Annotated in this window: 53 protein-coding genes (2 of these 53 cut by a window edge); 19 read left to right on the top strand and 34 right to left on the bottom strand. The window is 42.9% G+C overall.

All coding sequences use genetic code 11. From position 1 onward, the window contains the following. A protein-coding gene (locus AACU32_RS30985; RefSeq protein ID WP_096605480.1) for a GH116 family glycosyl hydrolase crosses the window boundary here: on the bottom strand, nucleotides 1-2,096 show its 5' portion. It extends 319 nt beyond the left edge of the window; the window shows 2,096 of its 2,415 coding nt (coding positions 1-2,096); its start codon is at nucleotides 2,094-2,096; the stop codon falls past the left edge of the window. Between the two features lie 174 nt (nucleotides 2,097-2,270). Between AACU32_RS30985 and AACU32_RS30980 the strand changes: the two genes are divergently transcribed. Both AACU32_RS30980 and AACU32_RS30975 read left to right on the top strand, forming a co-directional pair. Continuing rightward, the gene (locus AACU32_RS30980; RefSeq protein WP_096605478.1) at nucleotides 2,271-2,561 is read left to right on the top strand and encodes a type II toxin-antitoxin system Phd/YefM family antitoxin; all 291 of its coding nucleotides are present in this window, start codon (nucleotides 2,271-2,273) and stop codon (nucleotides 2,559-2,561) included. A 334-nt stretch (nucleotides 2,562-2,895) separates the two neighbouring features. Next, a complete protein-coding gene (locus tag AACU32_RS30975) occupies nucleotides 2,896-3,369 on the top strand; it encodes a hypothetical protein (protein WP_096605476.1) in 474 nt (157 codons plus the stop codon). Nucleotides 3,370-3,377: 8 nt separating this feature from the next. On the opposite strand, the gene AACU32_RS30970 is transcribed toward AACU32_RS30975, so the two are convergent. Next, nucleotides 3,378-3,560, bottom strand: coding sequence for a hypothetical protein (locus tag AACU32_RS30970; protein ID WP_339378403.1), 183 nt, complete (start codon nucleotides 3,558-3,560; stop codon nucleotides 3,378-3,380). 567 nt (nucleotides 3,561-4,127) lie between these two features. Further along, the gene (locus AACU32_RS30965; RefSeq protein WP_096605474.1) at nucleotides 4,128-4,505 is read right to left on the bottom strand and encodes a CU044_2847 family protein; all 378 of its coding nucleotides are present in this window, start codon (nucleotides 4,503-4,505) and stop codon (nucleotides 4,128-4,130) included. A gap of 67 nt (nucleotides 4,506-4,572) precedes the next feature. On the opposite strand from AACU32_RS30965, the gene AACU32_RS30960 reads away from it, so the two are divergent. Beyond that, entirely contained in the window at nucleotides 4,573-8,406 is a 3,834-nt protein-coding gene (locus AACU32_RS30960) for an nSTAND1 domain-containing NTPase (protein ID WP_096605472.1), read from the top strand. A gap of 40 nt (nucleotides 8,407-8,446) precedes the next feature. On the opposite strand, the gene AACU32_RS30955 is transcribed toward AACU32_RS30960, so the two are convergent. The 5 genes from AACU32_RS30955 to AACU32_RS30935 all read right to left on the bottom strand — a co-directional run bounded on the left by AACU32_RS30955 (nucleotide 8,447) and on the right by AACU32_RS30935 (nucleotide 11,054). Then, a complete protein-coding gene (locus AACU32_RS30955) occupies nucleotides 8,447-8,659 on the bottom strand; it encodes a hypothetical protein (RefSeq protein WP_339378402.1) in 213 nt (70 codons plus the stop codon). Nucleotides 8,660-8,774: 115 nt separating this feature from the next. Then, nucleotides 8,775-9,176 (bottom strand): type II toxin-antitoxin system PemK/MazF family toxin, encoded by a 402-nt coding sequence (locus AACU32_RS30950; RefSeq protein ID WP_096605470.1) that lies wholly within the window; start codon nucleotides 9,174-9,176, stop codon nucleotides 8,775-8,777. Next, on the bottom strand, nucleotides 9,161-9,439 hold the full coding sequence (locus tag AACU32_RS30945) for a hypothetical protein (protein ID WP_096605468.1): 279 nt from the start codon (nucleotides 9,437-9,439) through the stop codon (nucleotides 9,161-9,163). Before AACU32_RS30945 ends, AACU32_RS30950 begins: the two co-directional genes overlap by 16 nt. Before the next feature lie 48 nt (nucleotides 9,440-9,487). Then, a complete protein-coding gene (locus tag AACU32_RS30940; RefSeq protein WP_339378401.1) occupies nucleotides 9,488-9,733 on the bottom strand; it encodes a type II toxin-antitoxin system Phd/YefM family antitoxin in 246 nt (81 codons plus the stop codon). Nucleotides 9,734-9,836: 103 nt separating this feature from the next. Continuing rightward, a complete protein-coding gene (locus tag AACU32_RS30935; protein WP_096605464.1) occupies nucleotides 9,837-11,054 on the bottom strand; it encodes an HhoA/HhoB/HtrA family serine endopeptidase in 1,218 nt (405 codons plus the stop codon). A gap of 420 nt (nucleotides 11,055-11,474) precedes the next feature. Between AACU32_RS30935 and AACU32_RS30930 the strand changes: the two genes are divergently transcribed. Both AACU32_RS30930 and menH read left to right on the top strand, forming a co-directional pair. Beyond that, nucleotides 11,475-11,876: a metal-sensing transcriptional repressor gene (locus tag AACU32_RS30930; RefSeq protein ID WP_096605462.1), complete on the top strand. Its 402-nt coding sequence runs from the start codon at nucleotides 11,475-11,477 to the stop codon at nucleotides 11,874-11,876. Between the two features lie 86 nt (nucleotides 11,877-11,962). Further along, complete coding sequence (menH, locus tag AACU32_RS30925; RefSeq protein WP_096605460.1) at nucleotides 11,963-12,772, top strand: 2-succinyl-6-hydroxy-2,4-cyclohexadiene-1-carboxylate synthase; 810 nt, start codon at nucleotides 11,963-11,965, stop codon at nucleotides 12,770-12,772. Between the two features lie 119 nt (nucleotides 12,773-12,891). On the opposite strand, the gene AACU32_RS30920 is transcribed toward menH, so the two are convergent. The 5 genes from AACU32_RS30920 to AACU32_RS30900 all read right to left on the bottom strand — a co-directional run bounded on the left by AACU32_RS30920 (nucleotide 12,892) and on the right by AACU32_RS30900 (nucleotide 16,839). Beyond that, entirely contained in the window at nucleotides 12,892-13,338 is a 447-nt protein-coding gene (locus AACU32_RS30920) for an SRPBCC family protein (RefSeq protein ID WP_096605458.1), read from the bottom strand. A 108-nt stretch (nucleotides 13,339-13,446) separates the two neighbouring features. Beyond that, a complete protein-coding gene (locus tag AACU32_RS30915) occupies nucleotides 13,447-13,635 on the bottom strand; it encodes a CPXCG motif-containing cysteine-rich protein (protein WP_096605456.1) in 189 nt (62 codons plus the stop codon). 11 nt (nucleotides 13,636-13,646) lie between these two features. Beyond that, nucleotides 13,647-15,287 carry a B12-binding domain-containing radical SAM protein gene (locus AACU32_RS30910; RefSeq protein ID WP_096605454.1) on the bottom strand — a complete coding sequence of 547 codons (1,641 nt, stop codon included), beginning with the start codon at nucleotides 15,285-15,287 and terminating at the stop codon, nucleotides 13,647-13,649. Nucleotides 15,288-15,514: 227 nt separating this feature from the next. Next, nucleotides 15,515-15,769, bottom strand: a complete 255-nt coding sequence (locus tag AACU32_RS30905) for a SemiSWEET transporter (protein WP_096605452.1) — start codon at nucleotides 15,767-15,769, stop codon at nucleotides 15,515-15,517. Nucleotides 15,770-15,933: 164 nt separating this feature from the next. Next, entirely contained in the window at nucleotides 15,934-16,839 is a 906-nt protein-coding gene (locus AACU32_RS30900) for a hypothetical protein (RefSeq protein WP_096605450.1), read from the bottom strand. Between the two features lie 453 nt (nucleotides 16,840-17,292). On the opposite strand from AACU32_RS30900, the gene AACU32_RS30895 reads away from it, so the two are divergent. From AACU32_RS30895 to AACU32_RS30880, 4 genes are all read left to right on the top strand, one after another. After that, entirely contained in the window at nucleotides 17,293-17,721 is a 429-nt protein-coding gene (locus AACU32_RS30895; protein WP_339378400.1) for a hypothetical protein, read from the top strand. A gap of 149 nt (nucleotides 17,722-17,870) precedes the next feature. Continuing rightward, the gene (locus AACU32_RS30890) at nucleotides 17,871-20,786 is read left to right on the top strand and encodes a CHAT domain-containing protein (protein WP_096605448.1); all 2,916 of its coding nucleotides are present in this window, start codon (nucleotides 17,871-17,873) and stop codon (nucleotides 20,784-20,786) included. Nucleotides 20,787-20,927: 141 nt separating this feature from the next. Further along, nucleotides 20,928-21,149: a hypothetical protein gene (locus tag AACU32_RS30885; RefSeq protein ID WP_096605446.1), complete on the top strand. Its 222-nt coding sequence runs from the start codon at nucleotides 20,928-20,930 to the stop codon at nucleotides 21,147-21,149. Beyond that, the gene (locus AACU32_RS30880; RefSeq protein WP_096605444.1) at nucleotides 21,146-21,565 is read left to right on the top strand and encodes a type II toxin-antitoxin system VapC family toxin; all 420 of its coding nucleotides are present in this window, start codon (nucleotides 21,146-21,148) and stop codon (nucleotides 21,563-21,565) included. Before AACU32_RS30885 ends, AACU32_RS30880 begins: the two co-directional genes overlap by 4 nt. Before the next feature lie 22 nt (nucleotides 21,566-21,587). Here the strand turns inward: AACU32_RS30880 and AACU32_RS30875 are convergent, their stop codons facing one another. From AACU32_RS30875 to hetZ, 3 genes are all read right to left on the bottom strand, one after another. Then, a complete protein-coding gene (locus AACU32_RS30875) occupies nucleotides 21,588-23,918 on the bottom strand; it encodes a transglutaminase TgpA family protein (RefSeq protein WP_339378398.1) in 2,331 nt (776 codons plus the stop codon). Nucleotides 23,919-24,225: 307 nt separating this feature from the next. Next, a complete protein-coding gene (locus AACU32_RS30870; RefSeq protein ID WP_096605442.1) occupies nucleotides 24,226-25,203 on the bottom strand; it encodes a PatU in 978 nt (325 codons plus the stop codon). Next, nucleotides 25,196-26,386 (bottom strand): heterocyst differentiation protein HetZ, encoded by a 1,191-nt coding sequence (gene hetZ / locus AACU32_RS30865; RefSeq protein ID WP_096605440.1) that lies wholly within the window; start codon nucleotides 26,384-26,386, stop codon nucleotides 25,196-25,198. Before hetZ ends, AACU32_RS30870 begins: the two co-directional genes overlap by 8 nt. A gap of 207 nt (nucleotides 26,387-26,593) precedes the next feature. Here hetZ and AACU32_RS30860 point away from each other — a divergent pair, with 207 nt between their 5' ends. After that, nucleotides 26,594-27,067: a hypothetical protein gene (locus AACU32_RS30860; protein WP_096605438.1), complete on the top strand. Its 474-nt coding sequence runs from the start codon at nucleotides 26,594-26,596 to the stop codon at nucleotides 27,065-27,067. A gap of 227 nt (nucleotides 27,068-27,294) precedes the next feature. On the opposite strand, the gene sds is transcribed toward AACU32_RS30860, so the two are convergent. Next, nucleotides 27,295-28,266 (bottom strand): solanesyl diphosphate synthase, encoded by a 972-nt coding sequence (gene sds / locus AACU32_RS30855; RefSeq protein WP_096605436.1) that lies wholly within the window; start codon nucleotides 28,264-28,266, stop codon nucleotides 27,295-27,297. A 1,147-nt stretch (nucleotides 28,267-29,413) separates the two neighbouring features. On the opposite strand from sds, the gene AACU32_RS30850 reads away from it, so the two are divergent. Next, the gene (locus AACU32_RS30850) at nucleotides 29,414-29,611 is read left to right on the top strand and encodes a hypothetical protein (RefSeq protein WP_339378397.1); all 198 of its coding nucleotides are present in this window, start codon (nucleotides 29,414-29,416) and stop codon (nucleotides 29,609-29,611) included. 75 nt (nucleotides 29,612-29,686) lie between these two features. Here the strand turns inward: AACU32_RS30850 and murI are convergent, their stop codons facing one another. The 4 genes from murI to AACU32_RS30830 form a co-directional block, all read right to left on the bottom strand. Then, nucleotides 29,687-30,568 carry a glutamate racemase gene (gene murI, locus AACU32_RS30845; RefSeq protein WP_096605432.1) on the bottom strand — a complete coding sequence of 294 codons (882 nt, stop codon included), beginning with the start codon at nucleotides 30,566-30,568 and terminating at the stop codon, nucleotides 29,687-29,689. Nucleotides 30,569-30,722: 154 nt separating this feature from the next. Beyond that, the gene (locus tag AACU32_RS30840) at nucleotides 30,723-32,648 is read right to left on the bottom strand and encodes an N-acetylmuramoyl-L-alanine amidase (protein WP_096605430.1); all 1,926 of its coding nucleotides are present in this window, start codon (nucleotides 32,646-32,648) and stop codon (nucleotides 30,723-30,725) included. A gap of 732 nt (nucleotides 32,649-33,380) precedes the next feature. After that, nucleotides 33,381-35,210 (bottom strand): N-acetylmuramoyl-L-alanine amidase, encoded by a 1,830-nt coding sequence (locus AACU32_RS30835; protein ID WP_096605428.1) that lies wholly within the window; start codon nucleotides 35,208-35,210, stop codon nucleotides 33,381-33,383. Nucleotides 35,211-36,049: 839 nt separating this feature from the next. Further along, complete coding sequence (locus AACU32_RS30830) at nucleotides 36,050-37,525, bottom strand: cation:proton antiporter (protein ID WP_096605426.1); 1,476 nt, start codon at nucleotides 37,523-37,525, stop codon at nucleotides 36,050-36,052. 445 nt (nucleotides 37,526-37,970) lie between these two features. Between AACU32_RS30830 and AACU32_RS30825 the strand changes: the two genes are divergently transcribed. Beyond that, nucleotides 37,971-38,720 carry an SIMPL domain-containing protein gene (locus AACU32_RS30825; protein WP_096605424.1) on the top strand — a complete coding sequence of 250 codons (750 nt, stop codon included), beginning with the start codon at nucleotides 37,971-37,973 and terminating at the stop codon, nucleotides 38,718-38,720. A 65-nt stretch (nucleotides 38,721-38,785) separates the two neighbouring features. On the opposite strand, the gene AACU32_RS30820 is transcribed toward AACU32_RS30825, so the two are convergent. Further along, complete coding sequence (locus tag AACU32_RS30820; protein WP_096605422.1) at nucleotides 38,786-39,151, bottom strand: single-stranded DNA-binding protein; 366 nt, start codon at nucleotides 39,149-39,151, stop codon at nucleotides 38,786-38,788. Between the two features lie 367 nt (nucleotides 39,152-39,518). Here AACU32_RS30820 and AACU32_RS30815 point away from each other — a divergent pair, with 367 nt between their 5' ends. From AACU32_RS30815 to mreD, 3 genes are all read left to right on the top strand, one after another. Beyond that, nucleotides 39,519-40,526 (top strand): rod shape-determining protein, encoded by a 1,008-nt coding sequence (locus AACU32_RS30815; RefSeq protein ID WP_096605420.1) that lies wholly within the window; start codon nucleotides 39,519-39,521, stop codon nucleotides 40,524-40,526. Between the two features lie 120 nt (nucleotides 40,527-40,646). Continuing rightward, nucleotides 40,647-41,462, top strand: coding sequence for a rod shape-determining protein MreC (mreC, locus tag AACU32_RS30810; RefSeq protein WP_096605418.1), 816 nt, complete (start codon nucleotides 40,647-40,649; stop codon nucleotides 41,460-41,462). A 24-nt stretch (nucleotides 41,463-41,486) separates the two neighbouring features. Next, a complete protein-coding gene (mreD, locus tag AACU32_RS30805; protein ID WP_096605416.1) occupies nucleotides 41,487-42,104 on the top strand; it encodes a rod shape-determining protein MreD in 618 nt (205 codons plus the stop codon). Between the two features lie 605 nt (nucleotides 42,105-42,709). Here the strand turns inward: mreD and AACU32_RS30800 are convergent. Beyond that, entirely contained in the window at nucleotides 42,710-43,153 is a 444-nt protein-coding gene (locus tag AACU32_RS30800; protein ID WP_339378396.1) for a hypothetical protein, read from the bottom strand. A gap of 82 nt (nucleotides 43,154-43,235) precedes the next feature. Between AACU32_RS30800 and ribD the strand changes: the two genes are divergently transcribed. Then, nucleotides 43,236-44,420 carry a bifunctional diaminohydroxyphosphoribosylaminopyrimidine deaminase/5-amino-6-(5-phosphoribosylamino)uracil reductase RibD gene (gene ribD, locus AACU32_RS30795; RefSeq protein ID WP_096605411.1) on the top strand — a complete coding sequence of 395 codons (1,185 nt, stop codon included), beginning with the start codon at nucleotides 43,236-43,238 and terminating at the stop codon, nucleotides 44,418-44,420. A 26-nt stretch (nucleotides 44,421-44,446) separates the two neighbouring features. On the opposite strand, the gene AACU32_RS30790 is transcribed toward ribD, so the two are convergent. The 7 genes from AACU32_RS30790 to AACU32_RS30760 all read right to left on the bottom strand — a co-directional run bounded on the left by AACU32_RS30790 (nucleotide 44,447) and on the right by AACU32_RS30760 (nucleotide 50,743). Further along, nucleotides 44,447-44,662, bottom strand: coding sequence for a hypothetical protein (locus AACU32_RS30790; RefSeq protein WP_096605409.1), 216 nt, complete (start codon nucleotides 44,660-44,662; stop codon nucleotides 44,447-44,449). Between the two features lie 805 nt (nucleotides 44,663-45,467). Continuing rightward, on the bottom strand, nucleotides 45,468-45,749 hold the full coding sequence (locus AACU32_RS30785) for a hypothetical protein (protein ID WP_096605407.1): 282 nt from the start codon (nucleotides 45,747-45,749) through the stop codon (nucleotides 45,468-45,470). Between the two features lie 197 nt (nucleotides 45,750-45,946). Then, nucleotides 45,947-46,480 carry a hypothetical protein gene (locus tag AACU32_RS30780; protein ID WP_096605405.1) on the bottom strand — a complete coding sequence of 178 codons (534 nt, stop codon included), beginning with the start codon at nucleotides 46,478-46,480 and terminating at the stop codon, nucleotides 45,947-45,949. A 188-nt stretch (nucleotides 46,481-46,668) separates the two neighbouring features. Next, nucleotides 46,669-47,055 carry a 6-pyruvoyl trahydropterin synthase family protein gene (locus tag AACU32_RS30775; RefSeq protein ID WP_096605403.1) on the bottom strand — a complete coding sequence of 129 codons (387 nt, stop codon included), beginning with the start codon at nucleotides 47,053-47,055 and terminating at the stop codon, nucleotides 46,669-46,671. A gap of 212 nt (nucleotides 47,056-47,267) precedes the next feature. Further along, nucleotides 47,268-47,975: a PEP-CTERM sorting domain-containing protein gene (locus tag AACU32_RS30770; RefSeq protein ID WP_096605401.1), complete on the bottom strand. Its 708-nt coding sequence runs from the start codon at nucleotides 47,973-47,975 to the stop codon at nucleotides 47,268-47,270. A 701-nt stretch (nucleotides 47,976-48,676) separates the two neighbouring features. Beyond that, the gene (locus tag AACU32_RS30765; RefSeq protein WP_096605399.1) at nucleotides 48,677-50,044 is read right to left on the bottom strand and encodes an NB-ARC domain-containing protein; all 1,368 of its coding nucleotides are present in this window, start codon (nucleotides 50,042-50,044) and stop codon (nucleotides 48,677-48,679) included. Nucleotides 50,045-50,488: 444 nt separating this feature from the next. Next, entirely contained in the window at nucleotides 50,489-50,743 is a 255-nt protein-coding gene (locus AACU32_RS30760) for a DUF6761 family protein (protein ID WP_096605397.1), read from the bottom strand. Between the two features lie 554 nt (nucleotides 50,744-51,297). On the opposite strand from AACU32_RS30760, the gene AACU32_RS30755 reads away from it, so the two are divergent. Next, a complete protein-coding gene (locus AACU32_RS30755) occupies nucleotides 51,298-52,068 on the top strand; it encodes a response regulator transcription factor (protein ID WP_096605395.1) in 771 nt (256 codons plus the stop codon). Between the two features lie 95 nt (nucleotides 52,069-52,163). Here the strand turns inward: AACU32_RS30755 and AACU32_RS30750 are convergent, their stop codons facing one another. From AACU32_RS30750 to AACU32_RS30735, 4 genes are all read right to left on the bottom strand, one after another. Beyond that, nucleotides 52,164-52,946 (bottom strand): ABC transporter ATP-binding protein, encoded by a 783-nt coding sequence (locus AACU32_RS30750; protein ID WP_096608248.1) that lies wholly within the window; start codon nucleotides 52,944-52,946, stop codon nucleotides 52,164-52,166. 48 nt (nucleotides 52,947-52,994) lie between these two features. Further along, nucleotides 52,995-53,552, bottom strand: a complete 558-nt coding sequence (locus AACU32_RS30745; protein WP_096605393.1) for a hypothetical protein — start codon at nucleotides 53,550-53,552, stop codon at nucleotides 52,995-52,997. A gap of 194 nt (nucleotides 53,553-53,746) precedes the next feature. Further along, the gene (locus tag AACU32_RS30740) at nucleotides 53,747-54,208 is read right to left on the bottom strand and encodes a DUF4079 family protein (protein WP_096605391.1); all 462 of its coding nucleotides are present in this window, start codon (nucleotides 54,206-54,208) and stop codon (nucleotides 53,747-53,749) included. 171 nt (nucleotides 54,209-54,379) lie between these two features. Further along, nucleotides 54,380-54,775: a DUF1830 domain-containing protein gene (locus AACU32_RS30735; RefSeq protein WP_096605389.1), complete on the bottom strand. Its 396-nt coding sequence runs from the start codon at nucleotides 54,773-54,775 to the stop codon at nucleotides 54,380-54,382. A gap of 627 nt (nucleotides 54,776-55,402) precedes the next feature. On the opposite strand from AACU32_RS30735, the gene AACU32_RS30730 reads away from it, so the two are divergent. Both AACU32_RS30730 and AACU32_RS30725 read left to right on the top strand, forming a co-directional pair. Continuing rightward, nucleotides 55,403-56,992: a photosystem II high light acclimation radical SAM protein gene (locus AACU32_RS30730; RefSeq protein WP_096605387.1), complete on the top strand. Its 1,590-nt coding sequence runs from the start codon at nucleotides 55,403-55,405 to the stop codon at nucleotides 56,990-56,992. 295 nt (nucleotides 56,993-57,287) lie between these two features. Further along, nucleotides 57,288-57,671, top strand: the 5' end (the start) of a protein-coding gene (locus AACU32_RS30725; RefSeq protein ID WP_096605385.1) for a DICT sensory domain-containing protein. Its footprint extends 1,011 nt past the window's final position; 384 of the gene's 1,395 nt are visible here — the first part of the coding sequence; the start codon lies at nucleotides 57,288-57,290; its stop codon lies beyond the right edge, outside the window.

Raw genomic sequence — 57,671 nt, 5'->3', positions numbered from 1 at the left:
ACAGTTTTCAGGGCAGATAAGGCGCGATCGCTCGCTACAATATCTGGTAATCCCAACAACCGCGCATAAAATTGTCCGCACAACTGATCCGCCATCACCACATCAGAACCACTCTCACTATCTAAGCGATAATATTGACCATTCCAGAGTTTTTCTTCGTAGATGGGGAGAGATTGATTTAACCAAGCTTCATAGGTGGATTTTTGCAGCGCCAAGTTGCTGAGTTCGCCAAGGTTGTTATTGAGTAAAACATCGCTAATAGCGATCGCAGCTTCCAAAGCCGCTAACCACAACCCACCACAATATGCACTAACACCTTGTAACCGCCAATCATCAAAAGTTTGATCCGGCGCACCAGAATTCTCCGGAATTCCATCACCATCTCGATCAAAAGTTTTCAGATAGTCGAGAGTTTGGACGATCGCATTCCAACAATCTGCTAGGAACTGGACATCATCAGCACCCGTAAGCAGAAAATCTCGGTATACTTGCAACACAAAATCACTACCTAAATCCTTCCACAAATTACAGTCTTGGTAGCAGGTGTAGTTAGTTTTCTCCCACACATGTTCATTAGGTGCGCCCAAATCGTGAGGTGTTGCGCCTGCGACTTTGCGGACTGCGGTTGTGGTGTCTGCGCCAATTGTATAGTAATAGCCGATAATTCGTTGGCGATCGTCACTTTGGGGAATCGCCCTTGCAAAAGCCCTGATCACTGATTTTTCCAGTTCGGGAAACAACATCAGCAGGGCGAAAGAACCATATAAGCGTACATCTAAACTTTCATACCAGCGGTAATCTAAGCATTCCAGCACCGCAAATTGACCGATGGGATCGAGTTTGGAGGCTGCACTCCAAAGTGTACCACCACTGGTGAGGTCATAAAGCTCATTAAATAGAGCCATTTTCAACCAACCGGGTAAATCCTCCCGCTCAAGAATGGGTTGTTGCCAACTTTGAATTTGCGATCGCCAATTTTGATATTCTGCTAAAGCCGTAGATGCGATCGCCCAAGCATTATTACCATCTCGCCCAAAAAAATCTGTATATCTGCGGTAATAGTTGATCCCGGCAGCAAATTCTGTTACCGGCAAATCCCAAGCTAATACGAAGGGAATTTCTAGAGATTCCCCTGGTTGCAAAGTAAAACGCAGTGCGATCGCAGTTCCGATTCGTGTATTATCTGCTGCTGGATTAGCATCAACATAATTGGACAAAGAACCATCACCTGCAAAGCTTTGCCACAACTCATCACCAGTACCAACCGGATTCCAGCGCGTGTGATAAAACACTTCCACCTGGGGATGCTTCAACGTCGCAATACACCAGCTACCATCTCCTTCTTGCACAGGTCTATCACGTTCCACTTGGGATAAAATACAACCAACGTATTGCTCATTTTCCACTAATTGATTGTAATTACCTTGACTCTCGCCTAACCGTGGCTGATACTCATAAACTGGACTACCATCATCGCGAATCTTCACCTCAGGCGATTTCGTAGCATTAGTAAACCAACCCACCATATTTTCCCAAGTGAGCATAATGCTCAGAGTAATAGGTGCATTTGTCGGATTATGGGCATTCCAGAGAAATACCGCCACAGGATAACTAGTTTCTTTGTAATTATTTGCCCAAACTGGCGAGAACTGCTCACAAGTCAACTGTGCTTGCAAGACATTTTCGTAGACAAACCAACTCCGGGGATACAGCGCATGATAAGTACCCGTCTGGGAAATCCCCTCAGTTTCTTGACTAGCTGGATACCATCGCCAAGCACTGAGACTACCATCCTCTGGTGCTTGGGTAGATAAAGCGTAAGCCCCAGAAGATGAGCCAAAAGACTCAAACACACTGAATTGACAGGCGGGGATATTCTTAAAAGTATGCTCTCCCCCGTCAACGTGCCATAAATTAAAGTCTCCCCGTGAAGAACGCCCGATACAACCAGCACCAAAGCCACCTAAAGGCATACCATGCCAAGGGCCATCATCAAGATTGCTAGGATAACGGACAGTGTAAGGCTTGTCCCAACCAAGGCCAATGGGACGATTCCAAGTGTAAGAAGGGATTACCGAGGAGAGCAGATTTGTCATCGCCTGATTATACAGCGTGGGGTTACGCTAATGAAGCCTAGCGCGATGAGTAATTTTTCTCAAGTAAAACGCGGTACTCGCTTCAATGTTGTTACTGAGCAATAAAACTCGGTTGACAAGGGAGCTTTCAAGATAGCATTAAATTAAGTGCAAGTTTAATGCATAATCAACTCTATGCTCAACATTAGCCGAGACATTCACTCACTCTCTAGCTTTAAACGCAATACGTTGGAATTCCTACAGCAGATGAAGCAGACAGGAAAACCCGTAGTGCTGACAGTTAATGGTAAAGCGGAACTTGTCGTTCAGGATGCAGAGTCTTATCAAAAACTTTTGGATACGTTAGAAAGATTAGAAGCGATCGCTGGAATTAAGCACGGGCTGGAAGATGTAGAAGCTGGTAAAACTACTACCCTGAGTGAATTTGAGCAAGAAATGCAGCAAAAGTATGGTATTTCCAGTTAGGGTAAGGAACTCCAAAAAATAAATTATCCAACTTGTAGGGGCACGGCATCTACAAACTTTCGGTATTACCAATATTTTATCGGTGCCGTGCCCCTACCCCCGTGGGTATTTTTTAATTGGAAGTCCCTAACTCAAAGTTTTTGTGCTTCATATTCGTCATAGTTCACAAGCGCCACTGATAGGCGAAGAAGTTGACGAAGAAGAAGAATTTTGATGGTTAAAAGCGTAGACATCGTTCTCTGTTAGCAATTGGCATTTTTCATTAGTGTCATTGCAATTAAAATAGTATATGTGGGCACTCTAGATTTAAGCAAAATACTGGAGCTTAATTTGTATGTCCACAGCCCCAATTAGTGCAACACTAGCGCAAAAACAGAGAGATGAAGTGTTGCAAGCGATCGCCACCATTAAAGAAAACCTACCATTTTTGATTGATTTAACTAACGAAGAGCGCAAAGCCTTACCCAAAATGGGAGATAAAAGCCGCGCCTTTGTTAGTAAAGCATTAGAAGTAGCCACACAGAACCCAGAGTTCTTACCGCGATCGTTTGACTTGGAAGAAATGCGCAAAGACGTACAATTATTTGAAGCGTTGTATCCAGTATTGCTGTCCCTATCGCAATTACATGAATTAGTCGATGATACATCTCTAGCAGTGGGTAGCGAAGCCTATGCAGCCGCCTTGCAGGTGTATACTTATGCCAAAGTTAGTGGACAAGGCGGGGGTTTAGAGACAGTAGTTGAGGAAATGGGGCAAAGATTCGCCCGGAAACCTCGGAAAGCCAAGCCCGAAGCAGCAGTATTGTAGAAAATAACTCAGTAGTTGCACTTCAAAGCTGCAACGTTGCAGATAATAACTCGGAACTTCGAGTAAATTACTCGGCGTTCCGAGTTCAGAACACGGAATTTCATGCTTTGAACAGCAACAGCCGAGATCCAAAGGTGAATGATGGTGAGTAAAAAGCGATCGCTCATGCTTTGAACAGCAACATCCGACATCCAAGGGTGAATGATAGTGATTTAAAGGCGAATATTTTCTTTACCATCCCATCTTCACAAACCTGCAACCTCACGCTATCACAAATATCTTGCGTAGGGGCACAACAATGTTGTGCCCTCCGAGAAATATTCAGCACAGCCAACAATTTATTGGCAATTTTCCGTAGATAAATTAGCATTATTCAAATCTAATACGCACCGGGCAAAATAATATTGTTGATCGTTTAGATGCCACACTGGTTGCAGGGCACGGCATTGCCCATTGGTGTCAACTTAAGTTAAAAGGCTTATCCCACAGGCATTTTACCCCACCCCTCAATCCCCTCCCCGTTTACGGGGAGGGGAGGTTTTGCGTCAGCAAAGCCGGGGTGGGGTGACGCGGATCATGATGTTAAGTGAGAGAATTCGCTCATCACGTCTTGGTAAGGGTTTCACGTTAAGTTGACACGTATGGGCATTGCCGTGCCCCTACGAAATGCTATATTTTATGCAATTTTAAAAGGCGTAGGCGTAGCCCGTCGGAGACATCGCTTGCCTAATTAATGGCGTAGCTGAAGATATAAAGCATTAGGTACTGGGATTTTGCTTGATATTGGGAAATTTACACTTCACCTCAATCTCAAAATTACTCTCCGCTGAACCTTCAGTGAGCAAAGGAATACCAGTTTTTCCGCCAATCTTTAAACCAAACTTGAGGGTAACTTCTTCAACTTCAGCCGCACCTAAATTTTTAAACGCACCAATAGCGTATTTAGTATAAGCCCGAATTTGATTGTGAACTTCTTGGATTTTCACCACCGCATCTTCCCGAAAACCCATAGCTTCGCGATCGTCTTCAACTTCTGGTGTAATAATTTCTGGGATGTCTGGTGTATCTTTGGACTCAAACAGGATTGTATAAAATTCTCCGTCTTCTTCAAATACCAAACGTTCAATATTCGACATAAAAACCCCAAATTTTCAGTGTATTTACGTTATATTAGTCTCTAATCGACCGACCAAACATATCTAGATGGCTCGTTACGCCCTTGTTGTTGGCATTACAGATTACAAAACTCCCCTGACTAACCTCAGTAAACCAGCTACAGATGCGGAAGCGGTAGCGCAGGTACTAAAAACGCATGGTGATTTTGAGGATATCAAGCTGCTCAAAGGCAAAGTTACTAAACAGCGGCTGGGTGAAGCTTTGAACATACTGCTGCGACAACAAGCAGTCAACAACGAAGCCCTAATTTACTTTACAGGACATGGAATTACAGTCTCGGATTTAGAGTTAGAGACACAACAGGCGTATCTAGCAACTTCTGATTTAACAATTGTCACGCAAAGCAATCAAATTGTGGAACAAACAGGTGGTATCAGCCTGCTGAATTTGAATGATTTGATTAGAGATTCGCAACTGAGTAGTTTAGTAGTCTTGCTAGATTGCTGTCATAGCGGTAATTTTCTGGAACGCAATCTGATTGAGAGAACACTTACCGCCTTTAGTTCCCAGCGCGACTATTATTTTATTGCTGCTTGCAGAGGCTTTCAGCTAGCCTATGCCAAAAAAAGCGAACAACACAGTATTTTTACCACAGCAATGCTTTCAGGATTATCAGCAGACAACACTAATGATAATGGACAGGTAACAGGCGATCGCCTTTTCGATACAATTGCCACAGAACTCAAAGGTAGCGGACAAGAACCAATTCGCATGGGTTGGGGACGTTCTATTACTCTAGTCACCCACCAGCAGAAAATTGCGGCTCATGCTTTTGAAGTAAAAGATGAATGTCCTTACCAAGGGTTAAAAGCCTTTGAAGCCGAACAAAAAGAATTTTTCTTTGGGCGCAAGCAAGTTGTCAGGGATATTCTCGCCAAGTTAAGCCAAAAGCTTTTTGTCCCCATCATTGGCGCTTCGGGGAGTGGTAAATCTTCTGTAGTGCGGGCGGGTTTAATTCCCGAATTATTAAATAATCGAGACTGGCGAGTTATAGAACCAATCAAACCGGGATTTGAACCTTTAGCAGAATTGAGAACAGCCTTTAAACAATGTTTTAAACAAGCTAATAAACTCAAGCAGTTTCAAACATTGAGTAATAATTACCCAAATAACTTACCGGAAATTATCGAAAATTTCCCAGGTGCAGAGAAATTATTGCTGGTAGTCGATCAATTTGAAGAAGTATTTACAGTTTGTGCAGATAAAGAAGAACGGCAAACATTTATTGAACTGCTGACTCAGGTAGTAGACATTACCGATTCCCGGTTAGCAGTTGTCATTACCATGCGAGCAGATTTTCTCGAACCCTGTTTGCATTATTCCTCTCTGCATCACCTAATTCAAACCCAGGCTGTTTATATACCACCTTTAACCGGAGTTAATTTAAAGGAGATCATCACCGAACCAGCCAAACTTCAGGGTCATAGTGTTGAAGAAGCACTACTATTAAAAATTCTCCAAGATGTCAAACAAGAGCCTGGGTTTTTGCCTCTGTTGGAATTTGCCTTAACTAAACTCTGGGATAAACGCGACCAAGAAAAACATCAACTTACCCTAGAGCAATATGAAAAGTTGGGAGAATTAACTGGGGCGTTAAATCTCCATGTAGAAAAGGTTTATGAATACCAAGATTTTGAGGAAGAATCACCAACTCAAGAACGCACTCAGCAGGAGAAAGAATGGATCAGGCTGATTTTTTTGCGCTTATTGCGGACAGGAGAAGGAGAAAAAGACACCCGACAGCGCCAAGCAAAAGCCACACTATTAAATATTGCAGGTAATGACCCCAATCAACAGCAACAACTCAGTGAATTACTAGATGGGGAAGCGGGATTAGTTAAAGGGCGCTTGTTGGTTACAGGGAAAGATGAAAAGGAAGAAGCTTGGATTGATTTAGCCCATGAAGCCTTAATTGAAGGTTGGCAACAGTTTGCCCAGTGGCGACAACAAGACAGAGATTTGCGGCGGTTAAGCGATAGGTTAGCAGATACTCGGCGGGAGTGGAGGAATAAAGGAGAGAATGACAAATATTTAATGCAAGGCGGATTGCTGGCAGAAGTGAGGAATAGCTGGCAACAGTTGCAGCTTTATTTACAATCGCCCCAAGAAGATGAAGTTTTTTACAAACGCAGTGATGCTTACGAAAAAGACCGCATTACCGAACTAGAAAGGGCGCTTACTGAATCTCAACTACGAGAAAAAGCAGCCAGGGTAGAGAATTTATTACCCTTCCAACCTTTAGAAAGTCTAGTTTTAGCAATTCAAGCTATGGGTGAGAATCATGAGAAACTACCGCAGCAGATTCTTGCCCCAGTTCAGAACAGTTTGAATCGAGTGATGAATAAAGCAAGAGTCTCCATTCCCGTCGGTGGTCATGAGAGTGAAGTCTATGCTGTCGCCATCAGCGCTGATGGGCAGACGATTGTCTCTGGCAGTACTGACGAAACGGTGCGGTTGTGGCATCGCCAAGGTCAGGTTTTGGCTGAACCCTTCCGTGGTCATGAGGGTGGGGTCTATGCTGTTGCCATCAGCGCTGATGGACAGACGATTGTCTCTGGTGGTGCTGACGGCACGGTGCGGTTGTGGAATCGCCAAGGTCAGGTTTTGGCTGAACCTTTCCGTGGTCATGACGATTGGGTCAAAGCTGTCGCCATCAGCGCTGATGGACAGACGATTGTCTCTGGCGGTGCTGACGGCACGGTGCGGTTGTGGAATCGCCAAGGTCAGGTTTTGGCTGAACCCTTCGGTGGTCATGAGGGTGAGGTCTATTCTATCGCCATCAGCAGTGATGGGCAGACGATTGTCTCTGGCAGTACTGACGAAACGGTGCGGTTGTGGAATCGCCAAGGTCAGGTTTTGGCTGAACCCTTCGGTGGTCATCAGGGTGAGGTCTATTCTATCGCCATCAGCAGTGATGGGCAGACAATTGTCTCTGGCGGTGCTGACGAAACGGTGCGGTTGTGGAATCGCCAAGGTCAGCCCTTAGCTGAACCCTTCCGTGGTCATCAGGGTGAGGTCTATTCTATTGCCATCAGCAGTGATGGGCAGACAATTGTCTCTGGCGGTGCTGACGAAACGGTGCGGTTGTGGAATCGCCAAGGTCAGCCCTTAGCTGATCCCTTCGGTGGTCATGAGGGTGAGGTCTATTCTATCGCCATCAGCAGTGATGGGCAGACGATTGTCTCTGGCGGTGCTGAGGGCACAGTGCGGTTGTGGAATCGCCAAGGTCAGCCCTTAGCTGATCCCTTCGGTGGTCATGAGGGTGAGGTCTATTCTATCGCCATCAGCAGTGATGGGCAGACGATTGTCTCTGGCGGTGCTGAGGGCACAGTGCGGTTGTGGAATCGCCAAGGTCAGCCCTTAGCTGATCCCTTCGGTGGTCATGAGGATGCGGTCTATTCTGTCGCCATCAATAGTGATGGGCAGACGATTGTCTCTGGCGGTGCTGAGGGCACAGTGCGGTTGTGGAATCGCCAAGGTCAGCCCTTAGCTGATCCCTTCGGTGGTCATGTGCATGGGGTCTATTCTGTCGCCATCAGCGATGATGGGCAGACGATTGCCAGTGGCGGTGATGACGGCACGGTGCGGTTGTGGAATCGCCAAGGTCAGCCCTTAGCTCAACCCTTCCGTGGTCATGAGCGTTGGGTCTCTGCTGTCGCCATCAGCAGTGATGGTCAAACCATTGTTAGTGGCGGTGAAGACGGCACAGTGCGGTTGTGGCGTGGTGGCTGGCGTGCATGGTTACAAGTCTGTTGCGACAGGTTACGTTACCATCCCATCTTCTCCAACCCGCCAAATGAGGAAGCAAAAGCCGCTTGCGAAGTCTGCCGTAAATATGTTTGGAGCAAAGAACCTGTGTAGTAGCACTACAATGTTGTGCCCTGATGATAGCCTGTACTGATTATCTCCACCATTGACGCTCAGAACCCCAGCTTTTACCTTCAAAACTCGAAACTTCCTGTTCCGAACTCGGAACTTCATGTTCTGAACTCGAAACTTGCTGTTCCGAACTCGAAACTTCGTCTTCCGAACTCGAAACTTCATGCTCAGAACTCAGAACTTCGTGTTCCGAACTCGAAACTTCATGCTCAGAACTGCAACATCCGACATCCAAGGGTGAATTATGGTGATTAAAGTGCGTAGGCGTAGCCCGTCGGAGACATCGCTTATCTTTTGTACACAGAACTTTGTGTTTAGAACTACAACAACCGAGATCGTCACAAACTTGATTATTTTGGGTTGTTACCTCGTTCTAAAGCTTTGGATGCTGGTGGTGGTGGTTCCGACGGCTTTTGAAGTATTTCAATAATTGTAGTAATTACTTCATTGATTTTTTCATCCTTCAGCTTTCCGATATGGCGAATAACATTACTTTTATCCACCGTAGCGATAATGTTAGGGCGAATATAGCAAGGACTTAAGTTGAGTTTACCAACTTTGAAGTCTGGGTCTTCTAACTTAATTCCATAATCTCTGCCTGGTTTACTGGTAATAGGGCAGACTATGATATTGTTACTATCCGATTCTGCTATGACTAAAGCAGGTCGTCTTTTAGTGGCAGATGCATCAGAAAAAGGGAAAGGCACAGAGATAACATCGCCTTTGACAAGGTTTTCTACAGATCTTTCCAAGCTTCGTCTTCCTCTGGATCAAGCCAAACTTTACTTAGTGATGACTCACTCAGTTCGAGAAAATCTTTTATAAGTATTTGTGAATCATCTACATCGCTAACTTGCAAATTCTGAACTGTTTCAAGTGATAGTCCAGTGAGTTTTACTACTAAAGCTAAATCAATTCCCTCTCGCAGCATATTCTGTGCAACTTGGGTCAAACCCTGCTGCCAACCTTGCTCCCATGCTTCGCGTAAACTTTGATTTCTAATTGCTTTTGTCATGCATCACTTCCTCAGCATTCGGAATTAGCTCTCCATTACCGCCTTCACTCACCAATCCAACTCCTCATCGCATTCTTGGATTGGAGTTGCTAATCCTTCTTTGATAGATTCTCCTATTCCAGGTATAGATAGCAAGTAAAGAGTCTCCTGAATTGCAGACCAATCTTTTTCTGCCACCAGAATTGCATTACCACGTTCACCTTGAATGATGACAGGTTTACCTTGTTCTGCAACTTGGTCTATCAACTCTTGTAAATTATGTTGAGCATCGTTGACGGGAAGCGAAGACATCATGCTTTTTTAGCTCACGATAACTTTACTTTAGCAGTAAGAACAAAAAAATATAGGGGTACGCTTTGCATAACGTACCCCCAGAATCATCACTTAATACTCAGCACTAACTCGAAGCATTTTGTAATTCAGCAGTGCGGACTGATAGCTGTTGTATCTGATTACCTCGTTGCACTTTCACCTGCAAAACTTGACCGAGGCGACTATTTTCTACAACATTTTGCAACTGTTCCGCAGTGGTAATTGCTTGTCCATCAATTTGCACAATTACATCCCCGCGTCGGATACCCGCAGATGCAGCTGGGGAGTTGGGTATAACTCGCATCACTAAGACACCGTTAACTTCCGGTATTTGAATCGGAGAATTGGGATCTGTGTTGTTCTGCTTGGCTAGCTGGGGTGTTAAAGATACCATTTGCACGCCTAAATAGGGGTGAGCAACTTTACCATCCCGTTGCAGTTGTTCGGCGATCGCTTTTGCTTTATCAATGGGAATAGCAAATCCAATCCCCATCGCGTCAGCACGAATGGCGGTATTAATCCCAATTACTTCACCAACACCATTTAATAACGGCCCGCCAGAGTTACCAGGGTTAATCGCCGCGTCAGTTTGAATAAACTCCAGGCGTTTATCTGTAATCCCGACTTGGGCGGAAGAACGCTTCAAGGTGCTGACAATGCCCAAAGTAACGGTATTATCAAAACCTAAAGGATTACCAACTGCGATCGCCCAGTCTCCTACTTGTACATTACTAGAAGAACCCAAGGGTGCAACTGGTAAATCATTCCCAGCATTAATTTTAACTACCGCCAAATCTGTAACTTCATCAATGCCTTGAACTTTGCCGTCGAAGGTGCGACCATCTTTAAGTCTAACTGTCACGCGATCGGCTTTATCGACTACGTGGGCATTAGTGAGAACCAGTCCACTCTTGTCAAGAATAAAACCAGAACCAAGACCGCGCAATTGCTCTCTCGATGGCTGTTGCGAGAAACCGTCACCAAAAAATTGCCGAAAAAATGGGTCTTCCAAAAATGGATCGTTGCGACGAGTAATTGTGCGTTCCGTATCAATCCGCACCACTGCTGGCCCCACACGATTGACGGCTGCTGTCACAAAACTGCTGCTACCTATTGTCGCCGCAGTTGGTGATTGACGTTGAGCCAGCAATTGTGGGGGATTGGCTGTTACAGGCTTTGGCGCTGGTTCAGCTTCTGAAGGTAACACCCCCAGAGTGCTAAAAGTTAGCACAACTCCTAGAAATATGGCTAAAACATGGGAACTAAGTTGACGTATAGACAGGCTTACTTTGGCAAATCTCATAATCACAACCTTAATAGGGGCTAGGGGCTAGGGACTAGGGGCTAGGGACTAGGGCGTGTTTTCAAAGTAACTAAGATTACCGGACACAAGGACACAGGGACACGGGGAAAATTCATTTAAAAATATCTCCGCGTCCCCACCTCTCGCACTCTTCTCCTGTCGAAGTTGGGGCTTAGTGTGAACTACCTATAATCAAATTAATTGTATATTTAGCTCAACAGCTATTATGGAGATTCCTCCCTAGCAGGTTCGGATTTCACCCCACAATAAATATTTGTCATTGGTCATTTGTCATTGTCTTCCTCATCTTCTTGTCCCCCGGTTGGTGAGCGTTCGCGTAGCGTCTCGCAGAGAAGTCGAACCACATCCCCCACTCCCCTCTAGGCTAGTATCTTAGTTAGACCAGCAGTTTAAGAACCCATGAACGGATTAAACCGATCGCCTGAAGAATCCTTGACTACATCCCAACAACCAGAACACTCCCACCATCACAGCACAGATCACGAACATCCAGACCACCATTCTGAGCATGGAGACTCGGCTCATCCTCACATACATAGTGAAGAATCTTTACGGCGAATTGTCAATCGGCTTTCACGTATAGAAGGACACATTCGCGGGATTAAGACAATGGTGCAGCAAAATAGCCCTTGTCCTGATGTTTTATTGCAAATAGCCGCAGTTAGGGGTGCATTGGATAAGGTAGCGCGAATTGTGTTAGATGAACATTTAACGGAGTGTATTGCCAGAGCTGCACAAGAGGGTAATATTGATACGGAAATTGAACAACTTAAAGCAGCTTTAGATCGATTTTTGCCTTAGAAAATAGCAGTGAATTTCAAAAATAAGACAAGAGTCCTACATCCCTGGTAATTTATATACATCAGGGTTATTGAGGATGAATAAGAATGTTTCTAGGCAACTATCAATTTAACTACTCTTTAATTAACAATCCCAACAAGCCACTAATTACCTTTTTGCATGGCTTTATGGGTAACATTGATGAATTTGACGAAGCGATCGCACTCCTATCTAATGAATTTTCTTATTTGACTATTGACCTTCCCGGACATGGCAAAACTCAAGTTTTGGGTAGTGATGAATGCTATACAATGGCAAATACTGCTCAGGCTTTAATCAATTTATTGGATGAGTTAAAAATTAAAAAATGCTTTTTAGTTGGCTATTCAATGGGTGGGCGATTAGCTTTATACCTCAACCTGCATTTTCCCGAACGTTTTTTTAAGGTTGTACTAGAATCAGCTTCTCCAGGTTTAGCAACAGAAGCAGAACGATTAAAACGAATTCAACTTGATTATCAAATAGGTAGAGAATTAATCAAAATTCTGGAAACAAGTGATTTTGCAGATTTTCTTTCAAATTGGTATAGTCAGCCAATTTTTGGTAATATCAAAAATCATCCCAAATACGAAGTTCTGCTAGAAAATCGATTGCAAAATTATCCTCTAAAATTGGATAGATCTCTGCGCTATATGGGTACTGGATTTCAGCCTTCTTTGTGGGATAAACTTAAAGAAAATCAAAATCCTTTGCTGTTACTTGTTGGGGAATATGATGAAAAATTTAGCGATATCAATCAAAAAATGGCTGATACTTGTGAAAATGCCCAGCTAAAAGTCATTAAAAATGCTGGGCATAACATTCACTTTGAAAATCCTAGGGAATTTGTCCAAAATATCCGCAGTTTTTTAAAGTAAAGTTCATTGATTTGAACCTCACACCACGCTTATGTGGCTTGATGGAAAGTTTCAACATGAGTGTTGAGTGTTGAGTGTTGACTGTTGACAGCCCTCACAACTCCAAAAGGATTACTAGATTAATTTTCACATTCTCTTTTAGTCACATAATGACGGTAGCGAAACATAGCTTCTAGTTGTGCTTGTACTAACCAACCACTGATAAATTCAACTGTGTCTCCACCAGGTAGAGAAAAAGAAATGGCATCAGTCAATCTAGTTTTACCATTTTCTGGTTCTAATTCATGCCTATGTACCCAATTTTCAAAAGGCCCGGATATTTGTTCATCGACAAATAGCCGATTTTTTTCACATTCAGTGTGACGCGCTAACCAAGTTAAGGGTAATGGCCCGAGAAAAAGACGAAATTCTGTGATCGCGCCTATTTCCAAGCCTCCTTCACGGCGTACTACTTGAACTGGTTGCCAAGGTGGAGTTAGCATTTGCAAAATATCTGTTCTTTCGTGAAATCTCCACACTACTTCTGGTGGTGCATTAATCACAGAGGTATGTTTAAAGTGCAGCATGGAAACAGAAACCTAAAATTCAACAAATAATTACTAATTCGTAATTCGTAATTAAAAAATACTAGAAAACCAAACTTGGTGTAGTTGCTATAACTTAATTACGAATTGTTAAGCTTCGGGTTCGCTATCAATTTCAATATCCAAAGTGTCTTCATCAATTCGCACATACAAAATATTTGGGTTACAGCAAACTTGACAATCTTCTACATAAGATTGTTGTCCGCCAGCACTAAAATCAACAAAGGTTAAGTTTGGTTCACCGCAATAAGCGCAGTAATACTCAGCTGTTGTTTGCATTCACTTATAAGCTATGAATTTAATGGCTGAAGTTCTTTTGGGGATGGGTCAAAATGACTTGTAGCCTCAGCCAAGTGTTTCAGTAGTGTAGACTGTGGTAGCGGCCCTTGCAAGTGATTCCAAGGTAAAATTTGCTCGGTTGACCAATTGGCGTGGACATAAAAATCTAAGTCCGGGATTTGTCCTTTGAGTTGTTTGAAGGCGCGTTTGTAACTCCCTAAAGAATCACCAAAGTCACGGGTAAGTTCTAGCAAGTGGGAGAGTCTGCGATCGCCTCTCGATAACAAAGCTTGGATGATAGACCAATTATAGCTTTCTGGGCGATATTCTATTCCCTGAGGTTTTAGCTGTTTCTGTAACATTTGCAACTGCTTCTCGGCTTGTCGATTTACGCCAAACCATTGAAATGGGGTGTGCGCTTTGGGTACAAAGGTGCTGCATCCTAGTGTTAAACGCAGTCCAGGCGCAGCTTTTTTAACACTGCACATCATGGACACAGTTTGCTCTAAATCTTCCGCTTCCTCGCCGGGAATTCCCGCCATTCCGTAGAGTTTCAAACTCGTCAACCCACCAGCTTTGGCGTTGACTGCGGCTTGAATTATTTCGTCATTATGCAGCTTTTTGTTGATGATGCGGCGTAATTTTTCCGAACCACTTTCTACAGCAATGGTAAGCGATCGCGTGTCTCGTTTCGCCAAAGTTTGTGCTAGCTGTACTGTCACTGTATTGGTACGTACTGAAGCTATGCTGAGACGTACATCATCATACTTGTGCTGACTGATATAATCTAGCAACGTCTCAAACTCTGGATGCTGAGTTACAGAAGCGCCTAATAATCCTAGACGCTTGGTAACTTGTAAACCTCTTTCAATGGCTGGAATTAAGGAACCTTCTAAACTCGCGGTTCTAAATGGTAATGTGAGGTAACTAGCCAAACAGAAGCGGCACATTTCTGGACAACTGCGCACCACTTCCACCATATAAATATTTTCCCATGCTGCCTTTTCTGTGACAACAGTTGAGGCGGATAAAACATTTCCCCGATAAGTTTGCTTTTGAACAATTGCGGGAATTTCTGCGTCAATGGGTTTAATTGATTTTATTTCCCCATCTTTTGCCTGATATTCCACCTCATACAAACTGGGAATATAAATTCCTGGGATTTTTGCAAGTGCTTTGAGTTGAGTTTGTCGAGAAGCGTTTCTCACTTCTTTGTACGCTTCAATAAAATCGCCTAGCAGGTTTTCCCCATCTCCTAGCAAAATGACATCAAAAAAATCTGCAAAAGGTTCAGGGTTGGCTGTGAGAACTGGGCCCCCACCAAAAATTAGTGGATGATGATCATCACGCAAAGTTGCGCGAAGCGGAATTTCTAAAGATTCTAGTAAATTGAAAATATTTACATAATCTAATTCCCAAGATATCGAAAATCCCACAATTTCCGGATTTCTCGGAAGTTGTTCGTGAATATCAGTGAACAGGCGACTCACCTGTACATCATCACGCATAGCCAAATTTGCCCACACCACCTGATATCCCAGGCTTGTGATTCCCACAGTGTACTCATTAGGAAAAGCAAAAATTAGCGGGATAGCGTCGGTGTTGGGGGTAGTGGGGGTGAATAAGAGGCGTTCAGCAGAAAATTTGTCCATTTGTCATTTGTCATTTGTCATTTGTCATTTGTCATTTGTCTCCCTTGTCCCTCCGAAGTTCTGTTCGTCGTTCGACGAAGTCGTTCTCGAAGAGTAGACGCTGGCGTTCGCGAAGCGTCTCCCCTTGGGAGAAGCCAGACGCTCGTACCTCGCTACCGCTGCGCTAACGCCGGAAGCCGGCGCTCAGACTTCTCTCCTTGTCTTCCTCATCCCCCTATCCCCTAGCTTCATCTATATTTAATTTTAAGCCATAGAATTATCAAGTTAAAAAGTAAGGTGACAGCATTAGCCAAAATAATCGGCAATTGTTGGAGAATAATTCCATATATCAGCCATAAAAATATCCCTGAATTGAAACAAATCAACATCAGAAAAGAGACATCTTTTGCAGATTTAGTTTGCCATATTTTCATCAATTGCGGCAAAAATGAAACCGTAGTTATTGAAGCAGCCACTAATCCTAAAAATGTCACAAAATCCATTGATGCTACCCTGTAAAATGATGTGATGATTTATCGGCGTGCGTTAGGCGATCGCTAGAGGCTCAGATCCCCGACTTCTTCAATAAGTCGGGGATCTTAATCGAACGATTTAGTAAGTGCCATTGCACCCTACTCTCATTAGATATTTTTGAAATTGCCATTTACTAGCGAAACCTAGCAATTAATTCGTCACGAGATAACTGCAATAGTAAAGGGGTAAATTCTTCTGGTGGTAACGCTAATAAAAGTCCAATAATTGCTTGCAGTTCATTATCTAATTCACCAAAGCGAACTTTCAGCAAGTTTTCTACTACTAAACGTTCTCCTTGTTGAAGCCCGGTTTGTATTCCTCGTTGTTCGCCTTCATGTATTGCTTGTTCTCGGTCTTGTTGATAAAGTGGTGCTAATCGCATAACTAACTCCCGATCATCTTCATCTTGAGTTTGATTTAATTGTAAGTTTTGTTGCAAGTTGTACAGTAATTCTAACGCGGCTGTTCTCAAAGGGTTACTAGGGAGAAGTGCTTCTAATTCATCAATTGCTTGTTTTTGCACATTACCTCTACTAATAATTCTCAACCACAAGGTTTCCGGAATTCTAGGTAATTGGTGAATTACTACTATAGCTGTCCGCAAATATTCTGCCATGAAGTAGACTCCTGGCAAAGTATTATTTTTACTATTAGCACCAAATCCTGATAATATTTGCTCTGATGCAGTCGGTGTTAAAATCCATAATTTTGGGGTTTCAGATTCTTGAATGCGAGTGTTATTGCGATTGGCTTGTCGTTGCAAATCGCCACGTACTTCTAATAATTTTAGAAGACAATCACAGATTTCTGCGGCTGAGGCGGCGTTACGAAAAGGCTCAAATAACGCTGGCGTAGTAGCAAATTCACCTAGTAATCCGAGTGTTTCTAGGATGTTGCTAGGTTGTGATTGAGGGATGAAATAAACATCAATTTCTCTGACTTCTCCGGCTACTCTGCTTGGTGCTTGAACTTCGCCGTAAGGCGTGAGTAATTGTTCGAGGTAGTCTTTGGCAAATTGGTGGTGAATGAATCTGGTCATGTGTTGTCAGTTTGGCGATGCAACCCAGTTTCAATGATGACGCATTTTCTGCTACAAAATAGTGAGATGCTTATTCACATTCTTGTATAACCTGTTCTGGGTATTGTTGAGCAAGTGGTGGTATCCTGATAAATCATGTATCTAATATCTACAAATATATGTGAAATCAACAAAGCATTGTTATCTTATCCCATACATAAATGTAGGGGCTTAAAACAAGGTGCGGAGCATCTCCGTCTCTACAGCTTGTGCCTCGTTTCACGAAACTGGGTTAAAATCTTTTTTCCTTTTTTCATCAATAAATCTAAGCGGCTCAGACCACCTGTTCCAGTTCGCTCATCAAGAGCCTCAATATCTCTCCTTTTCGGTCATCAAGACCATATTTTTGTCTACTTCACAATTCTTTTTTGAAACATGCAAACAAAATATTTAGCTTCATTATTAACACTAGGTATGACATTAACGACCATACCTGTAATGCCATCTCATGCTCAAGAAACAAAAATACCAACCTTGTATCAGCTGCAAAATCAACAGATCAAGGTTACTTATTCAACAACTAGCTTGACTGGTCAGCCGCGCCTAGACTATCAAGATAAAAAACAAACATTGCACTTTGTTGGAGACCAAATCCGAACTACAGACACAGAAATTGGAAAACTAGTGACAGTGACTATCACTAAAACTGTAGATACTGGCTCTGTGACATTTAGCTTGCTTTTACCTGCTGTTAACCTAGGGCAAAACAACGAAGCCAGAATTGAAACCAAAGGCATCACAACTGTGAACCTTTTTTCGACAATTCCGGCATTTAATCAAGGACAGAGACAGACATACACCGTTACTCCTTTGGTTGGTACAGCCAAAGCTGTCTTCTTTTAAATTCGTTCGCGTTCAAAAATAGTATCTAGACATGGGGAGTAGAAATTATCACTCCCTACTTTGTTACATTTCTATGGTTAAAACTGCATAAGCTGATAACGCTCAGATTTAGATATGAGTAAATAACTGCTACATATCTATCTATGTCTATGAAACGCCAAAAACTCAGCCATATCGCTTTTATTACGCTTTTGGCTACCCTTTTAACGTCTTTTTCTTCCAATTTGCCCATATTTACAGCGTCGCAGGTGTTGGCGCAAACGGCAAATGACCGGAAAGCGGAAGCTGATAGATTATTGAACCAAGGTATTGAGCAGGCTCAAACTAGTCAATTTGAAGCAGCAATACAGTCTTGGGAAAAAGCACTAATTATTTACCGGGAGATTAAAGACCGTAAGAGCGAAGGTTCGGCGCTAAATAATCTCGGTAATGTTTACAAATCTTTAGGAGACTATCCGAAAGCGATTGATTACCTCCAACAGAGTTTAGCGATCGCACGAGAAATTAAAGATCGTCTTGGTGAGGGACGGTCTCTGGGAAATATCGGTAGTGTTTACTCATCTCTAGGAGACTACACAAAAGCCATTGACTACCAGCAGCAGAGTTTAGCAATTTTAAGGGAAAAAAAAGACCGTAAGAGCGAGGGACAGTTGTTGGGTAATCTCGGTCTTACTTACAGATATCTAGGAGACTACCCAAAAGCGATTGAGTACTACCAGCAGAGTTTAGCAATTAAAAGGGAGATAAAAGACCGTCTTGGCGAAGGTACTACGCTGAATAATCTCGGTGTTGTTTACCAATCTCTAGGAGACTACCCGAAAGCCATTGATTACCACCAGAAGAGTTTAGCGATCGCACGAGAAATAAAAGACCGTCTTGGCGAGGGTAATGCTTTGGGTAATCTCGGTAATGCTTACCAATCTCTAGGAGATTACCCAAAAGCAATTGATTACCACCAAAGGAGATTAGCTATCGCCAAGGAAATAAAAGACCGCCAAGGCGAAGGACAGTCATTGGGTAATCTCAGTCTTGCTTACTTCTCTTTAGGAAACTACACGACAGCCATTGATTACCAGCAGCAAAGTTTAGTGATCGCCAGGGAAATAAAAGACCGTCTTGGCGAGGGTAATGCTTTGGGTAATCTCGGTAATGCTTACTTATCTCTAGGAGAATACCAGAAAGCGATTAATTACTACCAGCAGAGTTTAGCGATCGCCCAGGAGATTAAAGACCGTCAAGGTGAGGGTACTACACTGGGTAATCTCAGTAGTGCTTACTATTATCTAGGAAACTACCCAAAAGCTATTGATTACATCCAGCAGAGATTAGTGATCTCCAGGGAGATTAAAGACCGTTATGGTGAGGGACAGTCGCTGGGTAATCTCGGTGTTGTTTACCAATCTCTAGGAGACTACCCGAAAGCCATTGAACAATACCAGCAGAGTTTAAAAATTCGCAGAGAGATTAAAGACCGTCAAGGCGAGGGACAGTCGCTAGATAATCTCGGTGTTGTTTACGATTCTCTAGGCGACTACCCGAAAGCCATTAATTACCACCAGCAGAGTTTAGCGATCGCCAGAGAAATTAAAGACCTTAAAAGCCAGGGTTTATCTTTAAATAATCTAGGAGCTGCATTCTACAAATCGGGTAATCTCTCCGCAGCAGAGAAAACCCTATACGAAGGAATTAAGGTTTTAGAATCTCTCCGAGGTCAAAAATTAAATGACACTAATAAAGTCTCAATTTTTGAGACGCAAAGAAGCACTTACCGCATTTTGCAACAAGTCCTAATAGCCCAAAATAAAAACGATGCAGCCTTAGAAATATCCGAACGTGGTCGCGCTAGGGCGTTTGTAGAGTTAATATCATCTCGCTTGAATTATGGTAACGGTGGAGCGAAATCGTCTGCATCACCAACACTTGCCCAGATGAAACAAATTGCCGAGGTGGAAAATGCTACTTTAGTGCAATATTCAATTATTTACAATGATTTCAAAGTTGCAGGTAAACCACAATCCAAAGAATCAGAGTTATATATTTGGGTGATCAAACCCACAGGTGAAGTCATATTTCGCAAAGCAGACCTCAAACCCCTCTGGCAAAAAGAGAATACTAATTTAGATAATTTAGTTACTATCAGCCGTGATGCAATTGGTGCTAGAGGTCGCGGTGGTATCAATGTATCCTACAACCCGAATGCACCGAAAGCAAAAGATAGATTAAAACAGCTACATGAATTATTAATTAAACCCATCGCTGATGTTTTACCTACAAAAGAAAGTGATAGGGTAATTTTCGCTCCGCAAGATTCTTTATTCCTGGTTCCCTTTCCAGCCTTGCAAGATGAAAATGGGAAATATCTAATTGAAAAACACACCATTCTCACATCGCCATCTATTCAGGTTTTGCAACTAACCCACCAGCAACGAAATCTAGTTTCTGGAAAGGAGGCGCTGGTTGTAGGTAATCCCAAAATGCCCAAGGTTGCGCCTAAAATTGGGGAAACACCGCAACAATTACCACCATTACCAGGTGCAGAACAGGAAGCAAAAGCCATAGCTTCTCTCCTCAAAACCACTGCAATTACAGGCAGTAAAGCAACCAAAGCCGCAATCCTCCGAAAAATCTCTCAGGCTAGAATTGTACATTTGGCAACACACGGCTTATTAGATGATTTTAAAGGATTGGGTGTACCAGGAGCGATCTCTCTGGCTCCATCTGGTCAAGATAACGGCTTACTCACCTCTAACGAAATCCTAGATTTGAAACTCAACGCCGAATTAGTCGTTTTAAGTGCTTGTGACACCGGAAGAGGAACGATTACAGGCGATGGGGTAATCGGTTTATCCCGTGCTTTAATTACTGCTGGTGTTCCTAGTGTCTTGGTGTCTTTGTGGTCAATACCAGATTCACCCACAGCATTATTAATGACGGAGTTTTATCAGGATCTCCAGAAAAACCCTGATAAAGCACAAGCGTTGCGAGAAGCGATGTTGAACACCATGAAACAGCATCCTAACCCTAGAGATTGGGCGGCGTTTACATTGATTGGCGAGGCGGAGTAATTGCAGAGGACAAGGAAGACAAGGGAGCATTATTGTACCTTTGTCTTCCTTCTACCCTCTGCCTTTCTTCTAATCAAACTTGTGCGAGATTAACCCCTAACCCTGAAAGTAAAATAAAATTATCCCCCACTTAACCCCATCATGGTTATCCAAGAACTCGAACAACAACTCCTTCAGCTTTCCCCCAACGATAAGCTGTATATTATTCAGATCCTTGCCCAAAGCCTCACCAAACAAAGCACCCACCCAGAGGAACCCAGCAAACTCTCGGAGTTTTTCCGTCAATCCCCCCTGGCTGAAATCGCCGAAGAACTAGACTTGAGCCGAGAGCGCAGTCTACCTCGCGATGCTTTTACCCCATGACTTACCTTCTCGATACCTGCCTGATTTCCGAAGTTGTTGCCAAACAACCAAATCAACAAGTTTTAGATTGGCTAGATGCCCAAGTGCCGGAAACACTTTACCTCAGCGTAATTACAATTGGCGAAATCGCTAAGGGCATCAACAAACTTGCCGCATCTAAGCGCAAAGAATCTCTAACAAAATGGCTAAATGAAACCTTACCCAATCGTTTTAAAGGCAGAATTTTAAGTATAGATATCCCAACAATGGTGTTATGGGGAAATTTAGTTGGGCAATTAGAGCAGAATGGGCGACCTTTACCCGTTATGGATTCTCTGATTGCAGCCACTGCTCTGCAAAACTCTCTATCACTTGTTACCCGCAACGAAAATGATTTTGCAGGGACAGGAGTTGTAATCTTTAATCCTTGGTTATAGCCATGTTTTAAATGTTAAATTTTCACTCTCTTGCATTAGTAGCTGTTTTGAATTTTTGCCATTTTTCTCGTAGTTGCTGCAAGTCAGGAGTGTAACCACCATAACGCCAACTTACATAGGCTTGGCAAATTTCATCTATTACCTCAGCATTTGCAGATGAATGCTGCTCGTAAGCTACTCTGGCATACTCTAGGGGTGTTTGTGCTGGATGCTTACCTAAACCTTTTTTGGCTGTCCATTGCAGCATTTGTTGATAAAGGCTTTCCATTGGCGATAATTTTTTCAACCAGCGACGGTTCAGCCATTCGCGCCACTGTTCCCAACCTAACCAACAGAAGAAAGCTGTTGTAGTGGACAGAATTAAGCCAGTTAATACACCTAGCCAACCTTGAGTAAATAATGCCAAAAACCAAGCGATCGCTTTGAAAATTCCGCTAAAAATTGTGCTAAACACATAATCAAGCCAATTCCGAATCGGTAAAGGTAGCCATCCCGCTACCCATTGCCAAAATTGGCGTAGGACGCTAAAAGTCTCCACATCTTCGACGGAGGGCGGTATCAGGGGATGATTGGGTATCGGGTCAAAGGCAAACCAGCCATATTTAGGAAAGTATACTTCGGTCATGGCATAGGCATCGGTGTTGCGCACAACATACATCCCGGTGAAGGGATTAAACTCTCCGGGGTTGAATCCGGCTACCAACCGCGCTGGAATACCTATGGAACGCAGCATTACCGTTAGTGCTGTTGAGAAGTGATCTGGGTAGCCGCCTTTATATTTGAATAAAAAAGCTTCTACTAGGTCTTCTTTATCACTCAAATAAGGCAAATCTAAGGGATTTTCCGGTGTCGAGTAGTTTTGTTTTAAATATTGTGCCAGGTAGAGGGCTTGTTCATAAGGTGAATCTAAGGTTTTAAATGACCTTGCTACCCGTTCTCGATTGTAGTTAGCGAGGATTTCTTCGGTGCGTTGTCTCACCTTTTGCGCAATCTCTGGCGGAATTTGCAGATAATGTTTTTGAATTTGCTGTGGATATTGAGTACCAGCTTTTCCTAAAGCAGCGCGATCGCGGTATGGTACTTCGGAAACTACTGTATATGTTAAACCCTCTGATAATTCCACAGGCGATCGCAATCCATTTTCGCGATCGACCGCGATTATTGATGTGGGAAAGTAAATTTCTTTAGGATAAGTCAGTGCGGGAATCAGATTCGGTAAATCTGATACTACTGTATAAGTTTGTACTACCTCTTGGGTTTTGCCAGTAATTAGGGGCGAGTTGAGCAAGATTTGGGAAGCCCAAGGCGATCGCCTCATGGTGACAACATCATCGTTGCGGGAAATTTTCCATCCCTTACCTGTATATTGATCAAATGCCAATACTCGCCAAAAACCTTGAGCCTGCGATCGCACCCGCATTACTACCTTGGGTTTCATTACTCCCCGCAGGTTTTGGTTCATCTGGCTATTAAAGCCATAATAAAAATTATTATCTACAGTTCCTGGTTCGCCGGTGTCACCTTGTCCCTTACCATTAGTGTTACCACCTTGGCTTTTACTATTACCTTGGCGGACATAACCAGGATTAATGATATTACGCCCTGTAAATTCGCTTTTAACCGCAATATTAGAACTTACAGGAAAGGTGCGCAATTGATAGCCGGGAAATCTTGGCATCACGGCAAAAATTGCCAATCCTAAGGCCACAATGATTGTGAATAATAAAACATAAAAAGGTAAAAGAGAAGACCATTTTTTCTCTTTTACCTTTGGCTTTTTAAAGTTTAACTTCTCCAAGCCCAGTCTAGAACGGTAATCTTGAACTAAAGTTGGCAGAGCGATCGCCAAAAATAACAGCAGCACAGGCGCAAATGCTAAAGTTTGACTCAACGTTGCCGCCACACCGAGTAAAATTAACCCGATGACAATTGAATAGCCCAAGTCCTTACGGCGGGGCGTATCAAAGCTATGGAGGATCTGAAGTTGAATCAATAACTCTGCCAAACCCAGTCTAGTATCATTTAATTCCCCTATCAGGCGAGCAAAAAAAGCACCCAGTGCTACTAACATGCCGATAGCGATGCAAAACTTTACAGCAGTATTGCGATCGCGGCGACTGCGGTAACTCCAAATTGCACCCATAAAACTTACAGGGATCGCCCAAAGACTAAATTGAGTCTCACCGGCAATATCCGTCGCGACAATTCCCGTAATTACCAACGCTAGCACTAGCACCCTTAAGGAAATTGAATCTTCTACTTCTACCAGAGGCGACCCCTGCTTATCTTGTCGCCAATTGTCATGTCTTACAGGTAGACGCCAAAACTGATTGATCCTGGATAAGTTAAACATTTAAAGTACAAGCACAGCGATGATGTAGACGCTAGGGACACAATGTTGGAGATGGAAACCAACTACCCTACCCTACTCTATGAAAACGCCTTTAGCGAAGGGGAATTCCCAGTGTAACATGGTAACCAACTAAAAACGCGCCTACGTGAATTTACTTGTCTTGTGCTAGGTTCTACCAATCAATATATGTTTGCGTAGGCTTGCTCAATACCGCTTGTAGAAAAAAAAAAGATAAGTTTCAAAACCAGGAAATCATTAATTATCTATTGGCGTTTCTCAAAGTAGTGTGCTAGCAGTGACGATTTGCCTATGTTGTTGGATTGATCACAAACAAAAGTGGCGCTTGTTCAATTTCTGGGAAATCAACTTCCAAGGTATAAATCTGGTTAAGTTGTTGAGAGTGTAATTCTACACTTAAGCTTCCCGAACTTGCAGATTGCCCTACTGCCTGGATATCCCTTCCTTTAAGTGTGAAAATTCCTTGAGTGGGTAACTTACCCTCGACACGTAGCTTTCCCGTTTGTCCCTGAGACTGGTATTCTACTTTTAGCCTCATAACACCTGCACTAGTTAGCCATTCTCTTTCTACCACGGGATTGGTGAGTGAAAGTGGTATAGTCAGGTTATCTAACACTTGTTTAGCTGCTAACAGCGATAACGCCATTTGTTGACGTTGTTTTAAATCGGAGTAATCGCTCTCAATATTGGGCATAGCCTCCAGAACTTCTGGTGAACGATAGGTACTTCTCAGTACTAAGCCCGCGATGTCATTTAGGGCTTGGTTCTCGTTCGGGAACAAGTCCTCCACTGCTTGGACTAATTTTGCCCCTACAGGGAGTGAAGAAGTCAGCAAAAGTTGACACTTTTGCAGTAATTGGCGGAAAATGCTTTCCGGCAGAGCGATCGGTAAATTCAGCTTTGACTGTTGTGCCACCCATCCCCAGGCGGGAACTAATACTACCGCTGGTTCGTCGGCATAATCGGGATAGTCTGTTAATTGACTTTCCCAGGGAAATAAAGGCGGGTGGTTTTGAATTTGGAGTTGTAAACGACGTTTGAGGACAGCTTGGAAACGTTCTTGCACAGTAGGAATTTCTCCCAGTAGAAAGGTTTGGGGTGTTACTCCCGACTCTGGCTCACCACTTGTTGATGCAGTAGCTTGTTTGAGTGAGTTTTCCACCCCGTCAAGTTCCTCATCATCTACCGACGACTCTAAGGTGGTGGCATTATCTGCCAACACCCAAGTGAGTAACTGGTGATGAAAGGATTCTGAGTCACTATTCATGAGTAGATGCACCTGATCCGGACACTAAAGAATTACGAATTTCCCAAGCTTGTTCAAGAATCTTAAACCACCGTTTTTGTAATTGTGCCATAGACAAACCTAAACTTTTAGCAATTTTTTCGTCAGGTTGTCCTTGTTGCTTCATATTTAGTAGAGACAGCTGTTTATCGTCTAGCTCCGCTGTGTATGCTTGCCACTGTTGCGGAGTTAAGCCTAAATTTGTGGGTAAGGAAGCTTCTAACCATTCATGAACCAATTCCCAACGATGCAACAAGGCAAACCGAATTAAATGATATTTAAAGCGCTGCTGTAAGTAATCTCTCTGACGAGGGGTTAAACCCAAAATTGATTCTATTTCCTGTGCTGAAAGATCTTGCAAGCGCAGGCTAAAGTAATCAGCACAATCGTTTTGTTGCCGTTGCTCCAAATAATTTAATAATTCTGTAATCACGACAGAGCGCAACGTGTCTTCTTCCGGTTCTGGTTCTGTTTGCGTAGCCATTGCTGAACGCAATTGTTGTACTGCTGGCTCTTCCCAGGAACCATCAGGTTCGTTGGCACTACCTTCTGCCGCTTGTTCAATGTCTACACTGGTTTCTGGAGGTTGCTGTTGGGAGAAGGTTTGCGCCCGCAGGATAATGAGCTGCTGCTGACGCCCTGGTAAAGGTATGCGGCGCTTACCATAGCGTTCGGTAAATGCCATATACTCTGCCAATTCCAGCAGCGTCTGGGGGCGATAGGTGGCACCGAGTTGATTTTCCCGGCGGAAAGCATTCAAGGCCTCCAGATAAAAACTTTGGAGGAAATCTTCAATGATCGTCAACCGCCCTTGATAACTCAATTGCTTCTGAGGAGGATTAATGTAACGATAGATAATCGCACTTAAAGTGCTATGTAATTCTACCCTGCCCCGATTGGAACCCAGCTGGTAGTACCTCAAACACTGTTGCAGTCGGTGTCGAGCCAAGGTCATTGCTGAGCTTTCCACAGCACCGGATGCTTGGATACGTTTACTTTCGTTGCAAATCCGGTAGACTTCGGAAGCAATTCGTGTTGCCACATCATGGCAATTCTGTTCCGAAGCTTTGGTTGATTGCTGAAGCTCCTTAAATAGGAGTTGAAATATCACCTCCACGCCGATAGAATTCTCTCCCTGAATAGTTGCGGTTGCGGCTGAATTCATAGTCTCTGTTTTTAAAAGACCCTAACATACTTAAACACAACCTGTACGACCGTGGGTGTTGGCTGGATGAATTTTGCGTATAAGCTAAACGCATACAATCCCGCATTCAGGATGTGGGCTAAGTTTATTATTCCCATTGTGAGTGGGATTATTCACACTTTGTTTTGATGTTATGGCCATTACCCACCCAGCCGTTGACAAGTCATTATGGATATAAACGCACAAATTCAATTGTTGATTGATAATGCACCCCAAGATGTTATAACACCACAACTGGTGGCAGCAATTGCCCCTGTCTTGAAGGCGATCGCTCATCAGTTACGTCACCCTCAGTATTATATTCTCCAAAGTTTGGATTCAGAGTGGGTTTTAACTACATTGAGCAATCGGGCAAACCTAAAGAAAGAAAAAAGCGTGGTTTACGCCTTTCCTACCTTACAGGATGCCACACAGACTGCATCAGCTTCACTGGACTCGCAAGTAATAGCAATAGCTATTCCTGTGACTCACATTTTGTTCCAACTAGTGGCATTAGAACCAGTAGACAGTATAGTTTTTTTTGAGACTCCTGGCACGACTACCAACGCCATTGAAGTCCAACGGACTGATTTCCAAAACCAAATTCAAAAACATTTACAAAAAAAGCGATCGCCAAAACCAATTCCACCTGATATTGCTTAAAAGGTTATGGGGTATGGGGAAAGGGGCATTTTTCATTGGTTATTTGTTCCTCATCCCTAGCTCCTAGTCTCCAATCCCTAGTCCCTAATACAGCCGACTCAATACATAGTCAGCCATGTTAATTAAAGCTTGACGATGCTTAAAAAGGCATGGGGCATGGGGAATGGGGCATTTTTCATTGGTTATTTGTTCCTCATCCCTAGCTCCTAGTCCCTATCCCCTAGCCCCTAATACAGCCGACTCAATACATAGTCAGCCATGTTAATTAAAGCTTGACGAGATTCTGAGGGTGGCAGAAAGGCAATATGCTCAGTTGCTACCTTCGCATGGTGAGCTGCTAATTCTCGCGCCCGTTGTATTCCTTGACTTTCTTGAATCAAATCTAGCGCTTGTTCTAAATCCCCTTCTTGGGCAAACTCTCTTTCAATCAGTATTTCTAGATATGGTTTTTCCTTTAAGGCAAATAAAACGGGTGCAGTGAGATTACCACTTTTGAGGTCAGATCCCGCTGGTTTACCTAATGTATCTGTCGAACTGGTGAAATCTAAAATATCATCCACAATCTGGAATGCTAAACCCAGATGGCGACCATAGTTATACAAATGCTCAACATTTTCTGGGGATACTTCGCTCAGTAACCCAGCTGCTTTAGAACTGTTGGCAATCAACGAGGCAGTTTTGTAATAGCTCTTGTTGAGGTAAGTCTCGATGGAAGTATTAGCATCAAAGCGATTCAGTCCCTGCTGGATCTCTCCAGCGGCCAAATCCATAATTACTTCTGAGAGCAATTTTACCACTTCCAAGTTGTTCAAGTTTGCCAAATACCAAGAAGATTGAGCAAACAGAAAATCTCCGGCTAACACAGCAATTCGGTTACCGAACAAACTATGAACAGTCGGAACACCACGACGCATCTGGGATTCGTCCACCACATCATCATGCACCAAGCTTGCTGTGTGGATCATTTCTGTAATCTCCGCTAAGCGTCGGTGACGGGGTGTAATGTCTTGTTCTAGCATTGTTGCTCGCGCTATTAGCAGAACGATCGCTGGTCTAATACGCTTTCCCCCGGCTCCAAATAAATGTTCGGCGGCTGCATAAAGGATGGGGTGGCGATTTCCAACTAGCTGTTTGAGATTATCTGCTAGTATTCGCAGGTCTGCTTCCACAGGGGTAAACAGGGAGGTGGCTGGGGTCATGGATGGGCGGACTCTGGCTTAGATTAAGAAAGTTTACATATCCTATACTCATTTTAAGATAACCCAAAGCCTGCGCAAAGTTTTGATCCGGGAATACCCCAATTTCCAGAGACCTTACCCGATTCATAATTCAAAAAACTACTGTTTTCAGCTTTTCAAGAGTTTTTGGATAAAATTCTATTTTTTGTGTAATACTAGATTAGATATTTTTATCAACAAACTGTATTCTAGGCTACTGAAAATAATCTAATTATATCAAGCAGAAGTTTCTAAGTATAATTACTTATTGATTAAGCTATTTGATGCTTCTGGCATCTGTTAGCTGTATTTTTCCAGTAACGTACCGTGAAATTACTGAAGTAGCTAAGAGCAGCAAGACTACTTGTAATTATTATTACTCATAAAAATTACGGTAAATAATCTCTTTGTCCTTTTATAAGGGAATTTTTCTCAAAAAATATCAATCTGAAGAAAGGATAAGAGTAAATTTTATTACCAGTAATTAGAGTAGAATTTTTATAAATTTAATATATTCAGCACTAAGTATTTTCCCTGCCTAAACCAGTTTTTTCTAGTTTGGTTAAGTCCTGGAGAAAATTTAAAATTTAGCTGCAAAGTAGGATTAAAAGTCAGGAACCTTGTGTTACGCTAAGATCTAGGGATTTTAAATTTTTCAGATATTCACTCTCCAGAGTTTAATCGCCTGTAGGTGATCTAACTTAGCAGGAGTGGTGAGTCAATAAATCGTAGCCGTTAAATCAAAGAAGTAATTCTTGATTTTCTGCCTGCGACCTGCAAACCTATGGGTGGGAGTTAGACGCTAACCTTACAGGTAACTGCTCTTTTTTGTATTAACAGTGAGCGGTGGCGTGACTCACATGAATTAGTTTTTGCAGCAACAACGCGGACTAGGTAGACTGCTGAGGAGCGCAGTTATGAATTGCTGTATAGCAATATATCGCGGCTCTGTAATGTATGGTCTGCGCGAAATTAATTTAAATAATAAATCCGTTTGCCGTCGAGTGTTGTAGCTCTACGGTGTAGTCTAGCATAGCAAAACACAGCCATCAAGAATTAGCTTGTTTGGTGGAGGTTTTGTTGGGGTTATGAAATTGCATATTCGTTAGATAAAGGTGCTGGTAGAACAATGATTTACGGAAACATGCCTATGATGATTTTTATTTTAGCTGCTGGATATTTGTTCACGGTCTACCTACTATTGGCACTGGCAAAGCGAACAGGAAAGAACACTGGTACTACAGTTATTCCCTTGGCAGCTAAGGGAAAACACACTCAAGAGCTATCAGTAACACCAAAGGTGAGTGAAGCTGTTAATAGTCAATAGTCAATAGTTAATAGTTAATTGTTAAGAGTCAATTGTCAAGAGTCAATGGAATATTGACTCTTGACTCTTAAGTATTTACCCCACAAAGTCTTGTTGAAGGTGGGAGAATTTAGCATCAGTGAAGCAAACTTCTTCAACCAGTGGAGTATAGCCTAACAACTGCAATCCTGATTGGGCAAACTGCTGACCACTACCGCTGACAGCAAAGTGAGTGGGGAACGGTGGATGGGTATTCCTTAAACCTAGGATGTCTAAATCTTGGGCACAGGCTGCTACAACATTCACAGCTGGATCAACTAGTTTGACATGGGAGGGCAGAAGCGATCGCAGTACAGGTGCGAGGTGGGGATAATGGGTACAACCGTAGACTAAAGTATCAATTTCCTGCTTGATTAACGGCTCTAGGTAAGAGCGTGCTACTTCAGTAGTGTAGGGGTCATGAATGCGATTTTGCTCAATCAGTGGCACAAATTCTGGACAACCGACCTGCCAAACTTGAACATCAGGATCGATTTCCAGTATAGCTTGCTTATAGGCATTGCTTTTGGCTGTGGCTGGGGTAGCAATCACCCCAATCCGCTTACCTTGCTGTACTGCTGCTTTAGCCCCTGGGAGAATCACACCGAGAATCGGTAAGTTAAATTCCTCGCGGACGATGTCTAATGCTAAAGCAGAACTAGTATTGCAAGCCATAATGACCATTTTTACCTGCTGCTGTTGCATCCAGGTAAGAATTTCGCGTACATACTGTAAAATTTCTGCTTGGGAACGAATGCCATAAGGCAATCGTGCTGTATCACCAAAATAAATAACTGATTCGTTAGGAAGTTGTCGATAAACTTGTCGCAGTACCGTCAGACCACCCACGCCACTATCAAAGATGCCAATGGGTGCGCGTTGAGGTTCTTGGGCAGAAAAATTGTCAAGATTGCCTGGAAAAATGGAAGATGAATACACGGGCAAATATGGTTTGAGGTTTTTTGAATTAAGATACAGGATTTAGTAGCCAATTTGCTTTTTGTCAATAGTCAATAGTCAATGGGCATGGTGGCGGTATAGGGGCATGGGGCGAAGGGCATTTGCCCTCCCTGCTCCCTACTCATCTACCCTTTTAGCGCCGTTGTAAGTACTTGAGAATACCATTAGCGATCGCTTCTGCCATGCGATTTTGGTATTCTCGGCTTGCCAATCTGGGATTGTCTTCGCGACCAGTCATATAACCTGTTTCCACCAAAATTGATGGCATGGAACTCTTCCTCAGGACGTAAAAACGGGCTTTACGTGTTCCTCGGTCTTTTATAGTACCAATATTCTGGAGAATTGTATTGCGAACTACTTCAGCTAGACCGTAACCGCTGTCGTAATAATATACTTCTAAGCCGTTGACATCAGAGCGGTTATCAATGGAATTAGCGTGGACGCTGACAAACAAAGTCGCATTCACTCGCTCTGCGATATCTACTCTTCCCTGAAGTTCTACAAAAAAGTCAGCATCTCTTGTTAATACTGCTTGAACACCATTCTTTTCTAAAATTCTGGCGATTTGAATACTGATCGGCAAAACTACATCTTTTTCTAACAGCCCCCCTAGGCCTGGTGCGCCAGAGTCTTTACCACCATGTCCTGGGTCAATTACTACTAATAATTTCCCTCTGGGAACGTTGGGACTTGGCCCGGGCTGAGGTATAGTCCGAGGAGTGTCTATTGTGGGGTCTGGCAATTGTCCTTGATTTGGTAGTGGCAAGGGAGGTAAACCAACAGGGGGTATCCTAGGCGTTGTTGGACGTGAGCGTTGTAATTGTAGAGCTATCAGCTGACTACCAACTTGGTTGAGTTCGCCAATTTGCACCCCTGCTGCTGGTTGAACAAAGACAACTACAGAATTCGGTTGTTGCGGTTGCAGCCTGACTCGCAAAATTGGGCTATTAGCATCTAAAGCAGGCCCAGTCACTCTGGGAGCTAACTGGGCATTATTAATGGTGATGCGGAACAGACCACTTGATCTATCCCACCCACCTGTGGCTGATAAAGGCTGGTTAGCACGAATTATTAGTTGGGTACCATTTCCAGCTAGTTCGATCGCTTGAATTGTTGCTTGGGAGTTAGTATTAGAAGTTACAGGGGATGGATTATTATTGCCCGGTAATCTCACGGCCCCACTGTTGGGCAGAACCACAAACCCACCAACACTACTGGTACTTGCCCGCCAGTCGGGGCTATTGCTGTCTACCCTCAGAGTCATGCGCACTACAGGTGGCTGTGCTTGTAATTGGCTAAAGATAATGCGATTGACACCATAGCGGTTAATCAAAACATCCCTTTGCTCTAGTTGTGGCGATAAAGATGCCCCTGTAATGTCGATATTAATTGCTTTGCGATCGTCTGTGCGATTGACCTGAATCTTCGGGTTCCCACCGCTGGTGCGGATGAAAAACCCATCACCTGTGACTCGTAAGTTCTCAATTTGAGTCGCCCCATCGGCGCTGTTGATCGCAGTTCTGTTATCAATGGGGGTAACAGGGCCTGTTTTAACTACGTTATAAACATTTGTTGGTGGTAATGGTGTTGGCGATGTATTAGCAGGGACTACCACTCCTGATGCTTGTGTTTGCGGTTTATTAGCGTCAGCTAAGACGGCGACCTGCTCAGTTTTTGGGGTGGGTAATTTTACTGACCAACGGCTGGCACTGATACCTGTGAATTTTACCTGTTGGGGGTCTAGGGTATAACCTGGAGTAAGTTCGACAACTATGCGGGTTGTCTCTGGGTCAAATTGCCCTACACGCACCGACCGAATCGCCCCACCGACTGGTTGCGTCACCTGGGGACGCCCAAATACAGTTTGTGGCAAATCAATCACTAACCGAGTGGGATTGAAGATTAGTTGTGCCTTTGGTTGCACACCACCCGCCGTATTGATTTCTAATACATTTTGACTGGCATCAAAACGCCAAGATTCTAGTCTCGCTGCAAAAGCCGGCGACGACAATATGAAGATAGTTCCAAAAGTACCGGGTAGTAACCAGTGTAATTTCACAGTTTTTTCTCCTGATTAGCATTCATGGGAGCCGTTAAGCTTTCAAAATATTGGTAAATCCTCACACCGTCACCGCCCAAACTTTAGCTTTCATGCAGCAAAAACATTTCGCGCTAGGATTAAAGACACAGCTAATGGCGTAGAATTTTAGCATATTTCTGGAATTATGCCATGCTGTTAGCGCTGCCAATTTTAACCTAAAACGTATCAAGTTACACCATAATGAGATAATTAAAATTCACCTGATTCAATCAATACAAAATTGCTTTTCATCGATTTGATTGCTAGTAATTAAGGCACTGGGTGTAAAAATACAACTATTATCAACTGGTGTGCTAAAGCTGGTGACAGCTACTCTTTAATATTTAGAAAAATATTTATGAATGGGTGTGTCGAGCAGTACAGATGAGATTAAATTGCTTCTAAAAGAGAGTTGTTGTTTTATAAATTATTCAACAACAATGTTTGGTAAATAGGGATTAGGGGAAACAGAAGAGAGATTTTCATAGCGGTACAGTATTTTTTCGTGTCATCGCAGTTATTGAAAATAGGGGAAACATAACTAGGGGAAACAAGAAGAAAGATTTTTCATGGGCTGGTTGTAGGCAATTGCTGGTGGAGGTCTAACTGGAAAAGGGACATGGGGACATTAGCTAGAGATTTGATAACTCCTTGATGGGAGAAAATAAGTAACCTTTAAGTGTAATTACCCAAAAGTTACTATTTATTTTCTTATCTTTGTTTGAGGTACTGAAGAATACCACGAGCGATCGCTTCCGCCATTTGATTTTGATAACCTGCGCTTTGTAAATTAGCAACATCCTCTCGCCCAGTCAAATAGCCGGTTTCTACCAAAATCGAGGGCATAGAACTTTTTCTCAGGACATAAAACCTAGCTCGTCTTACTCCTCTGTCTCTGACATTCAAACCTCGGAGAATGTTGCTATGGACAATGCGAGCTAGACCTAGGCCATTGTCGTAGTAATACGTTTCTAAGCCACTGACATCCGGACGCGCCGCACCTGCTGAATTGGCATGAATGCTGACAAATACACTAGCGTTTGCTTTCTCTGCCATATCTACCCGCCCTTGTAGACTGACAAAATAGTCAGCATTTCGTGTCATCACCACTTGTACGCCATTTTGCTGCAAAATCTCTGCAATTCTTCTACCAATGGGTAAGATGATATCTTTCTCACGGACTCCGCCAATCCCAATTGCTCCTGGGTCTTTACCACCGTGACCTGGGTCAATGATCACTAGCGCCCGCCCATTAAAAATTGGGGAACGAGAACCGGGCTGAGGTATGGGTGGTGTAGGAATTGTGGGGTCTGGTAATGTGCCAGTTGGTGGCGGTAGGGGTGGTAATCCAATAGGCGATCTGATAGCTCGTTGTAATTGCAGAGCCAACAACTGCCCATTTTGCTTGAGTTCGCCAATTCGTACCCCTGTTGCTGGTTGAACAAAGACAACTACAGTATTTGGTGGTTGCGGTTGTACCCTGACTCGCAGAATTGGGCTATTAGCATCTAAAGCAGGCCCAGTCACTCTGGGAGCTAACTGGGCATTATTAATAGCGATGCGGAACAGACCACTCGATCTATCCCACCCACCTGTGGCTGATAAAGGCTGGTCGGCACGAATTAGCAATTGGCTGCCATTTCCCGCTAATTCGATCGCTTGAATTGTTGCGGGGGAATTAGTATCAGAGTTTACTGGTGTTTGATTATTTTCCGGTAATTTTACTACACCCTTGTTGGGCAGAACCACAAACCCGCCAACGCTGCTGGTACTTGCGCGCCAATCGGGGCTATTGCTGTCTACCCTCAGGGTCATGCGGACTACAGGTGGCTGTGCTTGTAATTGGCTGAAGATAATGCGATTGACACCATAGCGGTTAATCAACACATCCCTTTGCTCTAATTTTGGCGATAAAGATGCGCCTGTGATGTCGATATTAATCGCTTGGCGATCGCTACTCCGATTTACCTGAATCTTGGGGTTACCACCGCTGGTGCGGATGAAAAACCCATCACCTGTGACTCGTAAGTTCTCAATTTGAGTTATCCCATTAGCAGTATTGACAACTTGGGAAATTTCCGGTTTAGTAACAGCATCTGTTGTGACTGTATTGTAAACATTACTATTAGCAGATGGTGATTTAACAACTTCTGGCTTGGGTAATTTTACTATCCAGCGGTTGGCACTGATGCCTGTAAATTTAACCTGTTGGGGGTCTAGGGTATAACCTGGAGTAATTTCAATGACTATGCGGGTTGTTTCTGGGTCAAATTGCCCTACACGCACCGACCGAATCGCCCCACCTACTGGTTGCGTCACTTGGGGACGCCCAAATACAGTTTGTGGCAAATCAATCACCAAGCGAGTGGGATTGAAAATCAGTTGTGCTTTGGGTTGGATAGCACCAGCAGTGTTAATTTCTAGCTGATTTTGCTCGGTATCAAAACGCCAAGATTCCAGTCTTGCTGCTAATGTTGGTGACGATAGCAAGCAGATAGTCCCGAAAGTACCAGGTAGTAACCAGTGTAGTTTTACAGCCATTTCTCCTAATTCGCATTCATGGGAATAGTCAATATTTCAAGATATTGGCAAATCGTCACACTTTGACCACCTAAAATTAGCTTTTAATGCAGGCTTAAACTTGAGCGCCACTCTCAAAACCCAGCTTTTAATGTATAAGTTTACACTACAAGTAGATTTGCCATGCTGTTAGCGCCGAGAACTTCGATCTCAAAAGCATCAGATCAAAACCACAAAGGATAACCAGAATTAACTTTAACCAGTAAATGTCAGTCAGTAAATTGTACTGATTGAAGAAGACCCAGGGACTACAGGACGCAACGACGTTTTGAAACTTCATCAATAAATTCTTTTGTTTCAGACAAGAAAGAACTGATTTATTTTGGCGGACAGTTGCTAATCCCTAATTGCGCGAAACATGACTAAAGTCACTTGTCAAAACCGCAAAAACCTGGCAACTGATAACATTCCAAACGCTGATTGTAATAGCAAAAAACTAAAATTGACAATCTTAGGGGACGGTGATTGAGAGCTAGAAGTTTCCGGCGATCGCTTGAAAAATCTCCAGCGGACTCGGAGAATACTGACACAGAATGCGATCGCAACTAGTAACTGAGTTCTGAACAGGAATGATTCAGAACTCAGTCTTAATCTACCTTAAGGGGGAATCAACAGGGTGTTTCTACCCAAGACAAATAATTCAGGGACTTACTCGTAAAAAAATATTCCATTGTTATTGTTGAGAGTTAACACTCAACAGTCAGTAGGGGCGGGTTAACCGAGATTCCCGTTAACAATCGAAGATATTTGTGAACCCGCCCGTACAACTTTAAGCGGAATAATTTACTTTTTGGAGTTTCCTAACTCTCCCGTGAATCGGTTTCTGATTCGAGACTACTAGAATCGTGGGATTTAGAGACCAGCAACTGAGGTGTTTCTATGGTTAAGGATGGAGCTGAAGCACCATCTAAAATTAGTTGCTCTTTTTCTGTTGCTTTTTCTGTGTCTGGAAAGACAAACCTTAACAAGGGAGGAGCTAAAAAGGTTGTCAAGATTACCATCATGATAATTGCTGCGCCTAGCGGTTTGGAGAGTGCGCCACTAGCAGCACCAACACCAGCAAATACTAATCCAACTTCACCTCTGGGAATCATCCCCACACCAATCGCCAACCTGTTGATTTGTGGTTGACCAAACACAGTTAAGCCTGTGATCACTTTACCGAAGATGGCGACTAGAATCAGGAAAGTTGCCATAACCAGACCTTCGCGATTGCTAGGAATTGCTGGGTTTAATACACCTAAATCAGTTTTTGCCCCAACAACTACAAAGAAAATCGGTACTAACATATCAGCAATGGGAATCACTTGCTTTTGCAGTTCTTTGCGCTTATCTGTCTCTTCCAAGACTAAACCAGCAGCAAAAGCGCCGAGAATTGCTTCTAACTGAACCACAGCAGCCAGATATGCCATGATAAAGGCAAAGATAAACGCTGGGATAACCAACTCACCCCTGGTTTTGAGGCGATCGACGATCGCGATAAAGGACTTATTGAAAATATTGCCCAGCAGAATCGCACCTACTAGGAAAGCAGTGGCACTAATAATTAGATAAATGACTTTAGTGACATCTACCTCACCATCTTTAGCCAGACTAGCAACCACTGCCAAGACAATAATTCCTAGTACGTCATCAATTACCGCCGCACCGAGAATAATCTGCCCTTCTTTAGAATTGAGTCGGCCGATTTCTGAAAGTACCTTGGAAGTAATCCCAATACTAGTAGCAGTTAAAGCCGCCCCAGCAAAAATTGCCGGTACAGCACCCACACCAAACAAAGTCATCAAACCAACAGTACCAGCAGTAAACGGTGCTACTACCCCCACTACTGCCACAATAGTGGCTTGGATGCCGACTGCCATTAAATCTTTTAGGTTTGATTCCAAACCAATTTCAAATAGCAGGATGATCACACCCAATTCTGCCAGAACGGAAATCACCTCTGATTGAGCTGTAAATACACCATCAGCGGCTTGGGGACTTAATCCGGCAGTGCTTTGCAGGAATGAAATGATCAACGAACCAGAACTGTCTGTACCAGCTTCTGGAAACACCAAAAGGTGGAAAACAGAGATACCGACGATTACACCACCTACGAGTTCGCCTAAAACCGCCGGTAAACCGATTCGATTGGATAACTCCCCACCGACTTTGCTAGCGAGGTAGATTACCACTAAGCTCAATAGTACTGCTGCTAGTACCATTGAGCTATCTGCTGTTTCTGTTGTACTTGCCAGCAGAGGAAAAGAGAAGTTGATTGCATTTAAAAGCTGCATTGGTTCTGCGAAAATCCTTCTCTTTAATTTTTACTCTTTTATCTAAAGTAGCTTTTTGGAGATTTTCGGTAAATTGAATGCGATTCAAACCTTAATTTGTACCATTTGTCAACTCCATCAAGCGTTACCAACTTGAATGCAGATATTTCAAAGCTATAACCCTAAAGGCGATCGCTCACAACAAGGGTATGAAAATCTCTCATCCCTAGCCCCTAACCCCTAGTCCCCATTTTCTATTTAGTTTCAAAAAATGTAACCATTCCAGTTTTTAGCGATCGCAATGCCACAGTATAAATACAGAAGTTATATCTATTCAATTCGTGAGAATTGTGCAAATCTCTTGGTGGCGGTTGACGTATTCACAGTTGACCGTTAAATCTGGATTGCTTAGATATGCTTGATGACAAACATCCCTAGATAATTTCCGCCGAGGAGTGCAAATTTTATGTATAGAGCCGCTTTATCCGGTTCCCAGTTTCGCATTGGCAAATTTTGGCAAACCCTTCCTTTCGCTTTGTTAATCTGTGTAACTTTTATGCAGCCCGGTTTAGCCCAAGAAAAGGAAAAATTGTGGCGAACACTTACCGTTAGTGGTCGGGGTATGGAATCAATTCCGACTACTTTGTCTTTAGTCAATTTGGGTGTAGAAATTCAAGGTAAAACTGCCCAGGAGGTACAAGAAGAAGCAGCCCGCAGGTCAGCAGCAGTTGTGGCTCTACTCAAAAGCCGGAATGTAGAGAAGTTACAAACTACAGGTATTCGCTTGAATCCGGTTTATAGTTATACCAATAATGTACAGCGAATTACTGGCTATGCCGCCAGCAACACCGTAAGTTTTCGGATAGCGACAGATAAAGCTGGCACATTGTTGGATGATGCTGTGAAAGCTGGGGCAACGCAAATTAATGGTATTAGTTTTGTGGCTACTGATGAAGCGATCGCAACAGCTCAAAAACAAGCACTAAAAGAAGCCACCCAAGACGCGCAAGCCCAAGCCGAAGCTGTTTTTAGTAGCTTGGGTCTGAAGTCTAAAGAAGTCGTAAGTATTCAAGTCAACGGTGCTAGCGCCCCACCGCCATCACCTGTATTAATGCGTACTGAAGCTTTAAAGGTAAGCAATGCGGATGTCTCTACCCCTGTAATTGGCGGTGAACAGCAAGTAGAAGCATCAGTGACATTACAAATTAGTTATTAGTGCTTAGTCATTGGTCATTAGTTTTACAAATGACTAATGACTAATGACCAATGACAATTGACCAATCAGAAATTTTCTGGCGAAAAATCTCCGCCTCCGCCCGCCTCATTATCGCGTTTTGAACCTAATAACTCCAGCTGGTCTACTCTAATAACGGGTGTAGATCGGCTGGCTCCTGTTTGGCGATCGCTCCATGTGTCAAACTTGAGGGAGCCTTTGATGCCAATCAGGCTACCTTTGCGCACATAATTACCTGCAACCTCCGCCGTCTTATCCCATAATTCTAAGGTGAACCAATCAGGTTCATCTCTATTTCGCGATCGCCTATTCACTGCTAGTGTTAATCTACACTTAACACTGCCCGACTCAAAATATTTAATATCTGGGTCGCCGCCTACACGACCCACAAGGGTGACAACATTAATACTCATATGTTTACCTTTCAGTACATACGTACTTATTTATCCCGAATTCCATCATAGCGAATTGTGAAACTATTGAAAATATGTTAAAGATTGTGCAACATTGTTGTATCGAAAAATGATACAACTTACTTGGGACAAAGTAGAAAACTATACGGATATACTGACTAAGTCAGAGAAGATCAGAATTTAGTAGGCTGACAGGCAGTAAAGATCTCAAAAATAATCTAAAAAAATAGCCATCTTTACTGGACTCAGGATCAAAAACGTAATAAAATCCAGCACGATTAACTCTTACTGTCGTATTCATCAAGTATCGCAAATAGGGGGCGTAGGACGCGTGGGTCTTTTCAGGAACTTTCGCTCATCGTGGGATATGGGTATCGACCTCGGTACTGCTAATACCCTCGTTTATGTATCTGGTAAAGGTATTGTACTCCAAGAACCTTCAGTGGTTGCTATCGATCAAAACGAAAAGATTGCAATCGCTGTCGGTGAAGAAGCCAAAAAAATGCTCGGTCGCACACCAGGAAATGTGATTGCTCTGCGTCCCTTGCGTGATGGGGTAATCGCTGACTTTGACACGGCCGAGCTGATGTTAAAAAGCTTTATTCAACGTGTTAATGAAGGTAGATCTCTAATTTTACCCCGAATTGTCATTGGTATTCCCAGCGGTGTGACAGGGGTAGAAAGACGGGCTGTGATGGATGCAGCTACTCAAGCTGGAGCTAGAGAAGTTTATTTAATTGATGAACCAGTAGCGGCGGCGATTGGTGCAGGGCTACCAGTGGCTGAACCTACTGGCAACATGATCATTGATATTGGTGGTGGGACAACAGAAGTGGCTGTACTCAGTCTCCAAGGGACTGTGTTGAGCGAGTCAGTCAGGATTGCGGGTGATGAACTTACTGAAGCTATCCTGCAATACATGAAGAAAGTTCATAACTTAGTGATTGGGGAACGTACTGCGGAGGATATTAAGATTCGCATTGGCTCTGCGTATCCGACTAACGATGATAATGATTCCATGATGGAAGTCCGGGGCTTACATTTGCTTTCTGGTTTGCCACGCACTGTGACAATTAAAGGCCCAGAAATTCGTGAAAGTATGCTCGAACCGCTATCAGTCATTATTGAAGCGGTGAAGCGGACACTAGAACGCACACCTCCCGAACTAGCAGCGGACATTATTGATCGCGGGATCATGTTGGCTGGTGGTGGTGCTTTGCTCAAAGGAATAGATACTCTTATCAGCCATGAGACAGGTATCGTCACACACATTGCTGCCGATCCTTTATGTTGTGTGGTCTTAGGAACAGGACGTGTTTTGGAAAACTTCAAGCAACTGGAACGGGTATTCAGCGGTCGTTCCCGTAACATGTAGCAGAAATATCAGATATTGGATTCTCAACACGTAGAATTCTCTATCTGATATTGGGTTTTTTATAAATAGAACCCAAAATTCTGCAAACTATATAAAGCTATAAAAATCAGGTATGGATAGATGGTTTTATTACGTCGTGGGTGGGATCGCAAAACCTTACAACTGGGATTAATCGCTTTGGCATTAGGTAGTGCTTGGATAGTACGAGAAACCCAAGGTGCCCTACTGCTAGAAATGTACCAAGGAATAACTCGGCCATTAGAAATGTTGCAAACCGGGCCAACTCCGGAAGAAAAACTTCGGGATGCGCGGGTATTAGAGTTGCAAGCGCGGATCGCAGAACTGGAAAGTCAAAATCAAAAGTTACAAAACTTAGTGGGCTATGTAGAAAAACAGCCAATTTCATCACCTCCCATTCCGGCACGGGTAGTAGGACGCAGTGCCGATCATTGGTGGCAAGAAGTTTTCCTGAATCGGGGTGGTAATTCGGGAATTAAAGAAGGCTTCATAGTCAAGTCAGAAGGCGGGTTAGTCGGTTTAGTAGAGAGTGTCACGCCTAATACTAGCCGTGTGTTACTCATCAGTGACATGAAGAGTCAAGTGGGTGTAACAATTAGTCGCACATCAGCCAAAGGCGTTTTGCGCGGAGATTCTTCAGCTGATGCTGTGTTGGAATTTTATGAGAAAGTACCCAATGTGAAGGTAGGAGATTTTGTCTCCACATCAACTTATAGTCAAAAGTTTCCTTCTGGTTTAGTGGTAGGCAGAATTAAATCCCTAGATTTAAAGAAACTTCCTGCATCCGTTGCCAAAGTGGAACTTTTCCCCGCGATTCGCTCATTAGATTGGGTGGGTGTCTACCCAAAACCAGAAAACCCCATCCCAGAGGTAAAAAATCCCCAGCCGACAAATCCACAACTGCCAAAGTCTAATTAAATTCCCCATAATTCTTGCAACGCCATGAAGATGCCTACATTTACTGGTCGCCGTCCAAACAAGTCAAAACAGCCAAAGCGGAAATCCAAAATCCAAATCCCGTCCATTGCCCGTTGGAATCCGCGCACACGTCAGATTGTCGATGGGACGGTGACAGTAGGGTCTGTGTTGTTATGTTTGCTGATGTTACCATCCCGCTTACCAGGGATGGAATTGTTGGGGATTGGGCCGAACTGGTTGTTAATTTGGGTGGTGGCTTGGAGTGTTAAACGCACAGTTTGGTCTGGGTTATTAGCTGGTATAGTTCTGGGGTTACTTCAGGATGGAATGACATCGCCTAACCCTACTCATGCTTTATCGCTGGGGATAGTGGGAATGTTGACTAGTCTGATTCAGAAGCAGCGTTTTATTGAGGAAGACTTTATTTCCATTGCCTTAATTGTCTTTGCAATGGCGTTTGTCGCAGAAACGATTTTTGGCTTGGAATTGAGCTTGATGGGCGATCGCAAAACCGAATACATTTGGACATATTATCAGCGCGTCGCCTTAGCTTCTGCTATTCTCAGCAGTCTTTGGGCGCCAGTAGTTTACTATCCCCTGAATCGTTGGTGGCAAGAAATGAAATTGTTCGAGCAATCTTAAGTTTGCTTCGCCAACTAGTTTTCAGATACAGCCGGAATTAGGGAAAACACCACTTTGCAATTAAATACACTAAGGTAGGGGCACAACAATGTTGTGCCCTTTTGATTTTTCAGCAACATTCAGGCTTTGAGGTACAACGTTCTCGTTTTAAACTAGAACATTCTCGTTTTGAGGTGCAACATTCTCGTTTTGAACTAGAACATTCTCGTTTTGAAGTGCAACATTCGTGCTTTTAGCTTCAACTTTCGCCTTCTGAACTAGAACATTCTCGTTTTGAACTAAACCATTCTTGTTTTGAACTGCAACGTTCGAGCTTTTAGCTTCAAAGTTCGCCTTCTGAACTCAAATGATGCACCTTTGAAGGCTTCTAATGAAGAAAATATCCAAATCGTAGGGGCACGGCACCGATAAAATGTCTGTTTTAGCGAAAGTTTTTGGATGCCGTATTCCTACAGACGTGATAATTGATTGTTTGGTATTGCTTTATATTCGGAACCCCACCCCTAACCCCTCCCCGCAAGCGAGGAGGGGGATAAGAGATAAAATGTTTTGATACATGGGTGGAAAATATTATTGTGGCATTAGGCGATTGGGTTGAACCATGCCTAATTTTTGCGTTTAAATTGCCATGTGCGATCGCCTTTAATTACAAATTCAGTAAATAAGCAACAATATTTACTGTCATTGCGAGCGAAGCGTTCGCGTAGCGTCTCGCAGAGAAGCAATCCCAGCCCCGACCATTTTTCACCGATTCTTCCATTTAGTCTGTCGGTTTCTAGGTCGTCAAGTCTGACAATAACTCGATCAATCTCAGGAAAGCGCAAATTTAATTCCATAATCAGGGGAATTGCGGCTTGAGTGTAGGGATGATTCGATTGTAAATAAGCTACCGCCGCGTTTGCTGGATTTCCGGAGTGGGGGGAAGGGGGAAGGGGGAAGGGGACAAGGGGGACAAGGGAGATATGGCGAGTGTGGGAAGTTTTTTCCCCATGCCCAATGCCCAATGCCCCATGCCCCATGCCCAAACTGCTGTAAGTTAAGATCACCAAAAGTAAAACCTAAATATTACTGTTAAAAAATCGCGCACAAGTCCAGCTAGCGTGGAAAATATTGAGAGTGTTGCCCAAAATTATGGATAAATCCCCTGTGGTCGCTCAAGCAGATGCATCTCTACCTATCGACACTCCGGAAAATATGCTTCCAGTGGATTCGACAGAGAAACGGGTAGGGAGTGATTTTGATTCCCAAATGATGCGGCGGTGTTTGGAACTCGCCCGTCAGGCTTTGGGACGCACTTCACCAAATCCGTTAGTGGGTGCAGTGGTTGTCAAGGATGGGGAAATTGTCGGGGAAGGGTTTCATCCCCGTGCTGGTGAACCTCATGCGGAAGTTTTTGCGCTCAGAGCAGCAGGCGATCACGCTCGTGGTGCTACTGTTTATGTCAGCCTGGAACCTTGCAACCATTACGGGCGGACTCCGCCTTGTTCAGAAGGTTTGATCAATGCGGGAGTGGCAAAAGTGGTGGTGGGTATGGTAGACCCGAATCCACTCGTAGCGGGCGGTGGTATTGCTCGTTTACGTGCTGCTGGTATAGAAGTGTTAGTCGGGGTAGAAGAAGCAGCCTGTCAGCAACTCAACGAAGCTTTTGTCCATCGCATTCTCTACAAACGCCCTTTAGGTATTTTGAAGTATGCCATGACTTTAGATGGCAAAATTGCTACAAATTCCGGTCATAGTGCTTGGGTAACAAATCCAGCAGCCCGTAGTGAAGTACATCAACTACGGGCTGCTTGTGATGCAGTAATTGTTGGCGGAAATACTGTGCGACAGGACAATCCTTACTTAACCAGCCATCAGGTAGGGTCCCATAATCCTTTGCGAGTAGTGATGAGTCGTCATCTCAACTTGCCAGAAAATGCTCACCTGTGGCAAACAGCTGAGGCTCCTACTTTAGTATTGACTCAAGTGAATGCTAACCCTAATGTTCAAGAAATGTTACGGCAACAAGGGGTGGAAGTGGTGGAGTTCACGTCACTGACACCAGATAATGTCATGGCGCACTTATATGAAAGGGGTTTTTGTAGCGTATTGTGGGAATGTGGTGGAACTTTAGCTGCGAGTGCGATCGCTCAAAAAGCAGTGCAAAAAATTCTGGCTTTTATTGCTCCAAAAATTATTGGTGGTAGTAATGCTCCCACGCCCGTAGGCGATTTGGGCTTTACCACTATGACTGAAGCTTTAACCCTCGAAAATGTTCGTTGGCGTGTGGTAGGTTCTGATTGCTTGGTAGAAGGTTATCTTCCCCGAGATAGTTAATCTTCAATAGGCCAGAGCGATCGCTCTTAACACTGTCGTTCATAAGCCAAATCTCGAATCAGAGATAGCCGAGATTGAATGTAATCACACAGAAAATCAGTTTCTTTCGGTTCTAGCAATGCTTGGGTGTTGGTTTGTTTGACTAACCATTGCACCAAGGTAGCATCGTCTAGCTGCAATAAGGTCTTGGTGTGGGCGGTTTCCACCACAGACCAAAGCTGACGCATAATCTTAGGAGTCATCAGACCTCAATTTAAATATGTAGCTTAGCTGTTTTCAGATTACACAATTCTGGCAACAGATTGCGGCATGAATGTACAACCTGAGATAACTATTATCAATAGCTTAATATAGCGATTTATAACTTTATGGAGATTAAGAATTATCAATCTCCATTGGTAGATGTTTCTGATAGTTTAACTTGCTTTTTCAAGTATATATACTTAATTTTATCCTAAATCTTACTGCTTTGGGTGGAAGAAAAAATAATATTATTCTGTATACTCAGAACTTCCTCATGCAAAGGCTCGCCGCAGACATTACAAAACACATTGCTACTGTTTTATTTTCATTCCTGGGTGATGAGATATTAGTTTCTGCCAAAAATAAAATAAGAAGAATTATTACTAGGATTCATTTACTTGGGCGAAATGGTTTCTATACCCTTGGGAGGAAGAAAAACATGAAGATTTAGTTTCTTTGATGAGAAGTATAACAAATTACTTGATAATTTTGCAATATTTCGTTATCAGTTATCAATAACTGTGGTAAGGGTTTATTGCTCAACCCCTACCACTGATAAAATCTGTGTTCCCTAAGTTAAGATTTTTACTCATCTTGAGTCAAAAACAAAAATTACTGCTTAGGCATAGCCAATCGTAGACATCGCCTAGTAGTAAATACTTATTCACAATATAGGAATCCGCTTTGATTCCTGAAATCATTCGCGTAGGAAGGGAACTCTTAACAGGTAAGAAGGAATAAAAGTGTACTGAGTTTTTTTCAGAAATCAAATATGAATCCTATAATTAGTGTAATTTTTTGCCTCTAAAGTTGCTGTTGGTAATACATCTCGATTGCTCCCACAGCTTTCAATAATGGTGAATCTAAATTGTCAATCCAATCAGCCACTTCACGCGCCAAGCCTAGTGTGACATTTCCGCCGGATGGTTCAAGGCGATCGCTGATAGTATTAGCTTTGATCTGCTGTAATTGCTCAATCAAGGTATTTAATCGTTCTGAGGGTGAATCACCAGCATCAAGCATTCCTTTACCTACTTCTAGCGCTCTATCTATCAGTTGGAGAAATTCTTGTTTTTTTGCTTCCATTTTTTTGATGTTAGAGATATTAGTAAATAACGTTGCGATCGCAGGTTCAGAGAAATCAGGTTTTTAAATGGTAGCAAATATCGAACCAATACTCATGACATATTTTGCAAAAACCCGATAACTCTGATTTTTCTGTTCTACGTTTTGCCAACTCCCTAGAAAATAGGCAACTGGAAGTGATTAATTTACCACCTTTCTTAAGGACACTTAAACTCTTTGATTTTCAATGGAGTTCCTTCAGACCATTTTAAGTTTGGATCTCTGGAATCTTGAATAAAAATTTGCTGTCCGCCACCTGGATAACATGTTGACGGTTCTTGAGGAGCAACCACCCCTTGATAAACCTTTGTTCCCGCAGGTACAGTGACGGTTAACACCATCGTCGCTTGGTTTCCCCATTCTTGTTTTAAAGCTAATTCTCTGATTGCTTCAACATTTTTTTTATAAAGATTGGTGGTCAGATATCTGCCAAATTTATTACTATCACTACTGAAGTATCGGTAGTAAGTTTTAGCTTCTTGGAGTTGAATTTCCTGACACTCAGACTTTAAGAATGTTACCGCAATGTCTGCGGGTAAAGGACAAGCAGAAGTAGAAGTAGAAGTAGGTGCTTGTGCTTGTAAGCTAGGTTGATTTGAGACTTTATTTTGGGCAAAACTACTGCTAACAAGACCGCCTAGAGAGAGCGAGCATAAAGCAAAGCTAGTTACAAAAGTCTTAAATTTCGCCATAATTGGTGCATCAGTAAAAGATATTTGACGCTGTCAAGTATACACTTATACTCTCAAAATTTTAATTTTTATAGAAAAATTTTATCTGAAACAAAAAGAAGTTTTTCACTCACCTGTAGGGGAGTGATGAATTTTTGGATGATGATGAGTTACCTCAGAATCCCCCGAATTCAATTCGGGGGCGTATGTCAATCTTGATACTCTACCCAGCTTAATGGTGTTTCCGAAACTCGGACTTTTAGTTGCACATCTGGTGGTAATCGCTTCTTAGTTTGATCATAAATATACTTGGCAATCATCTCAGCAGTTGTTTCATATTCCGGCGGTAAGACTTCGTTGAGAACGCAGTGATCGAGTCCTCCTTTGGTAGCATCTTGCTTCGCCCACCTCAAGGTTCTAAAGTCAGCCACCATGACTGGGTGTGGACAATATTCTGAAGAGTGAAGTTTTGATGATGTTGCTTCAACTCTAACTTTATAGTTATGTCCGTGCATCCGACCGCAAGGGCCATCATAATCTTTGATGTAGTGAGCGCTATTAAAGGTGAATTCTGTTACTAATTTCCATTTGGGCATTTTTTCATCACCTCGTAGTCTATTGCCATATCCAAGTATTGCTTAATTTTTGTTGGCGTGACTATGAGATGGGTTGCTAGACAAATGAAAGGGAAAGCGCGATCGCTATGCAGGGCTAGGGTAAAATAAAGTGCGATCGCGCTAATACTTATACTTAAGCAAAAACAGGCTGGTGCTGCTATGTAGAAATTATGGGCAACAAAATTAATTTACTATACCTTTGCAGATGCGGCTGTGCGCTTACGCTTCGCCCACCAACCAAAACCTAAAGCTAGTGCTGAACCACCAATTGTCAGAGGTTCAGGAACAGATTTCTCAATCCCAACTGTAAATCCATGCCAGTATTCCGGATCGGGAGTAGTCCAACTAATTGATGATACGTTTCCTAAGAATTGAATAACTCCATGTCCTTCTCGACCTTCCAATACGTTTCCTGCTAACTGAGTCAACGGACCATTACCCCAGTATCCAGAACCGACACTCAGGATCTTGAACGGAGTATTAAAATTATACTTTACTGGGACTGAATATTGCCCCATACTAACAATCGCCATGACAGGATTTAACACTGACTGAGAAAACTTAATCGTATTTAGCGTATTATTGCCGCCGGTCAGTGTGATAATATCACTTGCTGGAGGAGCATTCGGTACAGTTGCGCTGATATAGGGTGTAGGCGGATTCCAGTAATTAATTCCTCCCGCAGTTTGTGCAAATGAGATTTCACCGTTGTAGGTTACTGAAATTGGAGACTGACTTGGAGGGGTGATAGTACCTTGTGCCGATCCTGGATTACCTGGGGTAGCTGAAGTCCAATCTGTCCAAGCGACAGTTGCAGCTGAAGCGGGTTTAGCAGTAATAGCAGCAACAGATAAGGCAACACTAGTGCTAGCAAGGGCAAGCTTTGTAGCTAATTTCATGTAATTATCCTCAAAAAAAGTACACAAATTGAACTTTTGCGATCGCCACACTCCACATTTCACAACTGACAGCGATCGCCAGAGAATTCACCCATATTCCGTAATGACTATTTTCAAGTAATGAATTATATTACTCTATGCTAGTGCATTCACTGTCAGCATTTGTTATCCCTATTCGTTAGTTCATTGCTATTTTTCTAGGCAATAGTTTACCAACTTCAGCTTTCAGAATAGACAAATTAAACAATCTATTCGATTGTGCAAATGCTTTTTTTATTCTCTGTGTAAAGTAATATTGCGGTAGATGGTTGTGTAATAAAATACTATATTAATTTAGGAAGAATTTATTGTATACACAACTTACACATAGATTCTTCATCAAAAAAACATATTCCATCCTTTGCCATCTGATGATGAAAATCTGGCTAAATAGGCAGAGTAAAATTTTTTGTGGTTAATAGTAATTTTACTAATATAAATTTTTGATAAAGTTTAATCCTGAAAATAGGAACTAAGGACTAATCGTCAAACATTAAACCCTGTGGGTTCGCCTTTAGGCGTTCTCGTACTCCTTCGGGTTTTTTGACGAAGTACGAGAAAACTTGGCGAACAGATCTACAGTACTTGTTGAATTCACCAACTGAAGTTCTGACTACGATGGCTGGAAACTAGGGAAATGGTAAGCAGGCGTTTGTTGATAATTACTCAATCTCTCCAGTAGGTATTTCGCAGCACACCTTGCCAATCAGTTTGTCGGTAACGTATTCCATAATTACAGGTTGTTGGGTATAGCGGACTGATTGCTGTTTAATAAGCGATCGCCTTTGCAAAGACAAAAGCGTTTCTAGTAATTCTCGCTCAGAGATTTGCGGGATAACATACTGTTGCAATTCTTTGAGTGTTACCCAATCTTGCTTGACTGCTAGAGAGTACATTACTTGCTTTTCGTTAAGCGACAGGCGCTGAAATTGTTGCTCTAATATTTCCCAGATTTCACCGAAAACCACCGCTCCTTGCTGTAAAAATTCGGAAATATTGCCATCAAACAGATACTGAATAGTCGTGGCTACAATTTTCAAAGCTAAAGGATTACCTGCATAGCGCTCAATTAACTGATTAGATTCCTCTTTTGCATTTACTAGTCCTTTATTTGCCAGAATTTGCTGTGATTCTTCAAAAGACAACCCAGTTAGTTGTAGTGATCGCACTGGTAAAGTCTCACCTTCCCTGGCTGTAAATCCGCCTGGTGTCTCCCGAGTAGTAAATACTAGGCAACTTTGATGCACCTCATCTCCCACTCTTCGCAGAAGTTGACCATATCCTTCATATCCAGCGCAATAGTGTCCTGAAGTTTCCCCACTCTGCAAAACTGATTCAATATTATCCAATAAAATCAGGCAGCGTTGAGAGCGCAAATACTTGATCAGACACGAGATTTGTCCGTCTAGAGTTTCTGGTAAGTTCACTTCTGTTTGCTGGGAGACGAATAAAATTAACTCCCGCATCAAGTCAAAAATTGCTGGGCTATTGCGGAGACTACGCCAAATTAGCAAATCAAATTTGCTTTGTAACTGTTCTGCAACCTTGACAGACAAAGCTGTCTTACCAATCCCACCTATCCCTAACAGCATTAGCAAACGACACTTTTCATGGACAATCCATCTTTGGAGCACAGTTTGTTCTCTGTTCCGTCCATAGAACATAGAAACATCAATTGCTTCTCCCCAGTCTTGCTGTTGTTGGATGTTAAGGGTTGGCAAAGCTGAGGTAGTAATAGATACTTGTGATTTTACTTGCGTAAGACTGGAATAATGTCGGCGCAAAACTGTTTTGACGTTACTTTTTGCGATATTTTCTCCCAGTGCTTTTGAGAGTGTCTGCCATAACCGGAAGCCTACGTCTCGGATATAATCATCATCATAACCTGACCTTTCGGCAATCTCTGCATAAGTGTATCCATTCCAGCACAATTTTAGCACTAACTCCTGGATATTACTTAAATGCTTTTTTTGCAACGCTCTATCTAAAACCAGCATTGCTTGCTCAAAACTTAATTCTATGACTGTCACATAAAATGTTCCTAGTTGATAGCGGCATCAATCTATCAAAGATTTCTCCAAACTTTATGCAGCTAAGCCAAAAATTTACATTTCTTGGGAATTGGGCATTGGGCATTGGGCATTTCTTATTTATCTTCCTTGTCCTCCCGTTCGCGCAGCGTCTCCCCTTGGGAGAAGTTCTGATCTAAGGATGCCTTAGCTCAGACTTCTCTCCTTGTCCTCCTTGTCCCCCGTGCCCCCCTGCTCCCCTGCTCCCCTGCTCCCCTACTCCCTCATCCAATTAAAAATCCCCCCAGTGGCTTTGACACGACCAAAACATCTCTGGGGGGATACTTTTTTTCAAAAAAAATATCTCCAAAATTCCACACCAATCAACCCCTTGCTCAATGCAGGTAATATGCTATAATTATCTGCGTTGATTATTGGTTACTATGAATGACCTCAGCGAGGGCATTAGTAGTAATCGTGTTGTCGTTGTGGTTCTGGTTGCGTCATCGCAAAATTCGATGCATCGTACAGATAGCGGCTGGCTTCCTCTTCTAGACGATGAATCAGATAAGGCTCAATAACGTTCCCATGTCTCAGCGCGGCTAAATATCCATCCAAATACATCCGCATATCGTCCATACGATAACCGCGATTCCATAACTCGACGAAGGCGTCGGTAATTCTTTGGTAATAGCGGATGGTTTGTGTGTCTTGGAGCATAACTGCTGAATAAATCTCTTTGGAATGAGAATTGTAAATGATTCACGGGAAAATGTGAAGTGGCACTTTCCCCTTTTTATAGAGTCAAAATCAATATCTCTACTTTGGGCATTACCCTCCAGCAGCTACAACGTATTTTGATCCTATTCCAGAAAGTACAAAATAATTTTATTCGGTAAGCTAATTTTATATTTTGTTTTTTCAACATCTCAGTTGTTATGGGGGATGTGAAAACTAACTTTTGGCAGATGTAATCCGCTGTCAGCATAAAGCTAGGATATACCTTTGGGAAGTAGGAGATTGATTGGCGATCGCTTGTTGGTACGTTACCCCCTTCAAGGAGCTAGGATGTTTAAGTACAACTAATTTCAATAAGTCTAACAAAAATTTAAGAATATTACTAATCGGCTAGGGTCAAAGCATAAGTTAAACTTCTAGCTATTATTGCGATCGCTAAATGTCAAGCCAATAATTATTGGAGTAACAAAGACTACAAAACCTTGGGCATGGGCTTGTTAATTTGAAAGTCATCAACGCTAAGGGGTCTTGCCACCGTGGGTTCGGTTTGTATTGAAATCATTGAGGGGAATCCCCATCTGAGGTCGTTGCTCGGTTGGCACTTGCAACAGTTGGAATACCGCGTACACCAAGCCGCCAGCATTTATCAAGCAAGGGAAGTATTTTTAAGCCAGCAACCAACACTAGTAATTCTTGATGCTGATTTGCCTGATGGTGATGGCATTGAGTTTTGCCGTTGGTTGCATCGTCAGCAACAGCCTTTAATTTTAATGCTATCTGCGCGTACTAATGAAGCCGACATTGTCGTCGGTTTGAGAGCGGGTGCAGATGACTACTTGAGCAAACCTTTTGGGATGCAAGAGTTTTTAGCAAGAGTGGAAGCACTAATTCGTCGCAACCGGACACCTGTAGCACCGGCTTATCTGGATTATGGTGCCCTGCAAATTGATTTAGTGCAACGCCGGGTGAGATTTCAAGGGGAGTTTATCGATTTAACGCCCCAAGAATTCAGTTTATTATACGTTTTAGCCCAAGCGGGAGGAGTACCTCTATCTCGGTCAGAATTGCTTCGCAGAGCTTGGCCTGACGCTATTGACAATCCCCGCACTATTGATACACATGTTTTATCGCTGCGGAAAAAAGTTGAACTAGATCCTCGGCAACCCAGTTTAATTCAAACTATCCGGAATGTGGGATATCGGTTTAACATGGAAATTTTAAATTCCAATCCTCCCCAGTCACCAACAAAATTAGCTAAAGAGAGATTTAGCAATCAACGCTCAACTCTGAGTACTCAAAGGGTGTAGGGGAGATGAGGGATCAAAAGGGACAAGGAGGACAAGGGGGACAAAGAGGACAAAGGAGACAAATGACAATTGACCAATGACCAATGACAATTGTCCTAAATCCACTCCTCGGAGGCTTGAGCTTCTGCTTGTATTAAGCTGGCTCGTACATTAGACCAGTTTATCTGGGCTGCTGTTTGATCTGCCAACAACCGACCTTGCTGTAGGTGCAACAGTCTTGTGCAAAATATCTGTGCTAGTTCTAGCTGGTTATTTACCATCAAAATCGTGGTTTGATGGGTGGGAGCCAGCTGAGTTAAAATTTCCATGAGATGGGTAGCTGTACCTACATCCAAGGCAGAGGTTGGCTCGTCTAATAATAAGATTTTTGGTTGGATGACTAAGGCTCGTGCGATGGCTACTAGTTGTCGCTGTCCCAGAGAAAGTTGCACTTCAGTGCGTCCTAACCAATCACTGGGAATATGCATTTGTTCCATCCAATAACTAACTCGCTGCTGAATTGTCTGTTTGGATAAACCACGCAAAACCAGTGGATAAGCTAAAGCTTCCTGAACTGTCATCCCCAAAAGCTTCGGCTCTTGCAATCCCAGTGTGACTACCTGGCGTAACTGGACTATGGGAATTTGGCGATATTCCTGATGTTCCAAAAATATTTTGCCACTACTAGGTTCAATCAGGCGGTTGATCAGCTTGCATAATGCTGTTTTCCCCGCACCCGATGAACCGACAATGGCAATGCGATCGCCTGAGAATACCTCAAATGCAATATCTTGCAATATGGGGTATCCTTGGTGATTTGCTGATAGTTGGGTTTTGAGCTTTGAAAATAGATTAACTTGCTCTAGCCGGAGTGTGGCTTTTGGGTTGACAGTATCCAAGTTCAACTTCCTGGGGGAATGGGGAATGGGGAATGGTTGTGAAAGTACCTATCCAATAGTCAAAGCTGTGGAAATAGTCCAAGCATCTACCAACAGCAACAATAAAGTGAACCCCAGCAATATAAAATACATCCAAGGCTGTGCTAAAGGACGCACATCTGTGGTATCAATACCTGTTTTTGCCTGTACTTGCCTTACTAGTTGAGCAAATCCAACTACACGCATCGGCAATAAATAAGCTTTTCCTGACTGACTCAGGAAATAATATACTATACCTCCTTGACCAGTGGTGCGAGGTTTTAACTCTTTGACTTCAGTCCAGTCTAAAGACCAACCTTTACGAAAAAATCGCGGTACCCATACAGGATAGGTGACTTGAATTCCTTGCTCATCCAAGGTAACTCGTTCGGTCAACACTGCATACAAAGCAATAAAACCGATACCAATTCCTATCCACAATAATGCTGGTGGTACAGGTGCAGCTGTTACTTGCGCCAAAAAAGGTAATGGGACTGTGAGTGCTAAATATAAACTCAACAGCGTTATGCGAATTAACGGTGAGAGGCGAAAAACAGAGGTTGAGGTATTAACTAAGTTTGCTGTCACGGCTCAATTACGATGAATTGCTTTAACTTCATCCTAACTATTGATTCATGCATTGATTATCAGGGCCGATTAAATTCTTAGTCAGGACTTTAGTCAATGGATTTTGAAGCACGCTTTTTGCTGACTACGAACTTTCAATGGGTGTATTACTCTAGCCAAGATTACCGCAGAAAATAGCTGATGATGGTAATCAATTAAGGTAAATATTTTTGCACTACACTCCAACCTGTGAGTGATACCCAAACAAAACCTATAAACAAAATAATATTTATACTTACATGTAAATTTCTCATCCAAGGTCTTTCAGGACTTATTTGGTTAGCACTGAAAGCCGAGAGCAAAACTAATACTACTACAACTAATCCAGCAATCAAGTGTGATGATTGTCCCAAGGAACCAAAATGCCCCAATGTGCCAATAATACCAATTGCCAGTAGTAGCAGCACTAAACTGACCATGCTGATACCGATAGTGTAGTGGAGCGATCGCATTCCCCCAAGTCCTCTATGAAACATAGGCAAACTAGGAGGATGTTGCAAAGTTCTCGCTTTAAACATCCAAAAGCCAGTGGTCGCTAACATCAGATATGCCAGTAAGGATAACCCCATCGACCAAGCTGCTATTTTCCACAACCAAAGAAAAGAAGGCAAATTCATACATTGATTGTAGAGTACAAAGCGTATTAGAGGGGATGAGGGGGATGAGGGGGATGAGGGGGAGCAAATAACAACTGACAACTGACTATTGACTATTGACCATTGACCATTGACTAACCAACAAAAAAGGCTGCTGACTTCAGCAACCCCTAAAATTGAGAAAAATTTTTTTTAATCAACGGAAGCTAAACCAGCTACTGTTAAAGGTTTTGTTGTATCTTCTGTTTTTGTATTAATTGGCTGCACCATTGGTGTTTTAGTGATACAGTCTATTGCTGCTTGTGAGCTGCTACCCATCTCATAAGTACCATGCTCATTGATTGCAAGGCGAACACAGGGAATTGTGTCCGATAAAATTGCACTTGCCATCATCCCCGTATGAATCTCCATTTGAGCTTCTTTAGGGGCTTCAAACACGAGACGTTGTCCAGGAAAAACAACCCTTTCAAAATACCAATTAGGAATATTGGAGATGCGGGCAACCTGGATTTTGCTCGTGGCATTTACGTAGCAGCAGAGAATGTTCCCCGATTGCTCAGGTGGTAGAGGATCTAGTATTTGAGCCATAACTGCTGAGGAGCTTTACGCCACAATTTTACATTACATCAGCAAAACTAACACTTGCTGATCCCCACAAGCTGTAACTCCGACTACCAACTGCACATTTCTGCATTATTTCTATCTAAAGATATGTATAAGATATGAAAATTTTGTAAATATCTATGCTTTTTATATAATTATACACTATAAAGGAAGTTTTGTATATTCATTCCTTGATAAACAAGTTGTTATATAACTTCTTTAATCTAAAGAAATTAGGGGTAGTCCTGACACAAGGGATTAAACTAAATCAAAAACAGCTGATAACTGACAGGCGAAGCGATTAAAGAAATGAGTTTTGTTGGGTGATCTATCTCCAGAGTTAGAGATGGGGATCGTCGCTTCTGGGACAAAGTCAATGTTATGGTAAAGCTATAAGCAAAAAATCTTCATAAACTTAGCTGCTGGATACCATACCTAGTGGTATGCAAAGCAATTTTAGGTATTTCCACGTTGTATACGCGGAGATGCACTTTGATTGAGACGCAGCGCAAATGTTAAGCGCGATCGCAATCAAAGAAAACAGCCACAATTAATACATACAGTAAAACGCTGGATGTTTTTTCACTTTACTTAACCCAGAAGCACGGCAAGATGGCAGTTAAAGCAAGCACAATGGAAAATCGAATTCTTTACGTTCGCCTTCCCTGTAACCCCATCTTTCCTATCGGGGTTGTCTACCTAAGCGATCATGTCCACAAACAATTTCCCAGTATCGAACAGCGCATCTTTGATCTGGGATGTGTACCACCTTTAGATTATGCTCAAGCTCTAGAGCGTTGTATCGATGAATTTAAACCCACACTACTGATATTTTCTTGGCGAGATATCCAAATATACGCTCCCGTTGGTGGTCGTGGTGGTAACCCTTTACAAAACGCTTTTGAATTTTACTATGGGAAAAATCCTCTAGTGAAATTACGCGGAGCTTTTGGCGGGTTGCGAATTTTCATTGCTTATTACGTAGAGTTATGGCGAAATCTGGGATTAATTAAACGCGGTTTAAAACGCGCCCAAAAGTATGCAAAAACTGCCCGTGCAATTGTCGGTGGTGGTGCAGTGAGCGTGTTTTACGAACAGTTGGGTAAAAGTTTACCACCAGGGACGATTATCTCTGTAGGTGAAGGGGAAACTCTGCTAGAAAAATTTTTAAGTGGTAGAGAGTTTCGCGATGAACGCTGCTATGTAGTCGGTGAAACTCAACCACGAAAACGGTTAATTCACGAACAACCCACGCCACTAGAAAAATCCGCCTGTAACTACAACTATATCGAAAGCATCTGGCCGGAATTTCACTATTATCTCCAAAGCCAAGACTTTTATATTGGTGTCCAAACCAAACGCGGATGTCCCCATAACTGCTGTTATTGTGTCTACACCGTAGTTGAAGGTAAACAGGTACGTATTAATCCAGCCGATGAAGTGGTGGCTGAGATGCGTCAATTGTACGATCGCGGTATTCGCAATTTCTGGTTTACCGATGCTCAATTTATCCCCGCTAGGAAATTTATCGACGATGCAGTAGAACTCTTACAAAAAATTGTCGATTCGGGGATGACAGACATCCATTGGGCAGCATACATCAGAGCCGACAACCTCACACCCGAGTTATGCGACTTGATGGCAAAAACTGGGATGAATTACTTTGAAATCGGGATTACCAGTGGTTCTCAAGAACTCGTGCGGAAAATGCGGATGGGATATAACCTCCGCACTGTCTTGCAAAACTGTCGCGATTTAAAAGCGGCTGGTTTCAATGACTTAGTTTCTGTCAACTACTCCTTTAACGTCATTGACGAACGTCCCGAAACCATCCGCCAAACCATCGCCTATCACCGCGAACTCGAACGGATTTTTGGCGCTGATAAAGTCGAACCTGCCATTTTCTTTATTGGATTACAACCCCATACCCATTTAGAAGAATATGCCTTTAAAGAAGGCATCCTCAAACCAGGGTATAATCCCATGAGCTTGATGCCGTGGACAGCCAAAAAACTTCTGTGGAATCCTGAACCTCTGGGTTCATTCTTCGGCGAAGTTTGCTTACAAGCTTGGCAACAAAACCCCAATGACTTTGGGCGTGAAGTCATGAAAATCTTAGAAGAGAGATTGGGGTGTGCTGATTTAGAAGCAGCACTATCTGCGCCAATGGACAAAAACAATAAACAGTTGGTAGGTGTTTAATCCTCCTTGATCCAATATTGACAATCTCCCGAATTGAATTCGGGAGATTTTTCGGTACACCAGTTTCTGGTTCTAAAATTTTGAGGATTTGCGATCGCGCGCTCAAAATAATTAAGAGGCAAATTTTCGCTATTTTCGGTGAATAAAGTTGTTATCCCCTTATTCTAGCCACTTTAACACTAGTTTCTGCTCTCTAGCATAATTCGTACCTCAAAAAGTACACTTAAAAGAGTTATAGATACAAATTTACAATTCTTGATCTTCTCCGCCTCTGCGGTGGATTTAAATAAACCCCATGTTAGAAGGCTCTCTACTCCAACAATTAGATAGTATTCATCGCCGTAGTACTAGACCAATCCGATTTGGGGTGTACTACAAAAATACCCTAGTTGCCCTGTGTCATGCCTTAGAAGACCATATCCTCAAAGATGATAGTCAACCCTTAGTGATCACTGCCTTCCAACGGGGTAAATGGTATCTCCAAGAAGCAGAAAGATACGCAGATATCGCCCAGCACAGCGCCCAGATTCTGATTATGGCAGCCTCCGATGCTGGCTTTGCCGAACATCCCACAAGCCAGCTACCTAACGTAGACTTAGTAGCCTTAGATCCAGCCGATGCTGTGGCTCAAGAGTGGCATCTAATCATTCTTTCACCAAAATACACAGCAATGGTAATT

This window comes from Calothrix sp. NIES-2100 (assembly GCF_963875285.1).
Classification (GTDB): Bacteria; Cyanobacteriota; Cyanobacteriia; order Cyanobacteriales; family Nostocaceae; genus Aulosira.
The sequence above is the reverse complement of the archived record's forward strand: the minus strand, read 5'-3'. Positions and strand labels throughout refer to the sequence as shown.

Bases quoted from the DNA above. Each gene is read 5' to 3' on its own strand.
- AACU32_RS30965 (WP_096605474.1), bottom strand. From the start codon at position 4,505: ATGTCGAATATTGAACGTTTGGTATTTGAAGAAGACGGAGAATTTTAT.
- AACU32_RS30815 (WP_096605420.1), top strand. From the start codon at position 39,519: ATGGGTATCGACCTCGGTACTGCTAATACCCTCGTTTATGTATCTGGT.
- AACU32_RS30940 (WP_339378401.1), bottom strand. From the start codon at position 9,733: ATGATGTCTTCGCTTCCCGTCAACGATGCTCAACATAATTTACAAGAG.
- AACU32_RS30875 (WP_339378398.1), bottom strand. From the start codon at position 23,918: ATGTTTAACTTATCCAGGATCAATCAGTTTTGGCGTCTACCTGTAAGA.
- AACU32_RS30930 (WP_096605462.1), top strand. From the start codon at position 11,475: ATGAACGGATTAAACCGATCGCCTGAAGAATCCTTGACTACATCCCAA.
- AACU32_RS30860 (WP_096605438.1), top strand. From the start codon at position 26,594: ATGGATATAAACGCACAAATTCAATTGTTGATTGATAATGCACCCCAA.
- AACU32_RS30960 (WP_096605472.1), top strand. From the start codon at position 4,573: ATGGCTCGTTACGCCCTTGTTGTTGGCATTACAGATTACAAAACTCCC.
- ribD (WP_096605411.1), top strand. From the start codon at position 43,236: ATGGATAAATCCCCTGTGGTCGCTCAAGCAGATGCATCTCTACCTATC.
- AACU32_RS30905 (WP_096605452.1), bottom strand. From the start codon at position 15,769: ATGGATTTTGTGACATTTTTAGGATTAGTGGCTGCTTCAATAACTACG.
- AACU32_RS30780 (WP_096605405.1), bottom strand. From the start codon at position 46,480: ATGGCGAAATTTAAGACTTTTGTAACTAGCTTTGCTTTATGCTCGCTC.
- AACU32_RS30825 (WP_096605424.1), top strand. From the start codon at position 37,971: ATGTATAGAGCCGCTTTATCCGGTTCCCAGTTTCGCATTGGCAAATTT.
- AACU32_RS30915 (WP_096605456.1), bottom strand. From the start codon at position 13,635: ATGCAAACAACAGCTGAGTATTACTGCGCTTATTGCGGTGAACCAAAC.
- AACU32_RS30970 (WP_339378403.1), bottom strand. From the start codon at position 3,560: ATGTCGGATGTTGCTGTTCAAAGCATGAGCGATCGCTTTTTACTCACC.
- AACU32_RS30735 (WP_096605389.1), bottom strand. From the start codon at position 54,775: ATGGCTCAAATACTAGATCCTCTACCACCTGAGCAATCGGGGAACATT.
- AACU32_RS30975 (WP_096605476.1), top strand. From the start codon at position 2,896: ATGTCCACAGCCCCAATTAGTGCAACACTAGCGCAAAAACAGAGAGAT.
- AACU32_RS30885 (WP_096605446.1), top strand. From the start codon at position 20,928: ATGGTTATCCAAGAACTCGAACAACAACTCCTTCAGCTTTCCCCCAAC.
- AACU32_RS30820 (WP_096605422.1), bottom strand. From the start codon at position 39,151: ATGAGTATTAATGTTGTCACCCTTGTGGGTCGTGTAGGCGGCGACCCA.
- menH (WP_096605460.1), top strand. From the start codon at position 11,963: ATGTTTCTAGGCAACTATCAATTTAACTACTCTTTAATTAACAATCCC.
- sds (WP_096605436.1), bottom strand. From the start codon at position 28,266: ATGACCCCAGCCACCTCCCTGTTTACCCCTGTGGAAGCAGACCTGCGA.
- AACU32_RS30740 (WP_096605391.1), bottom strand. From the start codon at position 54,208: ATGAATTTGCCTTCTTTTCTTTGGTTGTGGAAAATAGCAGCTTGGTCG.
- AACU32_RS30900 (WP_096605450.1), bottom strand. From the start codon at position 16,839: ATGACCAGATTCATTCACCACCAATTTGCCAAAGACTACCTCGAACAA.
- AACU32_RS30775 (WP_096605403.1), bottom strand. From the start codon at position 47,055: ATGCCCAAATGGAAATTAGTAACAGAATTCACCTTTAATAGCGCTCAC.
- AACU32_RS30790 (WP_096605409.1), bottom strand. From the start codon at position 44,662: ATGACTCCTAAGATTATGCGTCAGCTTTGGTCTGTGGTGGAAACCGCC.
- mreD (WP_096605416.1), top strand. From the start codon at position 41,487: ATGAAGATGCCTACATTTACTGGTCGCCGTCCAAACAAGTCAAAACAG.
- AACU32_RS30895 (WP_339378400.1), top strand. From the start codon at position 17,293: ATGACATTAACGACCATACCTGTAATGCCATCTCATGCTCAAGAAACA.
- AACU32_RS30785 (WP_096605407.1), bottom strand. From the start codon at position 45,749: ATGGAAGCAAAAAAACAAGAATTTCTCCAACTGATAGATAGAGCGCTA.
- AACU32_RS30850 (WP_339378397.1), top strand. From the start codon at position 29,414: ATGATTTACGGAAACATGCCTATGATGATTTTTATTTTAGCTGCTGGA.
- AACU32_RS30770 (WP_096605401.1), bottom strand. From the start codon at position 47,975: ATGAAATTAGCTACAAAGCTTGCCCTTGCTAGCACTAGTGTTGCCTTA.
- AACU32_RS30980 (WP_096605478.1), top strand. From the start codon at position 2,271: ATGCTCAACATTAGCCGAGACATTCACTCACTCTCTAGCTTTAAACGC.
- AACU32_RS30935 (WP_096605464.1), bottom strand. From the start codon at position 11,054: ATGAGATTTGCCAAAGTAAGCCTGTCTATACGTCAACTTAGTTCCCAT.
- AACU32_RS30835 (WP_096605428.1), bottom strand. From the start codon at position 35,210: ATGGCTGTAAAACTACACTGGTTACTACCTGGTACTTTCGGGACTATC.
- AACU32_RS30870 (WP_096605442.1), bottom strand. From the start codon at position 25,203: ATGAATAGTGACTCAGAATCCTTTCATCACCAGTTACTCACTTGGGTG.
- AACU32_RS30830 (WP_096605426.1), bottom strand. From the start codon at position 37,525: ATGCAGCTTTTAAATGCAATCAACTTCTCTTTTCCTCTGCTGGCAAGT.
- AACU32_RS30730 (WP_096605387.1), top strand. From the start codon at position 55,403: ATGGCAGTTAAAGCAAGCACAATGGAAAATCGAATTCTTTACGTTCGC.
- AACU32_RS30890 (WP_096605448.1), top strand. From the start codon at position 17,871: ATGAAACGCCAAAAACTCAGCCATATCGCTTTTATTACGCTTTTGGCT.
- AACU32_RS30910 (WP_096605454.1), bottom strand. From the start codon at position 15,287: ATGGACAAATTTTCTGCTGAACGCCTCTTATTCACCCCCACTACCCCC.
- AACU32_RS30760 (WP_096605397.1), bottom strand. From the start codon at position 50,743: ATGCTCCAAGACACACAAACCATCCGCTATTACCAAAGAATTACCGAC.
- mreC (WP_096605418.1), top strand. From the start codon at position 40,647: ATGGTTTTATTACGTCGTGGGTGGGATCGCAAAACCTTACAACTGGGA.
- AACU32_RS30945 (WP_096605468.1), bottom strand. From the start codon at position 9,439: ATGACAAAAGCAATTAGAAATCAAAGTTTACGCGAAGCATGGGAGCAA.
- hetZ (WP_096605440.1), bottom strand. From the start codon at position 26,386: ATGAATTCAGCCGCAACCGCAACTATTCAGGGAGAGAATTCTATCGGC.
- AACU32_RS30880 (WP_096605444.1), top strand. From the start codon at position 21,146: ATGACTTACCTTCTCGATACCTGCCTGATTTCCGAAGTTGTTGCCAAA.
- AACU32_RS30920 (WP_096605458.1), bottom strand. From the start codon at position 13,338: ATGCTGCACTTTAAACATACCTCTGTGATTAATGCACCACCAGAAGTA.